The organism is Streptomyces sp. 2A115 (assembly GCF_052245575.1).
Lineage (GTDB): Bacteria > Actinomycetota > Actinomycetes > Streptomycetales > Streptomycetaceae > Streptomyces.
On record NZ_JBQQCG010000024.1, the window covers coordinates 57,073 to 111,173 of the forward strand.

The window sequence follows — 54,101 nt, forward strand, 5'->3', positions numbered from 1 at the left end:
CTGGCTCGGCAGATCGGCGACCTTGTCCAGGTTCGTGAAGACGGACTGGTACTCGCCCCAGAAGGTGGAGGGGTCGAGGCACAGTTCGGCGCGTACGGCTTCGATGACCTGGAGACCGAGTTTGACGACGTCGGCCGCAGACCCTTCGCTGTGGTGCGCGTAATGAGCAACGCCGTTGCGTGATACAGCGACCGGGTGAAAGTCGCGCTCGTCGAGGGGCATACGTCCGTCCATGAAGACCGTCGCGTCCCTGAACGCTTCCGTGATGCCGATGGTTCGAGCCTCGGCCAGCGGCTTGACCCCTGGAGCGTTTCCGAATCCGAGGGTATGGAAGCGGTGGGCCCGGTCGCCCTTCTCTGAGATGAGAAGCGGGTCGTGGCGGCACAAGAGAGCCTTGAGAATGTGTTCGCACCCGATGCCGCAATGCAGCACCGCGAAGGCTCGGTTTCCCGCGCGCCACGAATCCAAGCTGGCCCGGGCGAGCTGGCCCGCCATCTCGCCGAACCTCTCCTCGTTCACCTCTGACCTCTCCCCACGCCTGACCCTGACCGCCGCCCCGCCCCAATGCTGGACGGTGGCGCTTGGAGTAACAGAACCACGACTTCCGTGAGGTCGTGGGGCATTAAGCGTCACTACCACGCCCCCATCACCACACCAGCGATCCACTCACTGGCGTCCCCCTCCCACAGCAGACAGTTGACTGGACACAGCTGAGTACCTCCGAGCCCACAGTTCAGGGCGCTTCAGCGTGAAGACGCGACGTTAACGGGGCGCGTCGAGCACTGTTCGGCGGCTGCCTCACCTGGGGCAGCTTTCCGAACAGAAGGAATTGCTCATGACTGCCACCTCTTGGGCCCCGAAGCTCACCAACGTTGCCGGCGTCGACGGCACGACCAGCATGGGCAGGTACGTCAACGCGAACGGTGTCTGCACGTTCACCGCGCAGATCAACGCGAAGAAGGAGACCGTGTCGGCCTCCAGCGCCGGCTTCGGCCTGACCCTGCCGGTACCGGCCGCGGCTGGCGTTCGCTACACGTTCCAGCTCAGCCTCGACGGCCGCGACGCCGACAACGGCGTCTGGACCGGTGAGGCGGTCATCTACGCCGGATCGGACGGCACGAAGATCGACCGCATGCGCGTCACCAGCAACACGAACGGCGCTGCGGTGCTGAACACCGAGCACCTCTACGGTGACGCCGAGGGTGCCACCAATGCCGAGATCATCACCGTCACCGGTTCGTACCCGATGGCCTGATCCCACCCGTACCGCGGGGCCGACGGAGCTTCATCCGTCGGCCCCGCGGCCTTGTCTGGCGTGAACAGATGCGACGGGGCCGCCTGCCCGTTCAGGCTCCACGCATAGCCGTGCCTGGGTGAGAGGAACCCTGGTTTTCGAGGAGTCCCAACACGGGCGGCGTCGTCGAATAGGGTGGTCGTAAGCCCCGGTACCGCATCCCCCGTCGGTACCGGGGTCTTTCACGTGCGGTCAGCCGCTGGCGTAGTCATGCTGGATTCGGTCGGCGTGGCCGGCGATGGTGTCGGCGGCCTTTTCCAGGGCGATGAAGAACGGGTCGAACGCCGCGCTGAGGATCGCGTCTCGCAGGAAGTCGTCGACGGACTTACCCGCGGCCGCCGCGGCGATCTGCACCTGGTTCTGCTCGGTGTCCGTGAGAGGCACTGCGAGGACTTGGGTCTGGGCGACGTCCATGCGAGGACCGTACCAGCGCCCTGGATACTGTCAGATGCCGTCTCGGGGCTGATCTTGGAGGCCCACCATTCCCGTCACGTGGACCGACTAGTTGAGCAGTCCGCGACGGCGCGGCTGGTTGATCGGCTCGGGCTCGTACAGTGCTAGGAGGATCGCCTCGGCACGGTCGGGGGACTTCATGCCGCGCCCCTTCATCTGCTTCTTCGACTCGACGACGGAGTAGCCACCGGCGTTCGACAGGAGCTTCGGCGTGGAGAGTTGCGCCGCCGACTTCTTGTCGACCCGGTAGCGCAAACGACCATGGCCGGTGGACGGGTCCGGTTGCAACAGGCTGCGGGTGGCGAGCCACATCTCGTCACGCTTGCGGTAGGGCCGCATGACGGCGCCCGGGTCGTCCTGGGTGGGATTCTCGGACACCATCACGCCGACAATCTGCGCCTTGTGCCGTCCGTTCTCGCCCCAGCGTTCGAGCATGGACACCACGCCGTGGCCGATGCCGTTCTTGTCGACCTTGACGCGGACGGGGTGCGGGGAGCGCAGGGCGTCCGCGAGACGCTGCGCTGCGTGGATCTCCTCGAGGACTTTCTCCGCGACCTTGACCTGATTGTCGTTGGCGGCGCCGGCGCTCGCGTGCCGGTTCTCGATGACGTCACCTATGGAACGGGCGATGGCGAATTCGTCGCCACCGTCGGCGGCGACGTCGACCCCCAAGCGGACCCAGGCACCTTCCTTCACGGTGTGGGTGGCGGTCTCGTCGTCCAGGCCGAGGTCGCAAAGTCGGTGCCAGCCGGGCCCGGTGGGGTCTTCGGCGTTGATGGCGTCCTCGATCCAGGTGGGCGGGATGACGAGGCCTCCGCCTCCCTTCGGGAACTTCGCGTAGACCTTGGCGACGACGTACGGGTGATCGGGGCCGTAGGCGCGGATCGTGCGGTCGACCCAGTCTTGGTCCGGCATGTGCCGGCTCAGGGTGTGCATGTCGTTCGGGTTGGGCGGGCAGTCCGTGCAGTACGGCACCCGCTCGCCCGTGATCGCCGGGGAGGTGAGGGAGGAGATCGGAATGGTGACGGTGGTCGGCTCGTCCGGGTCGTCGCCCTCGATGCACAGTTCCTCGAACCAGCTCGCCGGGTCATCCATGGAGGGGTTGCCGATCGCCAACATCGCAGCGTGTCCGCCGGTCAGGAGGTTGTTCGTGCCGTGACCAATGGTCGGCGCGATACCGCCGGCCTCGTCGACGATCAGCAGGATGTGGGCCATGTGGATGCCCTGCATGGCCGCTTCGTCGTTCGCTGGCGCCGAGAAGCCGTACGCGGCGACGAAGTCGTGCCCCTGGGGGGTGGGCATCTTGTACTGGACCGTGTCGCAGGAGCCGGGCAGACCTGCGCGGGGGACCACCTTGCGGATGTGGGGCCAGAGCTGCCGTTGCACCTGGCGGAAGCGGGTCGCGGTGGTGATGCACAGCGCGGTGCCGACCGGGTAGACGTTGACGAACCACACGGCGGCACGCGCGGCGAGGTGCGTCTTCCCTACGCCGAAGCCAGCCGGGACGGCGACGCGCTTGTGGTCGACGAGCGCGTCCAGGACGTCCCGCTGCAAGCTCCATATGGACTCGCCGAGGACGTCCTCCACGAAGCCCGAAGGGCTGTCCCGCCACAGGCCGTACAGGGAGCCGGTGACCCGCTCGACCTCCCGCATGACGTACGAGCGCTCGCGGGCGCTGATGTCGTGCTTGAAGGCGTGGCGCCGGGCGGCAACCGGGGCGCGGAGCAGGATGTCGGCGACATTGGAGGCGTCGCGGGAGATGACGCCCGGCTTACGGGCGCGGTGCAGCTCCTGGCGCGAGGGGGCCACGCGAAGGCGGGACGAGGGCTGCGTGCGGGACATGCCGGGAAAGGTGCGGCCCGCGAGGAGCTAGTGTCGCGGCCTGGCCGAACGGTCCATGCCCAGACCATCGGCCAAGCCGCGAAATCCGGCACTACCCATCAGGAGGCGCCACCCGGGGAACGGGATTGGCGGTGTGTGCCGGAAGTCTTACCGGGGGCGACCCTGCTCCGGGGAGGTGGAGCAAGGGCGCCCCCGGTCTCAGGGGGGTGCGTGGCTGGAGTGCTCTACCCGGGGGAGATCGGGGTCAGAAAGCCAGCCGCACCATGTAGTACGTCAGGCGCCGGATTCTGTTACGCCTTGTCCGCGGTCGGCGGCCGCGTAGTCCAGACGTCCGTGATCAGCAGCGGGAAACTGGGCCGATACCGGGTACGCAGGAGTTGCTCCTGGAGGCGCCGGAGGTAGTCGAGCGAGAGAGGCGTCGGAGGGGTGACCTCGAACGGCCACACGGTCTCGGGCCTGATCTCCTCGAACGGCTTACCCGCGGCGCCCCACTTGCCGATGGCCTCTCGGGCGGCCTTCCGCACTCGGGTGAGGTCCTCGGCACTCAGAGCTGGGGAGGTGAACGCGAACACGCTGGACTCCTTGCCGCTGCTGTCGGTATCCCAACCGAGGGTGGCCTCGAGGCGCCGGGCCTGCCGGATGAGCTCGATCAGTGCGGTGACGGTGGAGCAGCCGGGGCAGCCACACCTCCCAGCCGCCGGCGCCGTGGACTCGCCGATGGGCTGGGGCTGTTCAGCGGCGGAGGCGTTGTAGGCGGCGACGATGTCCTGTTCCTCCTCAGCCCGGGATATCGCCCGGCCGAAGACCTCCATGTCCCCCTCGACGGCGGCCCGCTCGTCCGCAGTGAGCCGGAACCAGGGCGGAAGCTCGCGGCCCTCGCTCTCAGCGATCAGGCGCCGGGTCTCATAGAGGTGGCGGGTCAGGTTCGGCGGCAGCATCGTGCGCCTGGGCATGGAAGATCGCGTTGTCATGCCCGAGGGAACGACAGCGGCCGAAATCTGTGACACCCCCCTGCCGATGCTGCGAAGCCGGATCCCGCTCGACGCTTAGCGATCACCAATACGCGCCGATGCCTGAGCGAAGCGAAGGCATCGGAACCTACTTAATGGCGGTACTTGATCTTGTTACTAAAGGGGCCCAGTTCTCCGGAAGCCGGAACTCCGGCGACCCGTAAACCGGCGACCGGAAACCCGTCTCCGGTGACCGGAGACCGAAAACCCGTCCCCGGTCTGACCAGCGGTGGGGCAACAAAAAGACCGGCCCCTGATGGAACTGGGGCCGGTCATTGCCAGTCGGGCTGTGCCTTACAGCCCGTGGCGCTTCCGGGCCGCAGCCCGCTGCTTGTAGATCAAATCCCGGTGCACGCCGACGTGTTCGGCGATCCGCTCGGGCGTCCAACCGTAAGGCTCCTGCGACAGGGCGAACACCGCCTCCTGCATGAAGCGCACGGCGAGCTCGCGGCGGGCCCGCGCGGCGTACACGATCGGGGCCACCTCGAGGAGCTTCTTCTCGGCGTCCTTGACGTGCTTGACGCGCAGTTCCTTGCCAAGCTTGGCGAGCACCTCGTTGGACTGCACTTCCGGCAGCGGGTGCTTCTTGTCCCCGTACACCACACGGGCGATGGCACCGCGGTACCCCATGGTCGACAGGCCTGCGGTGCGGGCCAGGCCGAGGCGCGGCTCGTAGAACCACAGGTGTGCGAGTGCCCGGTCCCGCTCGTCCAGGTACGCGCCGAGCTCCGCGTCGGCCTGCTCGACGATCCCCCAGGCCTTCACGAGCAAGCCGTCGGGGCGGGCGGCGACCAGGTCCTCGGGCCGCCGGAGGCCGAGGCCCTTGAGGACCTCCTGCTCGGCGGTCTCGTCGATCTGGGCATAGTCCGGGGCCTGGATGCGTGGGCCGTACGTGATCCCAGCCTTGGGCATGGTCGCTATTCTCCGTCCGACTGAGGCGCGGTCTTGCGCCGGCGTGCGGAGACCCGGGTAAACCCGTGCCGCCACAACGGCGAGAACAGTACACCAAGGTAAATGCCGGTGTCAGGGATGCTGTGACGTTACGGGCACTGACCTGCAGCGGAGCGCGGCGAACGCGAAGCCGGCCACAACCACGACAGGGCCGTGCGCGTCGCGCACATAGCGCTGCCCGGGAGCTGGGTTACAGGGGGTGTCGGTGGCTGCGATCCGCCCAAAGCCGATCCCCGGGCCCTGCGGGATCCGTACAGCCCACAGCATGAACGGGCCCAGGCAGAGGCACCGCGGGGAGCGAATGCGGCGCTGCAGCGTGACGCGCGGACTCATGAGCGCCAATCCACCTTCCCGGCGAGGCCCTTGCCCTTGTCGCGTTTGAACTCGGCCCACTCCTCGCGCCGCATCAAGGCGAACGCACCCATGCCCACGCGGCCGATCACCATGTCGAGGCCGGCCTTCGGACCGGTCCGGTCCTTGCCGTGCAGCATCCAACCGATGCCGACAATCGGCGCCGGTGACGTCGGCGGTATGCGCCACACGCCGACGGTGAACCGGCCGAAGTCCAGGAAGTGCGTGCGCCGGACGGACAACAGCAGCAGCGCGACGAAGAAGCCAGCGGCCGCGCCCGGCGAGAGGTACCGCCAAAGTCCCGCGGTGAGCCACAGGTACACGGCCCACTCGAGGATGCGGAGCGCCCTCGAGGTGGTCCAGATCGGCGGGCGGTAGCGGACGGTGCCGGGGAGGATCTCGTGCTCGAAAACGCTGTCCTCGTCCTTCCACGAGACGTGTGACCTCGACTTCTTGGAGTACGACGCCTTGTGAGGGCCCTGGTGCTGGGTGATGCGCTGGCACTGCCACCGGTTCTCGGTGTAGCCGGTCGGCCGGGCTGGGCACTGAAGACGTCGCTTCATCGACGCCCCCACGAGAACAGAAAGTCGAGCAGCCCGTCGAGGAGCCCCTCGAAAACGGTGGCGATCCATCCCGGCCCGAATCCCGTCGACGTGCGGCCGTGGGCGCGGCGTCGGCGCTTCATCGGGTGGCCGCCACGCTCGTGGAGCGGACGCCGTCCGGGGTGAGCCGGTACTCGCGGCCATCGGCGTACACCACCAGGACCTCGCCGGGGAGCTCCGGCCGGCGCACCTTCCACCCGCGCTCGTACGACTCCCGCGGGTTGTCCTCGAACCAGCCGTTGCACACGGTGCAGACGAGCAGCAGGTTGTGGGCCTGGTTGATCCACTCCTTGCGGGCGCCGCCCATGCCGCGGTTCACGCGGTGGTGGATTGTCAGGTGGTGCCGCGTTCCGCAGCGCACGCACACACCGCCGTCGCGGTCATGGACGATCGCCTTCACCACGTCGGTGGGGCCGGTTCGCCGTCGTGCCTTCACAGCACTGGTCTCCTCGCCTGCCCCGGGCGCCGGACCGCGTCGTTCACGGTCCTGGTGGGCGCGCCCGGGGCGAGGCGGGGAGAGTGGACGGAGGTCGCGGCTTACGTCGCGTCGACAGGCTGCGCCTCCCATGGGGTGCGCGCCATGTTCTCCGTGCCCTGCGCCGTCGGGGCGACTTGCACAGTTCCAGCCGGGCCTTGGGCGACGTTGTGCAACCACCGTCCAGCCGGCTGCGCGCAGGCTGGCGCCGCTCTCGCCCTCCTGCGTGTACGTGATCAAACACGTGTAGCCGAGCGCCTTCGCGGCTCGCCGGCGCCTGCGATCTCCAGCCCCTCGAAGGCAAAGGCGCCCGGGTTCGAGAAATCCGGGACCCCGTGACCTGGAACCTGATCGCCTATTGCTTCGGCGTTGTGGCTGCGGCGGCGATGAGGGCGGCGACGGCGGAGAGGAGTGCGAGCAGGGTGAATAGGTGTGGGTATCCGCCGAGGGGTGGGGCCAGGGTGGCACCGGCGAATGGGGCGAGGGCTGAGGCGGCGGTCGCCGGAGCTGCGAGGAGTCCGGAGAGGTGGCCGTAGTGGGTGGTGCCCCATCGGTCGGTGATGGCGGTGGCCTGTAGCAGGGTGAGGTTGCCGCGAACCATTCCGGCCGCGACGGCGAGGGCGATCAGCAGGGCGTATGGACCGGGAGCGATCGCGAGTGCGGCGGTCGTGATGCCACCGAGCGCGAGGAGCGTAGTCGTGCGTCCGGTTACTCCCGTGCGCCGGGCGAGGGTGGCGTACAGGGTGCGGCCGAGAGTCTGTCCGGCACCGCCGAGGCCGAGGGCCCATGCGGCCTCGCTGGTGGTGAAGCCGCGTTCGAGCAGGAGCGGGACCAGGGCGACGACGACCGCGTACACGCTGAACGCGGAAAGAGTCAGGGCGCAGGCGAGTATCAGGAACGGGCGGCTGTGGCTGACCGTTCTCGCTCCGCCGTCGGCGTGCGCCGGGGCAGGGGGCGCGGCGGGCCAGGGCCCTCTGAGCGCGAGGGCGTGGGCGGGGATGGTGACGACGGCGAGGACCAGGGCGAGGACGGCGTATGTCGCGCGCCACGACAGGTGGTCGGCGAGGGCTGCGGTGGCGGGGGCGAAGACGGTGGAGGCCAGGCCCCCGGCGAGGGTGACGATGGTGAGCGCGCGGACGTGGTTGGGGGCGAACCAGCGGGTGAGTGCGGCGAAAGCTGGCTGGTAGAAGGTGGCGGCCATCGCTCCTCCCGCGAGCATCCAACCTGCGGCGAAGACGGGCAGATTGGGCGCGGCTGCCACTATGAGGATGCTGAGGACGCCGAGGAGGGAGCCGGCGGTCATCACGGTGCGCGGGCCGTGGCGGTCAATGATGCGGCCGACGCGGATTCCGGCAAGGGCTGAGACGAGCAGGGCGGCGGAGAACGCTGCTGTGGTCGCCCCGACTGGCCACCGGGTGGCAGCGGTGATCTGGGGGTTCAGGACCGGGAAGGCGTAGTAGACGATGCCCCAGCTGGTGATCTGGGTGGCGCACAGGGCGGGTAGGGCGGCGCGAGGCCGTGACCGGTCGCCCGTTCCGGTCACGGCCTCGCTGGTGTGGAGGTCGGTCATCGGCGGATCAGCAGCAGCCGCCCGCGACGGCCGGTTCCTTCGAGCTGGTGTCGGCCTCGACCGGGTCAGCGCAGCAGGTGCTTCCCTGCTGCTTGGCGAGGGAGTTGGCGTCGGCCTTGACGACGTAGACCTCCCAGGGTTCCTGGCCGGGGCCGTGGACCCAGACCTTGTCCTGGAGGGCGTAGCAACAGGTGGTGTCGTTCTCCACGTCGGTGGTCAGGCCGGCCTCGCCCAGGCGGGCGGTGGCGGCGTGCACGGCCTCGGTCGTCTCGACCTCGACGCCGAGGTGGTCCATGCGGGTCGCCTCGTCCGCCGTTCCTTCGATGAGGACGAGCTTGAGCGGGGGTTCGGCGATGGCGAAGTTGGCGTAGCCGTCGCGGAGTTTGGCGGGCTCGGTGCCGAACAGCTTCGTGTAGAAGGCGACTGAGGCGTTGAGGTCGGGGACGCGGAGGGCGAGCTGTACGCGGGACATGGCGAACCTCCTGGGAAAGGTGAGGAGTTCAGCAGCCGCCGGACGCGGTTGCAGGGGCGCCGATGCCGATCTGCAGGGTGGCCGGGGCGGCGCAGCAGCCTCCGCCCTCACTGCTCTGGGCGGCGTCGGGGTCGTCGAACAGGCCCGCGCCGCCACAGACTCCGGTCTCCGGCAGGGTCAGCTCGACACGCTCGGCGGCCTCGCGGTCCCCGGCGAGCGCCGCGGTAATAGAGCGGACCTGCTCGTAGCCGGTCATGGCGAGGAACGTGGGGGCGCGGCCGTAGGACTTCATTCCGACCAGGTAGACGCCCTGCTCCGGGTGGGAGAGCTCGTTCACGCCGTGCGGGTAGACGGTGCCGCAGGAGTGGACGTTCGGGTCGATCAGCGGGGCCAGGGCGGTCGGGGCCTGAAGGCGCTCGTCGAGCCCGAGGCGGACCTCGGAGAGGAAGGACAGGTCGGGGCGGAAGCCGGTCAGGACGATGACCTCGTCGACCGGGTCCAGGCGGCGGCCGTCCTCGGCAACGAGGACGAGTCGGTCGCCCTCCCGTTCGACGGACTGGGTGCGGAAACCGGTGACCGCGCTCGCGTGTCCGGCCTCGACGGCCGCCTTGGCGCGCAGGCCCAGCGCGCCGCGCGCGGGCAGCTCGTCCGCCTCGCCGCCGCCGTACGTGCTCGCGCCGATGCCGCGGCGCAGAATCCACGCGGCGTGGGTCCCGTCCTCCCCCTTGGCGAGATCGGCGAGGTAGGCGAGGGCGGTGAAGGCGGAGGCACCCGAGCCGACCACAGCGGTGCGCTTGCCCGCGTACCGGGCGCGTACGGCCGGGTCGCCCAGGTCGGGGACCTGGTAGGAGATGCGCTCGGCGGCCGTCTTCTCGCCGAGGGCGGGCAGGCCGTCGGCGCCCATCGGGCTGGGGGTGGACCAGGTGCCGGAGGCGTCGATGACGGCGCGGGCGGCAAGAAGCTCCTCGCGGCCGTCCGCGGACTGGATGTGGACGGTGAAGGGCTGCTCGTCGCGGCCGGAGTCGACGATGCGGTCCCGGCCCGCGCGGGCGACGCCGGTCACCGTGGCGCCGTAGCGGACCGTGTCGCCGAGGACGTCGGCGAGCGGCTGGAGGTACTGCTCGGCCCAGTCGCCGCCGGTGGGGTAGGCGGTGCCGTCGGGGCGGACCCAGCCGGTGGGGGCGAGGAGCTTCTCCGCGGCCGGGTCGGTGACCTCGGCCCAGGGGGAGAACAGCCGCACGTGCGCCCAGGCCCGTACGGCGGTGCCGGCGGACGGCCCGGACTCCAGGACGAGCGGTTCGAGGCCGCGCTCGACGAGGCGGGCTGCGGCGGCCAGGCCGATCGGGCCGGCTCCGACGACCACGACGGGCAGCTGGTCGGTGGTGGGCGCGTTCACGAGATTCCCCTTTGCTTCGACATTCGTCGATGGCTTGCGCGGCCCAGCATGACACCTGTATTGATGAGCGTCAACATAGACATTCATCAAATCCAGGGGGTTGGGATCGTGGGACACGTCGACGTCGCGGTGATCGGGGGTGGCCAGTCCGGGCTGGCCGCCGCGCACGCTCTTCGCAGGCAGGCGCTTCAGCCGGTGGTGCTGGAGGCGTCCGAGCAGGCGGCAGGGTCGTGGCCGCGCTATTACGACAGCCTCACCCTCTTCTCGCCGGCCCGGTACAGCTCGCTATCCGGCCTGCGGTTCGGCGGCGACCCAGACCGCTACCCGCACCGCGACGAGGTCGTCGCCTATCTGCTGCACTGCGCCGACCGGCTGGACGCCGAGATCTGCACCCGGACCCGGGTACGCGACGTCCACCCCGACGACGGCGCGTTCATGCTGGGCCTGGAGGGCGGCGGGCGGCTCACGGCGCGCGCCGTGATCGCGGCGACCGGTACCTTCGGCCGCCCGTACCGGCCGGACCTTCCGGGGCTGGCGACCTACGCCGGAACCCTGCTGCACGCCGCCGACTACCGCACGCCCGAGCCGTTCGACGGGCAGCGGATCGTGGTCGTGGGGGCCGGGAACTCCGCGGCGCAGATTGCCGCCGAGCTCGCCGGGCGGGCGCGGGTGACGCTCGCGGCGCGGCATCCGGTGCGGTTCGCCCGCCAGCGAACCCTGGGCCGGGACCTGCACTGGTGGCTGGCCCGCACCGGCCTCGACATGCTGCCCGTCGGCCGCTTCCTTTCTACGCCGCCGACCCAGCTGGTCATCGACGACGGCCGCTACCGGGCCGCCATCACCTCTGGGCGGCCGGACCGGCGCCCGGTGTTCACCGGCATCGACGGCACGAAGGTCACCTGGGCCGACGGCAGCACGGAGGACGTGGACGCGATCGTACTGGCTACCGGCTACCGCCCTGACCTGGGCTACCTCGCCCCGCTCGGCGCCCTCGACGCCACCGGGCACCCTCGCCACCGTGAGGGGATGTCGCTGACGCATCCGGGGCTGGCATACGTCGGGCTGGAGTGGCAGCGCAGCCTGTCGTCGAACTCCCTGCGCGGCGTTGGGCGTGACGCCGCCCGGGCCGCCCGGCACATCGCCGCCTACCTCGCCCGTACCTGAGGTGGTCCGGCCCTCGCCCGCTGGTTCGACGTATGTCAACATAGATGCATGTCGAACGCCAAGGTGCTGCCGCTGCTGGATGTCGCCGCCAGCGAGGCTGCGGCGCCGTGCTGCCCGCCGCTGACGGAACGCCCCTTCACCGCGGTGGAGGCCGAGACGGCTGCGCGGATGTTCAAGGCGCTGGGTGATCCGGTGCGGCTGCGGCTGTTCTCCGCCGTGGCCTCGCACGAGGGCGGCGAGGCGTGCGTGTGCGACATCTCCGACGTGGGCGTCTCCCAGCCGACGGTCTCCCACCATCTGAAGAAGCTCAAGGAGGCCGGCCTGCTCACCTCTGAGCGGCGCGGCACCTGGGTGTACTACCGGGTGGAGCCGTCGGTGCTGGCCGCGATGGGCAAGCTGCTGACCATAGCCCCGGCCGCTGCCTGACCTGAGGCCCGTCCTGCACCGAAGGGCCTCAGCCAGCCGGGCCCTACCCGAGCCGTTCGGCGATCTCGCGGGCGGTCTCGCGCGCTGGCCGTCCGACGCCGATGAGGGTGGCGGAGGCGGGGCCGGTCCAGTCGCCGTAGCCGAGCAGGTGCAGGCGCGGCTCGCTAAGCGCGCGGGTGCCCGACGTGGCGATGTGGCCGCGTCGGCCGCGCAGTTGGAGCGGGGCCAGGTGGGACAGAGCGGGCCGGAACCCGGTGCACCAGATGATCGCATCGGCCTCGGCCCGGGTGCCGTCGGCCCACTCGACACCTCCGGAGTTGAGCCGGGTGAACATCGGGCGCCTGGCGAGCAGGCCACGGTCGCGGGCCTCGCGTACGGGAGGAACGGCGACGATGTCCCCGAGCGAGGTGACCCCGCCCGCGTCCGTGCGTCCTTCGTCGAGGGCGCGGCGGCGAGAGGTAGCCACGTCGAACAGAGCACGCCCGTCGATGTCGTCAGCCAGGAAACGCGGCGGACGCTGGGTCACCCATGTCAGGTCCGTACTGGGCGCAAGGTCGGCGGCGATCTGTGCGCCGGAGTTGCCGCCGCCCACCACGATCACGCATTGGCCTGCGAAGTCGGCGGGACTGCGGTACTCCACCGTGTGCAGCTGGCGGCCCTCGAAGACCGCTCGGCCGGGGACAGCAGGGAGGAAAGGCCGCAACCAGGAGCCGGTCGCGCTGATCACGGCGCGGGCGTGCCAGGTGCCGGAGTCGGTCTCCACCCGCAGGAGCACACCGTCCCGGTGGACGCCCAGAACGCGTACCGGCCGCTCAACGGGGAACTCGTGGCGCTTCTCGTAGTCGGTGAGGTACTCCACCACGTGCTGCGCGTCGGGGTAGGTCTCGCCGGACTGCGCCGGCATGAGGCGGCCGGGCAGCGAGGAGTACGCGGCCGGGGAGAACAGGCGCAGTGAGTCCCAGGTGTGCTGCCAGGCGCCGCCCGGTGTGGTCTGGGCGTCGAGGACGACGAAGTCGAGGCCGAGGCGGCGCAGGTGGTAGCCGGCGGCGAGCCCGGACTGGCCGCCGCCGATCACCACCACCTGCGTCCTGCGGCTCATTCGGCCGATCGTCCGCGCATGAAGATGAGAGCCACGAGGGCCAAACCGATCACACCGCCGACGAGTTGCATGCCGATGAAGCCCAGGAGCGAACCCGGCGCGATGCCCGCGAAGGTGTCGGTGAAGGCGCGGCCGATGGACACCGCCGGGTTGGCGAAGGACGTCGACGAGGTGAACCAGTACGCCGCGCCGATGTAGGAGGCGACGGCCACGGGGGCGAAGCGCAGCTGGTCGGTGCGGGCCAGGCCGAAGATCAGCAGGATCAGGCCGGCCGTGGCGACGACCTCGCCCAGCAGCAGGTGGCCCGCCGAGCGGTCGTGCGTGGACCACTCCACCAGCGGCTTGCCGAACATCGCGTCCGCCAGGATGGCGCCCGCGATCGCGCCGACGATCTGCGCGGGCACGTACACCGCCACCTCGCGCAGGGTCACCCCGGCGCCCCCGCGCCGCGCCGTCCACCACTCGGCCAGGGTGACGACCGGGTTGAAGTGCGCGCCGGAGACCGGGCCGAGCAGGAGGATCAGGATGCCGAGGCCGAAGACGGTGGCCGTGGAGTTGGCCAGCAGCTGCAGGCCGACGTCCTTCGTCAGTTCCGTGGCCTGGATGCCGGAGCCGACCACGACCGCCACCAGCAGCGCCGTGCCGACGAGTTCGGCGGCGGCGCGGGCGACCAGCGGGTTGCGCGGCGGGGTGGCACCCGGCGCGGGCTGCGGCTCGGCGCCTGCGGCTATGGCGGCCTCCCCGGTTCTGTCGTGCTCGGTGGCCTCGGTGGCGGTCAACAGGACTCCTCGGTGCAGTCGCCGCGGGGGCGGGTATCAGGGGCAGGACCGCTTGACGTTGTTCTCGGCGGTGGCGCGCGCGGTCTCCGCGAGGTCGGCGAACTGACCGGCGAGGGCGGCGATGACGTCGGGCTTGAGCCGGTAGTAGGTGAACCGGCCGCAGGGCTCGGTTTCCACGACTCCGGCCTCGCGCAGCACCTTCAGATGGTTGGAGAGGTTGGTCTGTCTGGCCCCCGTCTCCTCGATCAGGTGTGTGCTGCAGAGCGTCTCCTTGGCGAGCAGGGTGACGATCTGGAGGCGGAGCGGGTCGGCCAGGACCCGCATCAGATCAGTGTCGACTGACGTCAGCATGCGCTGATACTCTCACATCAGTGGTGGCTGACACCACCGGGTGCTGAATCCATTCGCGCCTGATGTCGTCGCGAGACAAGAGAGACCTCTGATGTCCGACAAGCCGTCCGTCCTGTTCGTCTGTGTCCACAACGCGGGCCGTTCCCAGATGGCCGCCGCGTGGCTGACCCACCTGGCCGGGGACCGCGTCGAGGTCCGCTCCGCCGGCTCCAACCCGGGCGCAGGCGTCAACCCGGCCGCCGTCGAGGCCATGCGCGAGGTCGGCATCGACATCTCCGCCGAGGTCCCGAAGATGCTCACCGTCGACGCGGTGAAGGAGTCGGACGTCTGCATCACCATGGGCTGCGGCGACACCTGCCCCGTCTTCCCCGGCAAGCGGTACCTGGACTGGCAGCTGGAGGACCCGGCGGGCCAGGGCGTCGAGGCCGTCCGCCCGATCCGGGACGAGATCAAGGTGCTGATCGAGGGCCTGATCAAGGAGATCGCGCCGGAGCCCCAGGCATGAGCACAGCGGCGAACACGGCCACGGACATACGCAACGTCATCATCATCGGCTCCGGCCCCGCCGGATACACCGCCGCCCTCTACACCGCCCGCGCCTCGCTGAAGCCGCTGGTCTTCGAGGGCGCCGTCACGGCCGGCGGCGCGCTGGTGCAGACGACCGAGGTGGAGAACTTCCCCGGTTTCCGCGACGGCATCATGGGCCCGGATCTGATGGACAACATGCGGGCCCAGGCCGAACGCTTCGGCGCCGAGCTCGTCCCCGACGACGTCATCGAGGCCGACCTCACCGGCCCGGTTAAGACCGTCACCGATTCCGCGGGTACGGTCCACCGGGCGAAGGCCGTCATCGTGGCGACCGGCTCGCAGCACCGCAAGCTGGGCCTGCCCGGCGAGGACGCGCTGTCCGGCCGTGGTGTGTCGTACTGCGCGACCTGCGACGGCTTCTTCTTCCGCGAGCACGACATCGTCGTGGTCGGCGGCGGCGACACGGCGCTGGAGGAAGCCACCTTCCTCTCCCGCTTCGCCAAGTCGGTGACGGTCGTCCACAGGCGCGACACTCTGCGGGCCTCCAAGGCCATGCAGGACCGCGCCTTCGCCGACCTGAAGATCTCCTTCGCCTGGAACAGCGAGGTCGCCGCAGTTCACGAGGACGGCGGCAAGCTCGCCGGGCTCACCCTGCGCGACACGGTCACTGGGGAGACCCGCGAGCATGCGGCGACCGGGCTGTTTGTCGCCATCGGCCACGACCCGCGCACCGACCTGGTCACCGGCCAGCTGGATCTGGACGGCGAGGGCTACCTCAAGGTCGCCTCCCCCTCCACGCGCACGAATCTCTCCGGCGTCTTCGGCGCCGGAGACGTGGTCGACCACACCTACCGCCAGGCCATCACCGCGGCTGGCTCCGGCTGCGCGGCGGCCCTGGACGCCGAGCGGTATCTCGCCGCCCTCAGTGACGCCGACACCGCGGGCGAGCCCGTCGCGGCCACCGTCTGATATCCGCTGGAGCAACATCATGGCTCTCAAGAACGTCACCGACGACTCCTTCGAGCAGGACGTCCTGACCAGCGACAAGCCTGTCCTGGTCGACTTCTGGGCCGCGTGGTGCGGCCCGTGCCGCCAGCTCGCCCCCTCGCTGGAGGCGATCGCTGCCGAGCATGGCGAGAAGATCGAGATCGTCAAGCTGAACATCGACGAGAACCCGGCCATCGCCGCCCGATACGGCGTGATGTCCATTCCGACGCTGAACCTCTACAAGGGCGGCGAGGTCATCCAGACCATCGTCGGCGCCAAGCCGAAGGCTGCCCTGGAACGCGAACTCGCCGACCACCTCGCCTGACAGACGACGCCCGTGGGGGCGCCCACAGCGCCCCCACCGAGCCCCCCTTTCTCCGATCTCCGACGGAGGTATCCCGGTGGCCAGCAAGCGCATCGTCGCCATCGGCGGCAGTGACGCCGGCATCAGCGCGGCCCTGCGCGCCCGCGAGCTGGATCCCAGCAGCGAGGTCACCGTGGTGGTGGCCGACGCCTACCCGAACTTTTCCATCTGCGGCATCCCGTACTACGTCTCCGGCGAGGTCGGCCACTGGAGCGACCTCGCCCACCGCACCTTGGCGGACCTGAAGGCCATCGGCATGCAGGTGCGTACGGACACCCTCGCCACCGGCATCGACGTGCCCGGCAAGCGGCTGGCCGTACGGGACGCCGACGGCCGCACCGAGCAACTGCAGTACGACGCTCTGATCGTGGGCACCGGCGCCGTCAGCGCCCGGCCGCCGATCGAGGGTCTGACCGGGCCCGACGCGCTCGGCCCGGCCGACGGCGTCCACCTGCTGCACAGCATGGGCGACACCTTCGCCGTGATGCAGAGCCTCGCCGCCCGCCGCCCCCAGGCGGCCGTGGTCATCGGCGCCGGCTACATCGGCCTGGAGATGGCCGAAGCCCTCACCATCCGCGGCATCCACGTCACCCAGATCGAGGCACTGCCCGAGGTCCTGCCCACCGTTGATACGGAACTCGGCACCCTCGTCCACGCCGAACTCACCGCCCACGGCGTCGAGGTGCTCACCAGCACCACCGTCTCAGCGATCGCCCGCGCCGCCTCCGGCAACGCCCTCGACGTCCGGGCCACCGGCCCCGACGGCCGGGCCTTCACTCGCAGCACCGACCTCGTCCTGGTCGTCGTCGGCGTCCGCCCCGACACCGCCCTCGCCGCCACCGCCGGAGCCAAGCTCGGAGAGAAGGGCGCGATCGAGGTCGACGAGTACATGCGCACCTCGCTGCCCGACGTGTACGCGGCCGGGGACTGCACGGTCACCCACCACCGCCTCCTCGGCAAGACATGGCTCCCGCTGGGGACGACCGCCCACAAGCAGGGCCGCATCGCGGGCGAGAACGCCCTCGGTGGCCACCGCTGGTTCGCCGGCAGCCTCGGCACTCAGGTCGTCAAGGTCTTTGACCTCGTCGCCGCTCGCACCGGCCTTCGCGACCACGAAGCCGCAGCCGCCGGGCGGGGCTGGACCCCGGCGACCACGACGACCCGCCCCGACGATCACAAGGCGTACTACCCCGGCGCCACCCCGATCTCCATCCGCGTCACCGGCGACACCTCCAGCGGCCTCCTGCTCGGCGCCCAGCTCGTCGGACGCCGCGGCGCGGAGATCTCCAAGCGCGTGGACACGTACGCCACCGCCCTCTTCCACGGCATGGACGTCGACGGCATCAGCGAACTCGACCTCTCCTACACCCCGCCCCTGGGCTCCCCCTGGGACGCCGTCCAGGTCGCGGCGCAGGCATGGATGAACGAGCACCAGCTGGACGTCCAGCGCCGCATGGTCGCTGACCTGCCCCGCAGTATCTCGTGAATCGACCTTCGCCGACCGCATTGACAGCCGAGATTAGCTCAATGAAAATTGACTCAATGAACGCTGAGTGGTCTGCATCGGTGGTGGCGCGAGCACAACGGCACGCGGCACTGGGAGAACCCGCCCGCTTGGCGATCATCGACCGGCTGCTGCTGGGCGACGCCTCGCCCGGCGAACTCGGCCAGGAACTGGGCCTGCCCAGCAATCTCCTGGCACACCACCTCAAGCTGCTCGAACAGGTCGGCCTGATCGAGCGGTCCCGCTCCGAAGGAGACCGACGGCGCACCTACCTGCGCCTACGCGTCCAGGCCCTGGCCGACACCATGCCGACACCCCTGCGGACGGCACCCCGCGTGGTGTTCGTCTGCACCCACAACTCCGCCCGCTCCCACCTCGCTGCCGCCCTGTGGAAGCGGCACAGCACCGTGCCTGTGGCCTCGGCGGGAACCCAGCCCGCGTCACGCGTCCACCCCCGCGCCGTCGCGACCGCACGCAAACACGGCCTGTCCCTGGCCCATGCCCGCACCGCCCACATCGACGACACGCTGCGCCCGGACGACCTCGTCGTCGCCGTCTGCGACAACGCTCACGAACAGCTCGGCCCCCGGGTCCCCGACCGCCTGCACTGGTCGGTCCCCGACCCCACCCGCACCGGCACCGACGACGCCTTCGCCGACGCCCTGAGTGATCTCGCCGACCGGGTCGACCGGCTGGCATCCGCCGTACAGCCTCCTGGAGGCAGCGATGACTGAAACCGCGCCCGTCCCGCACCGCAACCTGAGCATCGACCAGCAACTCGCCCTGCGCACCGCCGCCACCCACCTGGGCCGCGAGTTCGACGGCACCTTCGGCCAGGAGACGATCGAACGGTTCCTGCACACCAGCTACGACCAGTTCGCCGGCCGCAGCACCATCCCCAACTTCCTCCCACTCATGGCCGAACGCTTCGCCCGCCAGCGCCTGCGCGCCCTGGCCAAGGTCGAAGGCCACCACACCGACGGCAAGCCCGTCGTGCTCTTCCTCTGCGTCCACAACGCCGGCCGCAGCCAGATGGCCATGGGCTTCTTCCAGCACCTCGCCGGCGAGGGCGCCGTCGCCTGGTCGGGCGGTTCCGAACCCGGCAACGAGGTCAACCCCGCAGCCATCGCCGCGATGAGCGAGCGCGGCATCGACATCTCCCGCGAGTTCGCCAAGCCCTGGACCGACGAGATCGTCCGCGCCGCCGACGTCGTCGTCAGCATGGGCTGCGGCGACGCCTGCCCGGTCTTCCCCGGCAAGCGCTACCTCGACTGGACCCTGGACGACCCCGCAGGCGAGACCGTCGACAACGTCCGCCCCATCCGCGACGACATCGAGCGCCGCGTCCGCGGACTCCTCGACGACCTCGGCGTCCCGGCCCAGCACTGACCTCGATAAGGGCGTACGGAGACTCGCCGTGTACGAGATTCAGCCCGGATGGCCCTAGGTCAGGGCGGTGATGGCGAGGGACGGCTGCGGGTGGGCAGGGGAACGACGGTGGCCCCCTTAGGGGGATCCTGTGACGCCCCCGCCCGGCCGTGCAGGTCAGCGGGGGTTGCAGGGGCGGCCGTTGTCGACGCGGACTTCTGCCTCAAGGCGCAGATGCTTCTCCCAGACCTTGAAGACCTGGCGCAGCCAGTCCTCCGTGCGCTCCCACTGGTGCTCGTTGTCCGCGTGCAGCAGGTGCAGCGCGTACGCCTGGTCGGCCTCCCGCTGGGCGAACTTGGCGAACTCGGGGTTGACCGGGTTCAGGCGGACGGGGAACGGCAGCTCACGGTCGACGAGCGGCACCAGGACGTACTCCCCGAGCTCGGCGGGGAACCGGGCGGCCGGGTGCTCCATGGCGATCTGCTCCGCCGTGAACAGCTCCTCGGTGACCTCCGTGGGCAGTTCTTCGTACGCGCCGGGCGGCACGGCCTCGAACTCGACGGCGGCGGCGTCCAGGCGCTCAGCGATGCCGAGGAGGGCGGCGCGGATGCGGGGGTCGTCGGTGAAGCGCTCACGGGCGATCTCGGCGACGACGCGGGCGCGCTGGGCGGCCTGGCGGTACTGGTCGAGGAACGGGGCGGTGGTGGTCACGGGTGTCTCGGTCTCCGGGGTATCGAGAGGGGGGCCGGGGCGCGGCGGGGGAGGGCCGCGCCCCGGCGGTTCAGGGGAGGGGTCAGGCGGCGGCGCGGGCGGCGGCCGGGCGGCCGAGGCGGAGCGCGGCGAGGAAGTCGGCCACCTGCTCGTTCTTCGGCTCGTAGCCGGAGAGGGCGACGGCGCGGATGTCCTCGCGGGTCCACAGAGCGCACGCGATGACGCGGTGACGCTTCTTCCGGGCGAGGTCCCCAGTGCGGGAGACGGTCAGGCCCTTCTTACCGGGGCGCTTCTTCGTGGTGGTGCCCTCGCCTGCCTCGCGGTCGAGGCCCTTGGCCTTCTTCGTGATGGTGGCCGCGTAGTTGTGGGCGACGAGCAGGGCGACGCCACCGGCCATCAGGTGGGCGGAGGCGGGGGCGGGACCGGCGGCAACGGCCTTGACTGCGTTGCGGATCTCGCGCTGAGCGCGGACGCGGGTCCGGAGGGAAGTGGCGCGGCGGTTGCGGGCACTGGCCATGGGGTGTTCCTCGCTGTTCGTTGGTTCGTCGGCGGTGCTCTCCGCCAACAAGAGAAATAGTACATCCAGGGAAACAGCGAAGGCAACGCTTGATCCGCACGGATCGATGTTTCCGCAGATGAGAGTGCGCCCGACCCACTCGGCGAGAGCCGGACGCATTTCTCTCGGCGTACTGTTCTCGAGTCTCAGAACAGGGCGTCGTCCTGCGGGGCGGACGCGACAGCCGGCCTACGGGTGCGGGTGGCGCGGGGGGCGGGCGGCTCCTCCCCGAACAGGGCGTCGGTGCCGTTCGAGTGCGCCACGGCGTCCACGCGGCGGGTGACGGCGCGGACGTCCACCAGGGCGAGCGGGGCGGCCGGGTCGAAGTCGGCGCGCTTCATGGTGCGCCAGTCGATGCCCTCGGGGCTGGTGGCAGTGCTCACGGGGTCTCTCCTGTCTCGGGGCGGTGCGGGCGGGGCCGGGGCGCGTGGTGCGCCCCGGCGGGCGGTGGGAGCTGTCAGGCGGCGATGGTGAGCGTGGCGCGGGGGTTGGCCGCTGCCTCGCGTACCTCGCGGGCGGTGTCGCGCACGGTGGCCATGACCTCCTCGGCCTGGCCGGGCGTGAGCTTCTCAGCGCCCTCGCGCGGGCCCTCTTCGGCCTCCACGACCGCGAACACGGCCGCGTATATCTCCGTGACCAGCAGGCGCGCCCCCTTCACGCCCTGGGCGACCGAGCCCGGCCGGGCGGCGTCGAACTCCTCGCGGGCCGCCGCGACCTTCTGCCCGTAGTACAGGGCAGAGCCCCAACCGTTCTTCACGTACTCCGTGCGAACGGCCGTCTCGGCGATGTGCAGCCCGTCGCGGATCACACGGTTGGCCTGCCCGCGCTCCATCAGGCCCTCACGGACGTACTTGTTCACGACGTTGCGGGCGGCTCGCTCGGTGGCGCTCATCTTCCGGGCCATGGCGGGTTCCTCTCGTGTGCTGTGCGGGGCCGGGGCGCCGTGCTGCGCCCCGGCGGTGTGGTCGGGTGTGTCAGGCGGTGCGGGCGGCCTTGGCGGCGGCCTTGGCGGCAAGGCGGGCCTCGGCCCACGCGTGGATGAGCGCCTTCCCTGCCTTCCCGGCGGCGTCGCCGGGCGTTGCGCCGCCCTCGAGTGCGGCCAGGTAGAGCCGTGCGGTCCCCTCGACGGCCACGGGGCGGGTGAACGTCTCGACGAGCTGCTCGAGGTCCAGGTGCGGGAACTCGTCGTGCAGCGCGCGGGCGGCGTAGGCGGCGATCCGGCCGGTGGCGTCGCCGAGCTGCTCGACCTGCCCGGGGGTGAGGGGGGCGCTGGTCATGGTGTGCGGTGCCTTCTTGGGGTGGAGGGGCCGGGGCGCGGTGCTGCACCCCGGCGGTGGACCGGCTGTCGGATCAGCCCTGGGCGTGCTCGTGGTACTCGGCATCGAGGGCGCGCAGCGCGGCCGTGAAGCCGGGGGTGCCGGGCTTCTCCTCGATGTCGCGTACCTGGGCGCGCCCGTCGGGGTTGTCGACCCGGGAGCCGTCCGGGTTGGTCCAGCCGTACGGCGCGCGGCTGGCTACCGTCACGCAGAGCTGCACGGCCTCCCCGGCGCCCTCGCACTCCGGCGGGACGTCCGCGCCGCACACGCGGTTGCCCATGGCGCGGCAGTCCCACCCGGACTCGTCCTCGTCGACGCGGCCGTCGCGGTTGTCGTCGCCCACCAGGTCGGCGTGTCCGTCGGTCCAGCCGTCGTTGTACGAGGTGACGGTGTCCGTCTGTGGGGCGAAGTCGGCCGGGGTGGCGTCCGACGCGGTGATGGTGCCCAGGCCGCCCAGGATGACCACGGCGGTACCGGCGGCGAGCAGGGACGCCGGGCGGGGGCGGCGGGCCAGGATGCGGCCGAGGCGCGGGAAGCGCTGCATGGGGTGTTCCTTCGTTCGCTGGTTCGGGCCCCGGTTGCGCTCCGGGACCGTGGGCGGTGCGCCCTGCGCCCGTTCCGGCGGACAGCCGGCCCAGGGGCGGGGCACACCGCCCGCCGGGGGGTGGCGGCGGGCGGTGCTGGGGGGATCAGGCCGAGAGAGCGCTGACCGGCGCGGTGAAGAAGAAGGGGTTGACGAGCGCGTCGGCGCTGTCTCCCTTGAGTGCTTCGCGGTATCCGGCGGAGCGGTCCCCGGCGACGACGAGGTACACGTCGGAGCCGGGGACGGCGCGCTTGACGTCGTGGGCGCGGTTCACCTGGTCGTCGTAGTAGAAGGCATCGGTGAGGCCGAGGTGGTGAACGACGGCGTGGTCGGTGTCCGCATTGGTGACGACGGCGACGAAGAGGTGGAGCTGGGGGGTCTTGCCCAGGGAAGCGGCCACGGTGTGTTCCTCGCTTTGTTGGTTGGCCCCGGTGCTCTCCGGGGCGACGAGAAGAACAGTACACTCAGGGAAATTAAGCGCAACACCCCAGACGTTAGAATCCGTAAGAATCGCAGGTGAGATGCTAGAAAGTCGCACGGTGCCCCTCCCCGATATTTCCCTGGATTGACTATTCCTAGAGAGGGCTATACGTTCAGGGCACGCCACTAAGGCGGGGTCGGGGCGAGCATCCCCGGCCGAACCAACGAACCGAGGAGCACCCAATGGCGGACCAGCCCAGCACCGTGCAGCCGACCGACCGCTTCCACATGCGCACCGTCAACGGCGGTACCCCGGAGCGCATCCCCACCCGCACGGCCCTGGACGAGATGAACAACGCGCAGATGCTGCCGGGCAAGAAGGCCGTCCGCACCGCGTCCATCTACGGCTCCAACGCCCGCATCGAGTACCGGGACAACCGGGGCGTTGTGGAGTTGCGCCCGGCCACGTCGGAAGAGGCCGCCGCCGAGGTCAAGCCGGAATCCAAGCTGTACGCCCCCGGCGACACGGTCATCGTCCGCCCCGAGGTCTTCGACCCGAGGACCCGCAAGTACCGCATCCTGCCCGAGTACGCGGGCACGGTCGTGAACTGGGCGGCTCCGAACTACAACGTGCGCGGAGACCAGGCCGACAAGCACGGCCACGGCGTCCGGCTGTGCCGTACCCGGGAGCTGCGCCCCGACCCCCGCGTCACCGGCACCGCCCCCTGGTTCACCAAGGACCGCGACGTCACCGCCGCTCTGGCCGCACTCGAGGCCGCCGGGCACACCCTCGCCTCACTCGCCCTCCGCAACGGCGGCGCCAACGTTGACGGAGCGTTCATCACCCCGGAAGGCGGCGAAGGCAACACGGGCGTACGCGTCTCGTACCTGGCCGACGGGTGGTCCGAGGAGTCCATCACGGCCCGCCGGAACGCTGAGCGCCGCGCCGAGGAGCGCACCGCCCGCAACGAGGCCCTCACGGCTTACGCGGCCACGCTCCGCACGGCCGGCTGGAAGGTCTACGACGTCGAGTCGACCAACACGCAGACCCGCCGCACGCTGCACCTGCTGGTGTGGCCGCCGATCACCGACGAGCAGAAGGCCGCCGACATCCTCGGCACCGGCGAGAAGTGGATCCGCCACCACTTCCAGCCGGACAAGGCGGAGTACCTGACGGTGTCCCGCGAGTCCGCGCTGAGCCTGATCACCGAGAACCTGCGCTCCGGCTCGAAGGTCTACCCGTCCACCGAGGGCGGCGTGAAGATCGAGCCGACGACCGGCAAGTCGTCGTACTGGCTCCAGCCCATCCCCGCGACGGTCTAGCCGCCAGCGGGGCCGCCCGGCCGGACGGGTCGGGCGGCCCCGCTGAGGGCCCGCGCACACGCGCGCGTGTGAACGGTCCAGAAAGTCCAGAAACCCGCGTCCGCCTCTCTCCTGGGGCGACGTAATCCGCGTTCGCGCGGCCCCCTTCGGCGAGAGCACGCCGGACGAACCACGAAGTGAGGACACCCCCGATGCTGACTGCCACCGCACGCGCCGAATGGATGGCGCTCCAGGTCTTCATCTCTGCCAAGCAGGACAACGGCCGTGTTGTCACCCACGATCTGGTGGACGCCGTCATGAGACGGGACGCCGACAAGGAGCAGGGCAAGGCGAACAAGGAGACCGTGCGCCGGATCATCCGGAAGCAGGCGGCATCGGAGGGGGTCCGGGTGATCTTCACCGACGATGAGCGGTACTGGGCCATCCGCGAGCAGCTCCACCACATGAGCGGCGACGAGATCCACGCCATGCGTGACGAGATCACTGAGGGTGGGTACGACGACCCCCGCGCGTGGGACAAGGTCCTGATCGACGCCATCTCCGTCCACTTGTCCAACCGCGTCCCCCCGAACCGCTTGTGGGGCTGCACGCCCGTCTCCATCCGTCTGTGGCGTGAGCCTCGCCGTCCGGCCGTCGAGGAGCAGCCGCCCCCCGCCGAGGAGACCGCCCCGCCCGCACCCGACGCCGGACCCCTGTTCGCCGCTCTGGCCGCGTACGAGATGGCCGGTCACGCCTCCCTCGGCTCTGCTCCCCGTGACCTTGCCGACCTTGCCCGGCACCTGATCACCCTGGGGAAGGCAGTGCCGGAGCACCACCTGGCCATCGTCGAGGCGCACGACGCCGTCGAGGACGCGTGGGACGCCCTGCGTAAGGCTCGGAGCCTCACCGCCCGCAACGCCGCTCACGACCAGGCGCGCGCTGCCGTCGAGCAGGCCCGTGCGGTGATCCTGGCCGTTGCCCCGCACGCCCACCGGATGCACGGCACGGACATGCCCGCCACGGCCGACGCGATCCGGGCCGCCGCCCTGGCGTACAACGCGGTCGACGCCATGCCCGAGGAGCTGTCCGCCGTCGAGACCGGCACGCCCACCGTGCGCGTGCACTGCCGCAGCGACTCCGGCACCGGCTGGACCGTCACCGCGAGGATCACCGCCGGGGTGGACTCGCCCGTCGGTCACATCCCCGCGCACCCGCCGATCGTCGTGAAGTTCCGCAAGCGTGAGGGCCGCGAGGACGCCGCCGAGAACACCCGCCGGATGTTCGGCCGCCTGTTCCGCGTCTCCGTCCCCATCGCGTACGTCGCCGACCGCCGTCCCTGACAGCGCGGCGCCGCCCGGCCGACGTCGGGCGGCGCCCCAATAACCCGTCTGCCGCCCTGTCAGCGGTTCCCCGACCTTCTTGGTGCTTCCGCGCGCTGCGGTGCGCTCTCAGAAAGGCTCAGCCCGTCATGTCCCTGCCCCCGTGGCTTCGTTCCCGGCTCCCCAGTGAGTCGCCCACCCGTTCGTTCGTCGCGTTCACCGATGAGGTTGCCCGGCTGTTGGAGTTGCCGCCCGCGCCCCCGGCGGAGGTGTACCAGCGGGCGTACCAGACGGCCCGTGTCTGGATGGTGTGGCGGTACAAGGACGGCGGCGCGTCCCTGTTCCTCGAGTGCCCTTACGGGGAGCTGCGTGACGGGGTGTGGGTGCGCCTCCAGTGGCACCAGTCGCCGGACCCGCAGACGGTGGCCGCGATGGTCCGGGCGTACGAGCGCGGGGCGCGCCGTGAGCGTCGCCGCCCGTACTGGCTGGCCCGTGTGCTGCGCGGTCGCTGAGCCGGCCCCAGTGTTCCCGGCCCGCATCTCGTGGGCCGGTCCCCCTGCGGCGGAGAGCACCGCCGTAACCCGAAGGAGAGGAACAGCGCGTGAGCGCGTACGTAGAGATCCCCCGCCCGTACGAGTCGGCCCCCGGCCGGTTCACCGTCGACCTGGTGTTCCCCGCCCAGTCGAAGCGCCGGGCGAAGCAGCACCACGACGTGGCGTGGGCCATGGCCGACGTCCACGGCGTCGAGGCGTCCACCCCGTTCGCGTTGAACCCCCGGTGGTCGTACTACAAGGAGATGTGCGGGACCGATGAGCGGTACGGAGGCCTCGACGATCGGCGCCTGACGGTGCAGGGAGCAGCGCGGGCGGTCGCCCGGTACCTGGTCGCCCTCGAGCGGGTCCTGGACGAGGTGGAGGCACTGGCGACCCGGGCGGTCCGTGTGTTCGGCGTGTGGAAGCGGTCCATCGTGGCGGAGCCGTTCCTGGAGTACGAGGACGCGTCCACCATGCGCGTGCGGTCCCGGGAGTTCCGGGCGGACGTCCTGCGGACCCTGGTGCGGGGTCTCGGCTCCCGTACGTGGCCCACGGGGGAGCGGGACAGCTCCCGGCCGCTGTGGGAGCAGTACGGGGCCGTCGCCGAGGAGGTGCGGGCCATCGCGGGCGGTGTCGACCTCGAGCGGGCCGACGAGGAAGCCGTGGCCGTCCAGGAGCTGCGCATGGTCCCGGCGGCCGTCGCCGAGGCGGAGCGCCTGGTCGTCGCCGAGGCGGCCCGGCTCGAGGAGCAGCGCCTGGAGGAGGAGCGGGCGGAGCTGTTCCGGCAGGTCGATGCGGCCCTGGTGCGAGAGGCAGACGCGGCGGACGACGAGCGGTTCGCGCGGGACGGCCAGGCGGCACTGTTCCCCGTCGGGGACGCCCGGCCGCCGCTGGTGGTGCCCCCGCCCATGCCGTTGAAGCCGCGCCGGGCCCCCCGAAAGCGTGGTCTGCGGCCCGAGACGCGGGCGGCCTTCAACGGAGCCGTGCGCGTGATCCCCGCTGAGGCGGTAGAGCGGCTGTACGGAGAGCGAGCGTCGTTCCCGGTGCCGGAGGTGAGCCCGGACCGCCGGCGGTACGCCCCCGCAGCCTGACAGCTCCCCGCCGGACGGCACCCCGAGATTCCCCAGAACAGTAAGCCGTAGTGAATTTTGGGGTGTCGATCCGTGGGATTTGCTGTGCTGCCCCTTCCAGTGATTGCCTTGGGTGTACTATTCTTCTTGTTGGCGGGAGAGCAACCCGCCGAAACCAACGAAGGAGGAACACCCCTATGAGCGTTGCCACCGTAGAAGCGGCGATGAAGCCCTGGTGGGAGTTGGCCAGGCAGTACGGCGAGCCGCGCACGGTCCTGCACTCCGCCTCTCGGACCTCCGTCCCCCGCGAGCAGCACGAGGCGTACGCCTTCAACATCGCGGGCGGCAAGGTGCTGCGCGAGTCGGGCGTGAGGGACGGGAGCGGCCAGAGCTGGGCCCTGACCATCCGAGTCGTCGAGTACATCGAGCCCGTCACCCTGACGGTCCGGTACGCCCTCGACTTCTGGTCCCTGGCCAAGTGGCGCACGGCCGACCACGACACCCTCGCGGTGATCGAGGCCCTGTACGACTCCGTCGTCCGCGCTGAGGCACAGAACCCGACCATCTCGGCGCCCGCCGAGCGCGTCGGTCGCGGTCCGGCCGCCTACTACGACGTCACCGACGTCGTCTGACCGGTCCGGTCCCTCTCTCGCCGGGGCGCGACCGTACAGGCCGCGCCCCGGCACCCTCACCAGCTCGCCACACCTCACCGAGGAGAACTCCGCCATGTCCAAGAGCACCCCACACGGCCCGCACTTGCCCGACATCGCCGTCTACGTGCCTGCCAACGAGACGGGTCATCGGTCCGTCGTAGTTCCGGAGGGCAAGCCGGACGCGGACGGAACCGTCATCGCGTACAGCGCCCTCCACCGCAGGCAGATACACGTACCTGTGAAGGACCTGCACCCCCTCCCCAACGCCGCCTGGTGGGCCGTCAAAGACCGCGCGGGCAACCTGATCACGCAGGTCGAGGCGACCAGCTACAACCACGCCGTCCAGGTGGCCGACGAGGACCCGAAGGTGCGCGCCGCGGAGCCCGGTTCGGGCGGGCTGGTCTACATGCCTCTGGACTCCACCGAGAAGCCCGCCCGGACGGCTCTGCCTGCCACCCCGGCCCGGTTCTGCACCCCCACGGTCCCGGCCCTCCGCACGATATCGGCCGCGCCGGTCGCTGCCGTAAGTAGCGCTCCACTGCCCTGGAATACCCGCGCACAGCGTGCCTCCGACGGCCGCTTCGGCACCGTCGTGAACTACGACGCGGAACTCCGCATGATCATTCAGTGGGACCGCGCCATCGTCCCCGAGCGGCACCCCTACACCCGTGACGAGCTGACCGCGCCCGACTTCCAGGTCTTCCCCGCGGTCACCCACTGCTCGGGCTGCGGCTACGAGGTCGACGACCACGAGATCGAGGACAGCTACACGACGTGCTGCAACGAGCCCGCGTGCAGCGGCTGCGCTGCGGTCAACGGCACCTATCAGTGCGGCACCGAGGGACCCACCGGCGGCGCCGCGTAGAGCGTCCGCCCCGCCCGGGGCGCGGCCGTACCGCGCCCCGGGCCCGTACCGCCCCTCTCCGCCCGCTCCACGCCCTCGAGGATGCCCGCCATGCAGACCGCGCCCCTGTTCGACCTCCCCGCCATCCAGACCATCCAGGAAGCCCCCGCGGCCGCCGCGCCGGCGAAGCCGAAGCGGAAGGCGCGGACCGCGCACGCGTCCGTGCCGTTCGAGCCGTCGATGACCGTTCCCGACGAGCTGATCCGGGGCGCCGACTGGGTGGTCGTCTCGAGCTCGGGCGGCAAGGACAGTCAGGCGATGCTCTCGTACGTGGTGCGGCGGGCGAAGGCCCTCGGGATGCTGCACAAGGTCGTCGTCGTCCACGCGGACCTGGGCCGGGCTGAATGGGACGGCACCCGCGAGCTCGCCGAGCTCCAGGCGCGACTCTCCGGAGTCCGCCGGTTCGAGGTGGTCCAGGCCGCGAACGCTGACTTCCTCGATCGCGTCGAGATCCGCTACGGCAAGCTCAAGGCGAAGGCGGAGAAGGAGGCCCGGGACGCGGGCGAGGACCCGTCCACGGTGACGGTCCCGCCGGCCTGGCCGTCGAGTTCAGCGCGCTGGTGCACGTCGGACATGAAGCGGGGACCGATCCGGACCCTCTATACGCGGCTCACGGACGAGCTCGCGCACCTGGGGCGCCCCGTGCGGATCCTGGCGTGCATCGGGCAGCGCGCGGCCGAGAGCGACCAGCGGGCGAAGCTCGCCGAGGTGGAGATTGACTGCGGGGCGAGCAACGGCAAGCGGCACGTCACCACCTGGCGGCCCATCCACGCCTGGAGCGACCGGAAGGTGTGGCGCGAGATCGCCCGTTCCCGCCTCCCGTACCACCCGGCGTACGACTGGGGAAACCGGCGCCTGAGCTGCGTTTTCTGTGTCCTCGGGTGCAACAACGACCTCGTGAACGGCGCGCGCCGTGTGCCGAAGCTCGCTGCGGCGTTCGCCCGGACCGAAGTCAAGGTCGGGGCCGACTTCAAGAAGGGCCTGTCGATGCGGGAGATCATCCGGCGCGCCCAGGCCCTGGAGGTGGCCGAGGGACCCGCCGCGCGGCCGCCGGTCGGTACCGCGATGGCCGAGCACGTCGGGCGGGCCGTGACCACCAAGTACCGCAGCCGTCAGGCCACGTTGTTCGGCCTGGCCGCCTGATCTGCCCATGCCCGCACCCGGCCCGGCCCGGCGCGGGCCCGCACGGCGGGGGTCGTCCTGGTGGGCGGCCCCGGCTTCTTTCTGCGGATCCCTACCCCCGTGGATTTACCTTGGTGTACTATTCGGGGTGTTGGTGGAGAGCGACCACCGACGAACCAACGAAGCGAGGAATACCATGTCTGCTGCCGTTCTCTTCGACGTCCCCGCCCCTGCGGCGAATGCTAAGCCCAAGGCAAAGCGTCCCGCTCCGGTGTTCGCCGAGCGTCGGTGGTTCGCCGACTTCGACCGGGTGACGTACCTGGGCACGCATCAGCCCGCTTGGCTCGAGCGCGAAGAGTTCGCCAACGACTGTGTCCCGCTTTGCATCGCGCACCAGCGGCTCGACGGCCGCAAGACCATGCCGCGCGCCGTGACCCCGTGGATGCTCGACTCCGGCGGCTACAAGCACCTGGAGAAGTTCGGCGTCTGGACTCTGTCCCCGTGCGAGTACGCCGCCGCCGCGCGCCGGTACTACGACGAGATCGGCCTGATGGACGTATGTGCGATTCAGGACTGGATGTGTGAGGACGAGATCCTCGCGAAGACCCGCCTCACGATCGACGACCACCAGATCAAGACGGTCGCGTCGTTCCTCAACCTCATGACCCTCGACGCCGAGCTCCCGTGGATGCCGATCATCCAGGGCCGCACGCTCGACGACTACCTGCGGTGCATCGACCTGTACGACCAGGTCGGCGTCGACCTCACGCTCGAACCGGTCGTCGGCATCGGCTCCGTGTGCCGCCTGCAGAAGACCGACGAGGCCGCCCGGATCATCGAAACGATCTGGGGGATGGGGATCCGCCTGCACGGGTTCGGCTTCAAGAAGACCGGCCTGCGACGCGTCGCCCACCAGCTCTACAGCTCCGACTCCATGGCCTGGTCGTACAACGCCGTGAACCGCGCTCCGATGCCTGGGTGCGTGGGCAAACACGTGCACTGCGGCAACTGCCCGAAGTACGCCATCGCCTGGCGTAACCAGCTCCTCAACTCCCTGCCGGACGACCCGCAGCTCCTGCTCGCCGCCTGATCCCGGCAGCTCCCTGGGGCGCCCCACCCTCCCCGGGCCGGAGAGCACCGGCCCCAACCACGAAGCGGGGAACACCCCGTGTCTCGAGTCACGCGCGTCTCCACCATCGACCGCCACCTGGTCCAGGGCGGACTCGTCGACCTCAGCCTCGGCGAGGCCACGCAGAAGGCCGGTCCCGACGGGCACGACGTCGACGGGTTCGCCACCCGGCAGCACCACCACGACGGCACCCTCGTCGTCATCGCCGGCGCGTACGGCCCGAACTGGGTCCGGACCCTTGCCGAGATCACCGGCCGGCTCGAGAGCCCGCACGTCAAGTGCACCGTCATCAGCGACGCGCCCGAGCTCGGCGACCACGAGGTCATCGCCCGCTGGGCGACGTCCGAGGAGCTGCAGGCCCGCAAGGCGGCCCAGAAGGAGCGCCAGGCCCCGCTCACGGCGGAGCTCGCCCGCCGGGAGGCGCAGAAGCGTGCCGAGAAGGAGCGCCAGGCGCTCGAGGCCGCCGGGCAGTCCGGCCTGTTCTGACACAGCACGCCCGGCCGTGACGTTCCCCCAGGCATCACGGCCGCCCGGCACCACACACCATCCGCCCCGGCAGGAGATGCGAGATGACGCCGCACGACGACGAGCGCCTCATGGCCGAGCTGTGGCCCACCGGCAAGTTCGGCCGCGCCGAGCCCGTCCAGCGTCCTCCGCTGCCGCCCCTGCCCGCGCGCCCGCCAGAGCGCCGCCCTATCCGGCCCTGGACCGAGGAGGAGCAGGCCCAGCACCGCGCCGACATCCTCGCCGCCCTGGAGGGCTGGCAGGACAAGTCCCCGGCCGCGGACCGCAGGCGCGCGTACAGCCGCGACCACGCGTGCCAGACCGCGGACTTGCGCCGTCACCTCCGTCTCGTCCCGGCCCCGGCTCCGGAGCGCCGTCCGGGCACCGAAGCCGCTTGACCACCACACGCCCAGAGAGGCACCGCCATGCGCTGGAACGTCACACCCCGCCGTCTCAAGCCGAACAGTCGCCGGTGGACGGCCGACCGCACCGAGTACGCCCGCCGCCGGCCGTGGCCGCTCGAGTTCCCGAGCCTGTCTGTCCCGCACCCTGCCTGATCGACCACAGCCGTGGCGCACCGCACGCGGCTGCTCCGAGAATGGATCCCCATGCCCAACCGCCAGGCCGACTTACGGTTGTTGAGACAGGACGTCATGCCCCCCACTACAACTATTCCTTCGGCGAGATCGCCGCGACGATGTCTAGAGGTGTCAAGGAAGAAGGCTGGTCACACCAGTTCTGGGCCTGTTGGCACGTTAGGCATGTGGCTTCGACCACGCTTCCGGGGGCAGGACCTGAGTCCCGCCAGGTTGGGTCAACCTCGGGCGTCTCACGCCGTGGCTCTTCAGCCAAGGGGGTCGCTGAGGGCACACGACACCAACGTGGATTTGATTCTCACGCAGAAATGGTCGCCTTCTGCTATGTTCTCCCCCGTGGACATGACTCTGCAGCAAGCCATGCGGGATCTGCGTCGAGACGGTGTGCTTGGCATCATCGAGGAAGTCACTCAGCAGGTCTACGAGACGAACGCCGACCGATTCGAACCCGCACATGGTGACGACATGGGCACTTTCGGACAACTCACCTGGCGCAACATCGCCAACCTAGTACGCCTGCGCCTGGTACAGGCAGGCATCCGAGCGCGCACCGTGGCGGGCGGAGCCATCGAGATCGTCTCTGGGCCATGGGTGGTGCGGTTCTACAAGTTCCCCCTCACCGCGCCCGACAAGATCCCGGCCGCGCTTGAGAAAATTCGCTGGGACGGAAGCGGCCCGCGACTACGCGGCGCTGTAGCCAACAGCTCCGCTGGCGTGCAACTCGCTCTTGGCGAGGAGCCCGAAGCGGACCTGGCCTTCACCCCAGCGATTACGCAAGGACATGTCCGCATTATGCATACGGGTGATCCTGAGACCGGTGGCTGCGTCATCGAGTTGGGTCTTCCCCGGGATAACCGGGCAGGAGGTTCTCCCTGGCTCGACGGCACGGCGGAACTGCACAACGGCTTGCAGATGGCGCTGCCGACCCCCAGGGCAGCCGTTAATCCTGGCGATACCGAAGAGGTCGAGAGGACCACGAAGCCAGCAGGAGCAAACGAGTCCATGCCTCCGGTCGACGGCACGGAGGAGCAAGCGCACGACGACGAAGGGCTCCCCGAAGAGGATGGTTCGAAGGAACTGCCGAACTTCACGGATATCGAGAAGTCGAAGATCAACCTGAAGCGCCGCCCGAAAGACCCGGACGAGCAGCCGAAGAAGCACCACAAAGAAGACTGAGAATCTAACAGTGCCCACAACACGCCAGCGTCAGAGAGAGGCCGAATTCGCTTCGCGCGCATTCGACCCTCAAGCTCTGACCACCGCACGACAGTTGCGCGGTCTGCGCAAGAACGAGTTGGCTAAGCAAGTTGGTCTGACACCCGCAGCAGTCAGTCAGTACGAGCTTGCGCAAAGTAGGCCATCAGCCTCTGCCGTCGCCCAACTCGCCATGGCCCTAGGGGTGCCGGCTGCTTTCTTCACGAGCGGGCACCCCCATCCGGCCATGCCAAGTGCCGCCCATTTCCGCAGTCTTCGGGCAACCACCCAGCTGCAGAGAGACCAAGCTCTAGCGTTCGGGAAAATCGCTTGGCAGTTGGTGACCACAGTCGAGAAGTATGTCGAACTCCCGACCGTAGTACTGCCACGACTGCCGACGCCTGCAGACCCGACACGCTCAGACGTCGCATCTGCTGCTCGACAGGCTCGTTCTGCACTAGGCGTCAAGAGCGGGCCCGTGCCGCATATGACCCGATTGCTGGAAGCGCACGGTGTCGTGGTCATGGAACTGCCACCAGTATCCAAACGAGTTGACGCCTTCTCTCATTGGTATGGGAGCCGGCCACTTATTTTTCGTAATCCACTCAAGAATGATCTACCTCGCTCGCGCTTCGATGTCGCCCACGAGGCTGGGCATCTGATCATGCATCTAGATGCCGAACCAGGCAGCAGAATCGTTGAGAATCAGGCCCATGATTTCGCTGCCGAATTCTTGATGCCCCATACTGAAATCGTTGAAGAGTTGCCCCGACGTTTGGACTGGGAAAGCCTCTACAACCTGAAGCGCAGGTGGGGGACCTCGCTGAAAGCCCTTGTTTACCGAGCGCATTCCGTTGGGGTATTTCGCGACACCACTTACAAGAGAGCAATGATGACACTTTCTCAGCATGGGGATCCGGAACCTTGCGACCTCGGCCCCCGCGAATCCCCTTCGCTCCTCGAGTCGGCCATTCGTCTATGCGAGGAGACGGGAGTGACATTCGATGAGATCGTTGCACGCTCCGGCCTGCCCGCAGAGTTGGCCGATCAGGTCTATGCGACAGCCACAATGACGCGCCCCCGCATCGACCTAACGCCTCCTATCAATGCGGAAGAATCGCCAGGACCTCCTGATAATGAACGTGGCTTCCTTCAACTCCTTGAAGGGTGAGCCGGGAGTGATTGCATGCGGTGAAGGCTGCTGCTGTCACCAGACCCCGTGACAGCGGGATGGGGCCCAGGTTCCTCCTGGACCCCATGGTTGTAGCGGGCCGGCTCCTGCCCCACCCCCCCCGTGAGGGCTGGAACCGGTCCGCGGCTTATCGGCCGAAGGTGCGACGCTGCTCCGCGTGCACGGCCAGGGCCTCGTCGAGAGCCGCCCGGTCGTAGTCCGGCCACCGTCGGTCGTCGAAGTGGAGGGTGGCGTCGCAGGCCTGCCAGAGCAGGAAGCCAGACAGGCGGCGCTCTCCGCTGGTACGGATGATCAGGTCCGGATCGGGCAGGCCGGCCGTGGTCAGGTACCGCTCGATCGGCAGCTTGACCGCTGGGTCGTACTCCGGGCAGGTCGCTGCCTGGTGTGCGGCCCATCGGATCTCGTCGTGCCCGTCGTAGCCGACGCCGAGGCAGATCGCCATGCCGTCCCGCTGGGCCGTGGTGGTTTCGGCGTACTCGATCGCCTCCAGGAGCTGCGGGGTGGCGTAGCCGCGTAGCGCGCCGTTGTGCAGGACGCGGACGGGCCCGGCGGACTCGTCGGCGACGTCGTGCAGCAGCTCGGCGATGACGTCGACCAGGACGGCGACCTCCTCCGTGTCGCGGTGGAAGTTCCGGCTCGACATGAGGAACACGGAGGCGGCTTCCAGGCCGAGTTCACGGCAGTGGTCGAGGGCTTGGCGGACGGCGAGGGCGCCGTGCCGGAAGCCCCTGGCAGCGCTGACGCCCCGGGCGGCGGCCCAACGGCGGTTGCCGTCGGCGATGAAGGCGATGTGGCGGGCCGGTGCGCCGGGGGCGGGGTGCGTCGAGATGGTCATGGCCGGGTGGTGTACGTGGCCGGATTCGCTTACGTCACGAGGTGAGCGCGGTGAAGACCAAGGTGGACGTGATGGTGCCCGCGGCCGCGCCTGCGATGGTCTGGGGGAGGGTGTGGTCGCGCAGGGAGATGCGGGACCAGGCGATGACGGCAACGAGCGGGTAGGCAACCCAGACGAGCGGGCCCCAGGTGAGGGCGAGCATCGCCAGTGCGCCGCCGGCGACCGCGGTGTGCACCGAGATCTTCCACTTCCACACGGCGGTGGGAACGAGGAGGACGGCGAGGGTGGAGAGCATCGCGACGACAAGGGCGACCATCGCCCGTGGCGCGTCGAAGAGGAACATGCCGCCGATGCCGGTTGCGACGGACGCCATGATGACGGGGATCAACAACTTCCGGCGCTGGACCTGGCCTATGTGTCGGTCGGCCCACATGCCCGTGCGCATGCCGTACTTGATGTAGGCCATGGGGATCGCCGCGGCGAACAGGATGGCCTCGAGCGCCCACAGTACGCCCGTGAACGGGTTGTCCTGGGCCAGGCCGACGCCGAGGCTCACCAGGATGATGACGTTCCGCGGCTCCGCCCGATCGGTGATGAGGCGAGCCGCGCGGTTCTCCTCGCGGGCCGTGGCAGACGCGGCAGTGGTGGCGCTGGTCATGCGGTGACTTCCTGGGGGGTGTTGGCGCCGGAGAGTCGGTCGGCGGCGTCGGTGAGGGCGGGCGATGCGTAGTGGTGGGCTACCCGGGCCAGCCATATGGAGTTGAGCAGCAGATCGTTACGCAGGGACAGCACCGTCCCGGGGCGCCGGGTGGCGTAGGGCTCGCCGTCGACTGCCTTCTTGCGGGCGACCCGCAAGCACAGGGCTTCGCGGGCGGCGCGGGCTTCGGCACCGTGAAGGCCTGCGGCGCGCGCCTCGATGAGGGCATCACGGTGCAGATCCTTGGTGACCCACGGCAGCAACTCGTGCGAGGCATCCGAGATGTCGACGACCCGCTGATCCAGACGGCCGTACAAGTCGCGAATGTGGTGCCGCTCTTCCTGGGCCGAGGGGACCTCCTTGAGGCGGCGAACAACAACGTCCGGCGGGAGAACGGAGACGAGTTCCTCCCACAGAGGGCGGAGGGCGATAAGGCCGCGACGCTGCCGGACAGCGCGGAGCAGGAAGTCAGCGGCGCGCACGGAGCTGCCGACAATGACGAAGACGATCGTCACGAGCTGGATGACCGATCCGCCTAGATGGAACTCCTCCTCGGAAAGCGGATACGTCCAACTGGTGAAGCCGCACACGAGGAACGAGATCCGGTAGACCGGGTAGAACGAGCCCACGGCGGCGCCCAGCGCCATCAGACGCATGCACAACCGCAAGAGCCGGTCGTCCGTCCGCCGGGCGACGGTGAGGTAGAGCAGGATCGAGGGCACCAGAGCGGAGCCGATGCTCAGCAGGTAGACCGTCAAGTGCACGGTGCCGGCGACGTCGCCGTACTGAGCGGAGGCGAAGTCACGGGAGCCGTCAGGTGCGGTGACCGCGGGTTCGGCGAACGGGAACGCGGCGATGGCCGCGATGCCGAACACGCTCAAGGCGACCATGCGCGGCTTGAAGCCGACCCAGCGGCGCCAAGCCGGCTCTTGCTCACGCGGCGGCACGACGGACTCGACCCATCCAAGGAGAAGGGTGGAGGCCAGCATGACGACCAAGTGCTTGGGCAATACCGCCGCGTCCTTGATGCCCGTGAGGGCAGCGAGGACGTCCTCAACGGGGGACAGGCGAAGGGTCGCGCCGACGGTCAGGGCGAGGAGCATCGCCAGGAAGGACCGTTGGCCCGGCGTCGTTGGCCGGATGTAGATACGGACCGCGACCACCACCCACAGAGGGACGGTGGTGAACAGGTCGATTAAGTCGTCTCTAGGCACGAAGTAGCTTTCCAGCGGCAGGGGTCACAGGCTGCGGTGCAACCGGTCGACCAGGGGGTCATGGTGCCGGGTATCGCGGGCCTTGTCGGCGGCCCGCCGGCGCAGGAGGAACGCGAACCGCTCAGCCTCGTCCTCGATCCGCACGTACTCCGGGTCTTGAGGTGCGTCATGCGAGCGGGCACGACCGAAGAGGCAACCGCCGAGAAAGTCGGAGCTGAGGAACTGGTACGACTCGGGCTCGGCCGGCGGCGGAGCGGCACGCAGTACGAGCGCCTTGTGCCGCATCTTCTGGTGCCCCCACTCGTGGCTGAGGCTGTGCGTTGCGGCATCTCCGGTTAGAGCGGGGTCGACCCACACGCCGTCACTGTCAGCGTCGGGTCGCTGCAGCCACAACGCGTTGGCGTGAAGATCAGGGAGCGGCGACGGGCCGCGCCACAGCTCCAGGTCGCGCCCGTAGTCCACCAGGTAGTGCTCGCGCATTACTGCGAAGAGGGAGTCGACCGTCAGCGGGGCAGGGACGGATAAGCCCTTGATAGCCTTTTTGATCTTTCCGTCGTAAGGCTGCTGTATCACCTGAGTTGAACACCTTGTAGGGGGTTAGTCGTTGGGCGGTGCTACTCGACCGCTCGCTTCGTTCTCCATCGCCTCGATCTGCTCGAGTTGCTGAGCGAACCGGACGACACGTTCCTGTCCGACAGGTGAGAGCCGACGAGTGGTTCGGGCCAGAACGGCGACGGTTTGCGGCTCTGGTTCTGCACTCAAGGTTCGACGCTTGGACTCCAGGAACCGTTGTACTTCCCCCACGATTTCTTGGGACGTCTCACTGCCGCCGTTGAATACGTCAACCGGGAGGTTGAAGGAGCCGGCGATGAGTGAGGCGATTTGGATGCTCGGGCTCCTGATGTCGCCCTTGCGTAGCTTGCGGATGGTCTCGTCGCTGATGGCCGCGGTGCCGTACTTGCTGTTGATCGCGTCGGCGATTTCCTGGTTGGTGGGAAGGATGAACTCGCCGGGCTTGTCCGGGTTCTCCCTCGCCTGGGACGCGATAAGGAGGTTCAGGACATCGCGGAAAGACGGCGGCTGGGGTTGGGCGTGAGGCTCTGCAGTCACGGTCGGGTGGTCTCCTGGCGGGATGGTGAGGCGATCATCTTAGCTCGAAACCACGGATCAGTGGTCGGCGTGTAAGTTTGAACCACAGATCGTTTGACGTGTGCGGTGTTGTCGTTCTTTGATTGACCTTGGAGTAACAACCTTCCGGCAGCGGAGCGTCATCGCTCGCACTGCACACCCATGCCCGCGGGCGGGCGACATGGGAGGCGTCGCATGGCCAACTCCCCAGGTCGGCACCCGCATGCGCGAGTCCTTGCGACACGAAAGGAGCGCTGACGTAATCCTCGGCAGCCCCACCCGCATCGAACGAACATTCGCCATCGCGCCACTCGACGGGACGGACAGCTAGTGACGATCTCTCACGACTTCTCTCCGCTTTCGGCCATCGGCCTGCAGGCCATCGCGGCCAGGCGAGGAGCCGCCGCGTCGCACGGGCTGCCTGACATAGACAACTCGATCGAGTTCCGACTCGGCCCGGAACACGCCCCGGTCCAGAGCATGCGCCGCGCTCGCGGCTTCGTCGCGAGAGTACTGCCGGCGCTCCTTGCTGGCGCACCAGACGCCGAGGCCGTCAAGGAAGCGACGCTTGCCGTCCTGGCTGAACTCGTTGACGTCACCGCCCGGCATCGCGCCAGCGTCGACCTGAGCGGCCGAATCTCGTACGACGGGGACCACATCCTGATCACGGTCGGAGACATGGGCCAGCCACTGCCGACGCCCGAGGAGGAGCCGGGCCTGTTCCTCGTCCACCGCCTTGTCGACGACATCGGCCAATACCGCGGCGACGGTGACGGGTACGCGACTTGGGCGTCCATTCCGGTCCGACTCAAGGCTCAATAGAATCAAGGGAGCCTCCGCTCGCCGCCCACTCGCCTTCTGGGACGGGCCTCTCTCCGCCCTGCTTCGGGTAGTTGCACGCCTGGAAAGCGGAGCCGAGTCTTGCCGTCCGGTGTGCCCCAGGAATGAAGTCGCCGACGCCCATTGGGGCGTGAGCTGATTTCGGGCAGTTGCTCCCGTGTGGTGAATTGCAGTCTGGTGGAGCTTGGAAATCCGAGTTCTGGAGGCGCTGGCGCCAGGAATTCCCCAACCACTGCACCGATTACCTCAGTTGTGTGATACATGTCACGGGCGGAGTCCATATGTTGGACGCTCTCGAGTCAGGTCGACACGTCTGCAAGGCAGAGCGCGTCCTCGTCCCCTGCTCCTGGGCGCCTGACGGACTCAAGGCCTGCCGACGCCGCGCCCGAGGCGCTCGCGAAGCAACTGACGCACGACATGGCCAGAGGCGGCAGCCCGCTCTTCGCGGTCTCCGAACCCCCAACGTGGCGATGACCGTGCGCGTTTGACGCCGGCGCCCGGCGCCTAGACCTGCTGTCGTGCGAGGTCGCCGAACAACACCATGTGCTCTTGCAGGTGCGTGTGGCTTGTTGCGGCACTGTGCCACTCCACGTCAGGGATGGGCGTCCCAGTGGGTCGGTTCCACCATGTCTCGATCGTCCGCCGAAGCGTGGCTATCTCAATCAGGATGTCCATGGCCACATTGGCAATGTCATCGGTACCCGTCAGCTGCACGTCGATCACGGCCCGCCGCAGGGTGCGCTCCACGACCTCAACCTCTTGGAGCGCGTCTCGCGTTCCCGGCGGCTCGGCGAGCGATTGAGCATCATGCGAGTCCGGGATCATCGCGTTGAGCCTCTCCGACAAGCCGTCGGCGTCAAGCAGGAAGGCCCGGTATGCGTCCCGCCGCGTCTGCCGCCTGTACAGCGTGATCGATGAGTGGGCAGTCAGGTACGCGCCCCCTGCTGTCGCCGCAGCGCCCGCCAGGGCGCCCAGCACAGCCGCCAAGCCTTGATCCACTACGCCCCCGAACCGCCAGTCAACCAACGCTGATCACGATATGCGGCGGGGCGCCAAGCCAACGCGGCGGGCCCAGGTTCTCGAATTCTTGCCACCGCGAGGCCTCGGAGCCGACCTGTCCCGCTTGGCCTAAGGGTTGTCCCGTGATGATCTTTGGTGTGGTGGCGGTGTGACCGCTTACTAGCCGGTGGGCCGTTGTCCTATCCGCGGTCACCCTGTTCAAATTGCAAGCGATGGTGAGCCCTCACCATCTCCCGTTGATCAAGGAAGAACTGCGAGGGTTCCGGGAGCGGTTCCTCCCGCAGGAACGCGGAGAGGACCGCGATGGCCTCCCGACACAGGGCGTCGATCCACAGGCACGCCTCACTGTGGTTCTGGCCCAGCTCTTCGTGGTAACCGACGAAGCCCATGATGCCGAACACCCGCTTGCGCATCTCATCGCCATCGGGCACCACGTAGAGAGCGGCATCGAAGGTCACGCTCCACTCGACGAACGCCTCGGTCCAGGCGTCCATGCCCTCGTCGTCATTGATGCGGCTTGCAGTGGCGTGACGGAAACGTATGAGCATGTCCAGTGCTGCTTGACCCGCTGCATACCGGCGCTCCTCCTGGCGTTCGGCCTTCGCGGTCTTCGCCTGGTGCCGCTGCTGGAGCCATCCGCCCAACAGGGCTCCAGCAGCGCCGACCACCGCACCCGCGAGGCCGATCAGGCCCGCTGACACCTCTGCTTGCATGTCGCATCCTCTCGGCCGGCTCAGTCAGGTCAGGTGCGTCACGGACGTCATGACGTGTCAGGGAAGTCCTCCCAGATGTCCGCCGGGAAGGGCTGACGGCGGAGCACCGTCCCCATGACCGTCCGGATGTCGTGGCAGATCGTTATGTACCTCGGCGGCCAGGTGTCAGACTCGGCGATCGACTCCGCCCGGACGTGGAGTTCCGCATAGACCCGGCCGAGGAAGTTCCGCACCTCTCGGTCGTGGATCCTGAGCGTCTGCTCCTCCAGGGCGCGGGTCCGCTGCTCGATCGGGGAGCGCCAGGTGTAATACGCGCTGCTGTTACGGTCCGGCACGCCTTGAGCGAGATAGTCCTGAAGCTCGTAGCTCAGCCGTATGCACTCGTTGGCCGCCGCCTCGGCGAGACCTAGCAGGTGTACACGCTCCGCCTCGTGTGCCGTCCTGCGCTGCTGCCAGACGACCGCTCCCGTAGAGACGGCTGCACCTATCAGCGTTCCCCCGAGACCGAACAGCCCCGCCAACATTTCAGGTTCCACGCCATGACTCCATCGGGGCGCTACTCGTACTCAGTCTGACGGGCGTCATGACGGGGGTTCGTCCGGTCCCCAGCCCCCAGGGGAGGGAGGCCGGTTTGCCTGGTCCCGCCGATAGTCGAGTACCCAGCGGGACGGCTGAGGGACGCCCTCTCCGCGCATGTACGCCGAGAGAACCTCAATCCCCTCACCGGCTCCGCGACTTAGTGCCATCATCTCCATGATCGAGCCCATGTCCCCTCGCCTCGCCTCGAAGATCTTCCTTTCGATGATCGTCAGCGCTTCCGTAACGCGTTCTCGGACCTTTTTGGCCCCGGGCATCAGCGCAAGCGCTGCTTGCGCCTCACCCATGTGGTCATGCGCGATCTTCCGCCACGGCTGACGTTCCTCCGGGATCGGATCTTGAGTGCACTCCATGATGTGGCGTCGCAGGGCGTACAACTCGGTGAGAGCCCGCTCCCCGGCCGCCCTGCCCCGCTCCTCGACCCTTTGGATCCGCGCGGTTTTCGCCTCGTGCCGCTGGGTGATGACTGTGGCCCACATGGACACCCCGGCACCCACGAGAGCACCCCCGAAACCCATCAGCCCCGCCAAAGTCTCTGCTTCCACGGCGATCATCCTGCCGGGAGGCGGAGCGTGACGGGGCTGATCTCGTCAACTCCTACCGGCCGTTGAAGTCCTCCAGGAAGTCCGAGTACTTCAGGAGGTGGCGGTACGCGATCTCGGGATAGTCGTATTTGCGGGACAGCTCCTAGCCGGGCAACGTACTCCCTGGATGCCGCGGTCATCGTCGATGGCGGAGCAGTAGTCCAGCCCCCAGGCAGTACCGTGGCCGAAGACGCACAAGACGCATCAAGACGCCAAGACGTCCGACGGAGCCAAGAGGCCCCAGAGGTGGCAACGGCGCGGCGAGGGCTGGAGGACGGAGACTTTAAGTAGCCGTCAAGGTAGCCACAAACAGGGCCGTCCTCCGTGTTTACGCAGGTGACAGCGCTGCGGCGACCATCCTGCCAGCAGAACCTCGGCCGCCGCGAGACCTACGACAAGTGGACGAACGTCTGGTGGGCGAAGACCGACGACGACAGCGGCAACACGAATGTCTTCATCAGCGACGTCTACATCAAGGGCGGCGAAAACGACGCACCGGTACCGGGGCTTCCGGTCTGCTGACCGAGCACGTACTTCTCCAACCCGGAAGCCGTCGTACGCCCCTCCGCTGCGAACAGGCGGGTGCCCGCCGTGCAGAGCCGCCGATCGCCGCGCGCCCGGGAGCAGAACTCCTCGGGCGTGGAGCCGAACAGCTCCCTCAACCGCGGTGACTCGGCGAGGAGTTCGGCGAGCAGCGGGCGCTGGCCCGGATGTGTGCGCGGTGTTCCGGTGCCGTCGTGGAGGACGCCTCGCCGGTTGACGTAGAGGTGGGCGCCGTCGAGCGGTTCCCCCGACTCCAGCTCGATCCGGAAGTCGGCGGCGGGCAGCACGACGCGGTCGTACGCACCGCTCGGCGCCGTGACGCCCTCGCTGGCGTCGACCGCCGCGAGCTGCGCGGGGTCCAGCCAGGTGAGGAACAGCTCCCGTGTGTGCCCGGGCGCGCGAAAGGGCGACGCGGACACGTATCCCATGCCGCTGACGTGCGCGGAGACGCCGACCTCGAGCCCCGTGACCTTCACCTTTACCAGGGGAATCGGGGACGACAGCTCGTACTCCCGCATTTTGTGCCGGAGTTGGGCGGGGCAGGCGTTGGAGCCGACCGCGAGGACGGGGACGCGGCCTGGGAACGTGAGGCGGGTGAGGGGCAACAGCCGGTCTCCGTCCAGGAGCCCCGACTCCTCGGGCCACACGCCCGGATAACTCAGCGGGTGGTCGCGGGGCGCTTCGGCGAGGCCCAGCGCATCGAGGGTGCGGTCGCCGTGGTCGATCGCATCGTGGGTGTGGTCGATGCGGTCGAGGTGATTTCTGTGATCCATGTGATCTGTGTGGTGGGTGTGATCGTCCGGCGGGCCGGGATGCGGCGCGGAGCGCGAGAACGGGGCCATGGATCAGTCCGCGGGCGGCAGTTCGCCCGAGCCGCGGGTGATCAGACGCGTCGGGAGTTCGATGCGTTCCGGGAGGACGAGGGTGCCGTCGAGCTGGCGGAAGAGGCGCTCGGCGGCGGTGCGGCCGAGCTGGGCGGCGTCCTGGGCGACGACGGTGACTCCGGGCTGGAGGAGGTCGGCGAGCTCGATGTCGTCGAAGCCGACGAGGGCGACAGGGCGGGAGCGCTCGGCGAGGACCCGTACGACCGTGACCGTCACGCGGTTGTTGCCCGCGAAGATCGCGGTGACGGGGGAGGGGCCCGAGAGCATGTCCTCAGCGGCCTTGCGGACCCGCACGGGGTCGGTGACGCCCAGGGACATCCACGCGTCCTCGACCGGAATGCCGGCCTCCGCCATGGCGGCGCGGTAGCCGCGCAGGCGCTCGGCGGCGGTGTGGATGCGGGGCATGTCGCCGATGAAACCGATCCGGCGGTGGCCGTGGGCGATGAGATGGGCGACGCCGTCGCGCGCACCGCCGAAGCTGTCCGAGAGCACGACGTCCGCGTCGATCTGTCCGGCCGGGCGGTCCACGAAGACCGTGGCGACGCCCGCCTTTATCTCCGGTTCCAGATAACGGTGGTCGTCACCGGCCGGGATGACCACGAGCCCGTCCACGCGGCGCGCGCACAGCGCGAGGACCAGTTCCTGCTCGCGGTCCGGGTCCTCGGCGCTCGAGCCGTTGATCAACAGGGCGCCGTGGGCGCGGGCGACCTCCTCGACCGCCCGGCTGAGCGGGCCGTAGAAGGGGTCCGCGAGATCCTCCAGGACGAGGCCGATGCTCGCGGTACGGCCCTTGCGGAGCACCCGCGCGCTGTCGTTGCGCCGAAAGCCCAGTGCGTCGATCGCCTCCTGCACGCGGCGCTCGGTGTCGGGCGTGACTCCCGGCTCACCGTTGACTACACGCGATACCGTCTTCAGGCCGACTCCGGCACGCGCGGCGACGTCCTTCATGGTCGGACGGTTGCCGTAGCGGCTCTCGGTTCGGCGGGCGGTCTCGGCCACGATGCGCTTTCCTGTCCTGTAGTCCATGGGGCTGCGTCGGTCCTGAGGGTGATCGAGGTTGCTCGATTGGGCGCCGGATTGGGGTGTGGCGTCGAGCATAGAGCCTGGACAACGTTGTCAGATGCAGGGGAGACTGTCTATCGCATTCTCCGGCCTGCCGTCCCTCGCCGCGAGACCGGCCTGTCCTCTGCTCATGGTCCAAACGGGAGAACTGACACTGATGCACACCGACCTCGTGGCCGCGCTCGACATCGGCGGCACCAAGATCGCCGGGGCGCTGGTGGACGGCCACGGCCGGATCCTGCTGCGCGCCCAGCGGCCCACGCCCGCTCAGGAGGACGGCGACACCATCATGCTCGCCGTCGAGGGCGTGCTCGGCGAGCTGATCGTCTCGCCGCTGTGGAGCCGCGCCACGGCCGTGGGCATCGGCAGCGCCGGCCCCGTGGACGCCTCGACGGGCACCGTGAGCCCCGTGAACGTTCCCGGCTGGCGCGACTACCCCCTGGTCGAGCGGGTCCGCGCCGCCACGGCCGGGCTGCCCGTCGAGCTGATCGGCGACGGGGTGGCGATCACCGCGGCCGAGCACTGGCAGGGCGCGGCCCGCGGTCACGACAACGCGCTGTGCATGGTGGTCTCGACGGGTGTCGGCGGCGGACTGGTCCTGGGCGGACAGCTGCATCCCGGACCCACCGGCAACGCGGGCCACATCGGTCACATCAGCGTGGATCTCGACGGTGACCTCTGCCCGTGCGGTTCCCGTGGCTGCGTCGAGCGCATCGCGAGCGGTCCGAACATCGCGCGCCGCGCCATCGAGGGCGGCTGGCAGCCCGGCCCCGAGGGTGACACGTCCGCGGCAGCCGTGGCCGCGGCGGCCCGCGCCGGTGACTCCGTAGCGGTGGCCTCCTTCCAGCGCGCCGCCCAGGCCCTGGCGGCCGGCATCGCGGCGACCGCGACCCTCGTGGAGATCGACATCGCGGTCGTCGGCGGGGGAGTGGGCAAGGCCGGCGACGTCCTGTTCACGCCCCTGCGCGCCGCTCTGCGCGACTACGCGACGCTGTCGTTCGTCAAGCGGCTCACGGTTGTGCCCGCGCAGATGGGTACGGACGCAGGCCTGGTGGGGGCGGCGGCGGCCGCGCTCAGCCGAAGGCCGAGTGCGACCGCGGCGGGTGTGGGCGGCTGACGCCGCCTGGCTTCCGCCGGGGTCTGCCCGTCGCGGTGTCGGCGCCGGCTGGGGCGCCCCCGTCGCGGGGCACCCCAGCGGGCCCGTCAGCAGCCGAGCGACGCCTCCGCCCAGTCCGCGTGGTCCGAGGTGATTCCGTCTCCGCCGTCCGTGGTGACGAGGCGCACCACCTGGGCGCCGCTCACGTCGGCCGAAAGGGGCTGGGCGGCCTGGGCGTTGGTGAGGACGCCGGTCGAGGCGGCCTTCGTACCGTCGGCCCATATCTCGAAGGTGACGGATCCTTCGGTGCCTTCCTCGTCGTCGACGCCGACCTGCGCGGTGACGGTCTCGCAGGCCTTGCCCGTGTAGTACTCGACGGTGCTCTCCGCGTGGACGCCGAGCCCCTTGGCGTACACGACACCGTTGACCGTGAGGGGGTTGCCGTCGCCCGCCGCACTCTCACCGTTGCTGGTGTCGCGCTCGACAGGGCCCCACCCGTTGGCGCTTGAGAGCCAGGGGAGATCACCGAGGTGCGACGTGCCCGAGGGCGGTGCCACCACCACGGACACCGTCAGCGGCAGTACGCTCTCGGCCCGCACCCCGCTCGGCGAGCGATGGGTCGCCTTCAGCGTCAGCTCGTACGACCCCGGGGGCGCGTCGGCCGGCGCGGTCACCGTCCACTTCGTGCGCAGCGCCCGGCCCGTCGGCAGGATGGCCGCGGTGGTGGGCGAGTTGGCTTTCACGGTCCAGCCCTCGGGCCCGCGCAGCGAGACGGAGACGCGCGTGGCCGGTGTGCGGCCCAGGTCGGTGACCGACGTCGTCAGCGCGGACGGCTTGCCCGGCTCGACCAACGTACTGCCGTCCAGGCCGAGTTCGACGGCGGGCGGATTCTTGGCCCACTGGCCGTCGGCCGAGACGCGTACGAGGATCGTGCCGTGCGCCGGGACGGTCGCCGAGATCGCGCCCGCCGTGTTGTAGCTCTTGTGCTGCCACAGGTCGCGCAGCGTGTACGCGTCGGCCTCGGGGAGTCCGAGGGCCCGCGCGGTCGTGGCGATGCGCTGTGCGCTGCCGGTCTCGTTGAAGAGGGCCACGGCTCGGCTGCCGTCCCGCATCTCCTTGGCGACGACCCAGCGCCCGCCCTCGGAGGAGACCACGGAGCCCTGCTTGCCCAGCGGGTCCTGGTCGACCGCGATGACTTCCTTGTTGCCGAGGATGTCGAAGGTCTCGTCGGAGGCCGATCGCAGATCGGAGCCGATGAGCAGCGGCGCGGCCATGATCGACCACATCGAGAAGTGCGAGCGGTACTCCGTGTCGGTCATGCCGCCGTTGCCGACCTCCAGCATGTCGGGGTCGTTCCAGTGCCCGGGACCGGCGTACGGCGCGAGCGGCAGGTTCTGCTTGAGGATCGAGAGCATCGATCCCCAGGTGTCGCTGATGTCCCCGGTCGTACGCCACAGATGCCCGACGTCCGCCGCCCACTCCCAGGGCTCGTTCTCGCCCCACTCGCAGATGCTGTAGACGATGGGCCGGCCTGTCGACCGGGAGGCGGCCCTGAGTGCGTCACGCATCGTCGTGTAGCGCGACTTGGCGTCCACGCCCTGGTTGTTGCAGTTGTCGTACTTGAGGTAGTCGACGCCCCACTCCGCGAACTGCTGGGCGTCGCCGTACTCATGGCCCAGCGCTCCCGGGAAACCCGCGCTGTTGCACGTCTTCGTGCCCGCGCTGGTGTAGATGCCGAACTTGAGCCCCTTGGAGTGGACGTAGTCCGCAACTGCCTTGATCCCGTTGGGGAACCGGGCCGGGTCCGGCACCAACTTGCCGTTCGCGTCGCGGGCCGGCAGCGCCCAGCAGTCGTCGAGGTTGACGTACTGGTACCCGGCGTCCTTGAGTCCCTTGTCGACGAAGATGTCCGCGATCCCCTTGACCATCTGCTCGTTGAACTCCGCCCGGCAGTGCGTGGAGTTCCAGTTGTTGAAGCCCATGGGCGGGGTGCGGGCCAGGCCGTCGTCCAGGGCGGGTGCGGCCGGCGCCTCGGCGGGAGCGGCCGGGGTCGGCGCGGTGAGTCCCGTGGTGCCGAGGAACGCCGCGGCGAGTGCTCCGACCACTCTTCGGCGAGTTGTGCGGGTGAGAAGGTGACGCATCGTTACGTTCCTCCGTACTCGCGAAAGGTTGGATGTCTTCATGTCCGCGTCATCTGTGCGGATTTACGGTAGGACCTGTCGCACTGTGGTGGAAGAGGAGGGGCAGGGAAGGGGTTGGGTTGCCCGATGCTCCGTCGGAACCCTCGCTCAAGAGGCTTGTGGCGTAGGTGAGCGCGACAGGACATCGGATGTCCCGGACCTCGGGGAAAGGCCGGCCATGACGTCGCCGGCGGGTCGACCGTGACCCATGGGTGAGTCCGCAGTTGAACGGGGCATGAAGAAGCGCAGCATGCTCGCCATCGCGTCCCTCGCCACCGGATTCGTCGTGGCGGCGGTCACACCGTCCCACTCCCGCGATGCCGACGCCCTCGGCAGCCTCGACGTACAGGACACCCTCAGCACCCTCGACCACACGAGCGGCGACGCCGGCCTGGCCACGGACGAGGACCCCCTGGGGCAGACCGGCTGACCGACCCCATCGGCCCTCCCCGTCACATCAAGCCCGGCCCGCCCCAGGGCCGGGCTTCCGCATGCGCGGGGCTCGCGAAAGGCGACCTCATCAGGGCCTGGTTTCCGTGGCAGGGTGGAGCGGGCAAGCCTCAGGGGGCCAACAGCAGAGGGGGGAACCGTGATCGTCTGGATCAACGGCGCGTTCGGTGCGGGGAAGACCACCACCGCACGGGAACTGATCGACCTGATCCCGGACAGCACTCTCTTCGACCCCGAGCTCATCGGGGCCGGGCTGACACACCTGCTGCCCGCCAAGCGCCTCGCCGAGGTCGGCGACTTCCAGGACCTGCCGATCTGGCGGCGGCTCGTGGTCGACACCGCCGCCGCGATGCTCGCCGAGCTCGGCGGCGTCCTCGTGGTCCCCATGACGCTGCTGCGCCAGGACTACCGCGACGAGATCTTCGGCGGACTCGCCTCCCGCAGGATTCCGGTACGCCATGTGCTCCTCGCCCCGGCGGAAACGATCCTGCGCGAGCGAATAGCCGGCCGGGAGGTCCCGCCGGACCTCCCCGACGGGGAAATACGGCTGCGCCAGTGGTCGTACGACCACATCGAGCCCTACCGCACCGCCCTCGCCGGCTGGCTCACCGCGGACGCCTGCCTCCTCGACACCGGCGCGCTCACCCCGTACGAGACCGCCGTGCGCGTCGCCGAGGCGGTGCGCAGCGGAGAGGCTCCCGTCTCGGACATCGTGCAGACCCCCGAGCCCACCTCGGAGACCGTCGCCGCCGGTGTGCTCCTCTTCGACGAGCAGGACCGGGTGCTGCTCGTCGACCCGACGTACAAGGCCGGCTGGGAGTTCCCCGGCGGTGTCGTCGAATCCGGTGAGGCCCCCGCGCGCGCGGGCGTGCGCGAGGTCGCCGAGGAGACCGGTATCGAACTCGACGACGTACCAGGCCTGTTGGTCGTCGACTGGGAACCGCCCGCACCTCCCGGCTACGGCGGACTGCGCCTCCTCTTCGACGGCGGTCGGCTCGACGGCGCCGAGGCCCGGCGGATGCTGCTGCCGGGCCCCGAACTGCGCGGCTGGCGCTTCGTCACCGAGGAGGAGGCCGCCGGTCTGCTGCCGCCCGTCCGCTACGAGCGCCTGCGCTGGGCGTTGCGCGCGCGGGAGCAGGGGGCGGCGCTCTATCTGGAGGCCGGGGTGCCCGTCGGCCAGAGGTAGGCAAGCCGGCTGCTTCTCTGGGCGTACGCCTTCGCGGCTTCACGGAAGGACTCGGTCCGGGACGGACTCGCTCAGCTCGCCGCGTAGTTGCGCAGGAACAGTGCCTCCGCGACGGACAGCCGCTCCAACTCCTTGGGGGACACGCTCTCGTTCACGGCGTGGATCTGCGCCTCCGGCTCGCTCAGGCCGATCAGGAGGATCTCCGCCCGCGGGTAGAGGGACGCCAGGGTGTTGCACAGCGGGATGGAGCCACCTTGACCGGCGTACTGCATCTCCGCGCCGTCGTACGCGACACTCATCGCCTCGGCCATCGCCGCGTACGCCGGGCTGGTGGTGTCGGCACGGAACGCCTGGCCCTGCCCGATCTGCTCTGTCCGCACCCGCGCACCCCACGGAGTGTGCGCCTCCAGGTGGGCCTGGAGCAGTTTGGTCGCCACGGCCGCGTCCACGCCCGGCGGCACCCGCAGGCTGATCAGCGCGCGGGCGCCCGCCTGGACGGACGGTGTGGCGCCGACCACAGGCGGGCAGTCGATGCCGAGCACGGTCACGGCCGGCCGCGCCCAGATGCGGTCGGCGACCGTGCCCGAGCCGATCAGCTCCACACCGTCCAGCACCTTGGCGTCCTTGCGGAACTGCGTCTCGTCGTACTGCAGACCGTCCCACGCCGCCTCGTCCGTGAGTCCGTCGACCGTCGTCGAACCGTCCTCGGCGCGCAGCGAGTCCAGGACGCGGATCAGCGCACCGAGCGCGTCGGGCGCCGCGCCGCCGAACTGCCCGGAGTGCAGGTTGCCTTCGAGGGTGTCGATCCGGACGCGTACGAGGGTCATGCCGCGCAGCGCGGAGGTGACCGTCGGGACGCCGACCCGGAAGTTGCCCGCGTCGCCGATGACGATCGTGTCGGCGGCCAGCAGCTCCGGGTGCTCCTCGGCGTACCGTTCCAGGCCGCCCGTGCCCTGCTCCTCCGAACCCTCCGCGATCACCTTGACGTGGACCGGTATGCCGCCGTTCGCCTTGAGCGCGCGCAGGGCGAGGAGGTGCATGATGACGCCGCCCTTGCAGTCGGCGGACCCGCGCCCGTACCAGCGGCCGTCCCGCTCGGTCAGCTCGAACGGCGGAGTCGCCCAGGCGGCCTCGTCGAGTGGCGGCTGCACGTCGTAGTGCGCGTACAGCAGAACCGTCTTCGCGCCCTCGGGCCCGGGCAGGAAGCCGTAGACCGACTGCGTGCCGTCAGGGGTGTCGAGCAGCGCCACGTCCTGGAAACCCTCGGCGCGCAGCGCGTCGGCCACCCAGTTCGCGGCGCCCTCGCTCTCGCTCCTGGGGAACTGGTCGAAGTCCGCCACCGATTTGAAGGCCACCAGGTCGGTGAGCTCCGCCTTCGCCCTGGGCATCAGCGAGGCGACGGTCTCGGCGACCGGATTCGACGACATGGGCACGCTCCTTGTGGGTGCGACGTTGTACGGCTGGGTACAGGTGGGTACGTGTGCGATGCACGCGCGTACGGGTGTGCGCGGTGCATACGTTGCCGATCCTCCCACAGCGGTCCTCGGCGAAGGCCGCCGTAGGATGCGTTCAGTAGGTGCGGCAGGCGGCTGGATCGGAGCGGCAGACCATCGTGAGCAGCGAGAACTCATCGGACGACGCACAGCGGGTATGGGACGTCGTCGTGGTCGGCGCGGGGCCCGCGGGTGCCTCCGCCGCCTATGCGGCAGCGGTCGCGGGGCGCCGCGTCCTGTTGCTGGAGAAAGCGGAACTGCCCCGGTACAAAACGTGCGGCGGCGGCATCATCGGACCCACCCGCGACGCCCTGCCGCCCGGCTTCGAGCTGCCGCTCCAGGACCGGGTGCACGCGGTCACCTTCTCGCTCGACGGCAGGTTCACGCGTACCCGCCGCTCCCGGCAGATGCTCTTCGGGCTCATCAACCGGCCCGAGTTCGACCAGCAGCTCGTCGAGCACGCGCAGAAGGCGGGCGCCGAACTGCGCACGGGCGTCACGGTCTCGCGGGTCGAACAGCACGGCTCGGCCGTCCCGGACCGGCGCACCGTGGCCGTCGTACTGCAGGACGGCGAGACGCTGCTGGCGCGGGCCGTGGTCGGCGCGGACGGCAGTGCGAGCCGGATAGGGGCGCACGTCGGCGTGAAGCTCGACCAGGTCGACCTCGGCCTGGAGGCGGAGATTCCGGTGCCGGAGACCGTCGCCGAGGACTGGAAGGGGCGGGTCCTCATCGACTGGGGCCCCATCCCCGGCAGTTACGGGTGGGTGTTTCCCAAGGGCGACACGCTCACCGTCGGCGTGATCTCGGCGCGTGGTGAAGGCGCGGCCACCAAGCGGTACCTGGAGGACTTCATCGCCCGGCTCGGGCTGGCGGGCTTCGAGCCGAGCGTCTCGTCCGGGCATCTGACGCGCTGCCGCGCCGACGACTCGCCGCTGTCGCGCGGGCGGGTGCTGGTGTGCGGGGACGCGGCGGGGCTCCTGGAACCGTGGACCCGCGAGGGCATCTCGTTCGCGCTGCGTTCGGGGCGGCTCGCGGGGGAGTGGGCGGTGCGGATCGGGGAGTCGCACGACGCGGTGGACGCGCGGCGGCAGGCGCTGAACTACGCCTTCGCGATCAAGGCGGGCCTCGGCGTCGAGATGAGCGTCGGCAAGAGCCTGCTCACGGTCTTCCAGCGGCGGCCCGGCATGTTCCACGCCGCGATCACCGGCTTCCGGCCCGCCTGGAAGGCGTTCGCGGGCATCACCCGCGGTTCCACCTCCCTCGGCGAACTCGTGCGTTCACATCCGATGGCCGGGCGTGCCCTCACCGCGCTCGACCGGTGACCGTGGCTGGGCCGGTGCCTTGCGGGGCGCCGGGGCTCAGCTCTTGGCGGTGATCCGGAAGACCGGGTGGTCGGGGGCGATGCGCCGGAGCTCCTCGTTGGACGAGTCGGGGCCGACGCCGTTGAAGAAGACGCCGACCTCGGCCTTCCAGCGCTTGAGGTAGGCGCGCAGCAGCGGCACCTTGTCGTCGTCGGCGACCTCGGTGGCGGTGAACACGTCCACCTTCTTGCCGAGCCGCAGCTCGCCGCCTCCCGCGGCCCGCATGTTGTGCGTCCACTGCACGTGGCCACGGGGCGCGACGAGGTACTGCACACCGTCCACGGTCAGCAGGTTGACGGGGGTGGTGCGCCACTCGCCGCTCTTGCGGCCGCGGACGGCCAGCACCCGGGAGCCCCACACGCTGAGGCCGCGGCGGGTCATCCATGCCACGGCGCGATTGAAGACATTCACGGTGAACCAGCCGGGCTTCTGCACATGAGTGGACGCGGACATGGTGACCCCCAGTGATTGTGAGAGCGGCGCCCTATTTTGTGAGCACTGCTCTCGCTTGAGAGCAGTGTGCACGAGATCGGTGATCCAGAGCAAGAGCAGTGCTCACGTTTTGGTGCATCGGTCTCGTTCCGGTGCGCCGCTCTCGTTTGTGTGCAGTGCTCCGGTTTCATGGGACACTGGCCGGCATGAGTACCGCACGAGGAGCCCGCGCCCGAGCCCGGATCGAGGTCACCGCGGCCATAAAGGACGAGGCGCGCAGACAGCTCGCCGAGGATGGCGCCGCCAAGCTCTCGCTGCGGGCGGTGGCCCGCGAACTCGGCATGGCCTCCTCCGCGCTGTACCGCTACTTCCCCAGCCGCGACGACCTGCTGACCGCACTCATCATCGACGCCTACGACTCGCTCGGAGAGACCGCCGAGGCGGCCCACGCCAAGGTCGCCGACGCCGGCCCGATCCGGCGCTGGGCCGTGGTGTGCGAGGCCGTACGCGACTGGGCGCTGGCGCATCCGCACGAGTACGCGCTGATCTACGGTTCGCCCGTGCCCGGGTACGCCGCGCCCGTCACGACCGTGCCGGCGGCGTCCCGCGTCGGGCTGCTCCTCATCGGCATCGTCCGTGACGCGCACCAGGGCGCCGGCGTGGCCGTCTCCCCGCTGCCCGCCGAACTCAGGCCCGAGGCCCGGCGAATGGCCGAGGACCTCGCGCCGGACCTGCCGCCGGAGGCGGTCGCAGCGCTCGTCGCGGCGTGGGCGCAGCTGTCCGGGCTCGTCGGCTTCGAGCTGTTCGGACAGTTCAACCGTGTCGTGGAGGACCGAGAGGCACTCTTCCGGTACGCGGTCGCCCGTCTCGGTCACGGCGTGGGCCTCGTGTTTCCTCAGGACACCGGCACTCAGGACACCGGCACTCAGGACACCGGCACGGGAAGCGACCACGGTAAGTCGCGGCCCTGAACGAACATAACGAACATCGAGCGTGCCGACGTAGAGGGAGTCGTGAGGAATGTCGCGCCATTCGGCGCTTACTCCGCCGTCCCCCCGGCCGTGAACCAGCGGCCCTCCGCGGGCCACTTCACACCCAGCGACTCCACCGCGCCTCATCACCTCTGACGCGAGTCACCACGGTGGCGGGAGCGGTCAGTCTGCGGCGGGTCAGCAGGACTCGTCCACCTTCACCGCGGTGAGCTTCACGCGTTGCCCGTCGAGCTTGCTTCCGGCGGCCGGCTGCTGGGTGCAGGTCCGCCACTCGGATTCCCTGAGGAGGATGCGGTCCAGGCCGGAGGCGTCAGTGACGGTGATGTCGGCGCGGTTCCCGAGAGCTCGGCGGGCGGCCGTGACGACCCTGCCCTCGACACCGGGCATGGCCGATCCCGTGGCCTGCCGCTCGCCCGCGTCCGTGACCGGGCAGACCTCGTCGAGCTTCACCACGGCGAAGGCGAAGTTCCCGGAGGTGTAGCTACCGGCTTTCGGGGTCTGGGAGCAGACCTTCCAGCCGCGGTCGTCGCCGATGACATCCGGGACGCGTCCGTGGCCCAGGGCGTCGTGCGCGGTGGATCCGAAGTTCAGTGTTGACGCTTCGTAGACGGCAAGATGAAGTTTCTTGCCGGTCATGTCCGGAACCAGGACGGGGCCGGTGTAGTCCTCCTCCGAATGGTCCTCGGGTTCATCGGCTGGGGATG

Annotated in this window: 63 protein-coding genes and 1 pseudogene (2 of these 64 only partly in view); 28 read left to right on the top strand and 36 right to left on the bottom strand. The window is 69.6% G+C overall.

Annotated elements, in window-relative coordinates:
* Positions 1-495 carry the beginning of a hypothetical protein gene (locus ACTWQR_RS22020; RefSeq protein ID WP_443228833.1) on the bottom strand. It extends 735 nt beyond the left edge of the window, so 495 of the gene's 1,230 nt are visible here — the first part of the coding sequence; it begins with the start codon at positions 493-495; its stop codon lies beyond the left edge, outside the window.
* Between the two features lie 340 nt (positions 496-835).
* Here ACTWQR_RS22020 and ACTWQR_RS22025 point away from each other — a divergent pair, with 340 nt between their 5' ends.
* Positions 836-1,255, top strand: coding sequence for a hypothetical protein (locus tag ACTWQR_RS22025; RefSeq protein ID WP_443228834.1), 420 nt, complete (start codon positions 836-838; stop codon positions 1,253-1,255).
* A 231-nt stretch (positions 1,256-1,486) separates the two neighbouring features.
* Here ACTWQR_RS22025 and ACTWQR_RS22030 read toward each other — a convergent pair whose 3' ends face one another.
* The 10 genes and pseudogenes from ACTWQR_RS22030 to ACTWQR_RS22075 all read right to left on the bottom strand — a co-directional run bounded on the left by ACTWQR_RS22030 (position 1,487) and on the right by ACTWQR_RS22075 (position 10,416).
* Complete coding sequence (locus tag ACTWQR_RS22030) at positions 1,487-1,708, bottom strand: hypothetical protein (RefSeq protein ID WP_443228835.1); 222 nt, start codon at positions 1,706-1,708, stop codon at positions 1,487-1,489.
* A gap of 87 nt (positions 1,709-1,795) precedes the next feature.
* A complete protein-coding gene (locus ACTWQR_RS22035; RefSeq protein WP_443228836.1) occupies positions 1,796-3,589 on the bottom strand; it encodes a hypothetical protein in 1,794 nt (597 codons plus the stop codon).
* A 290-nt stretch (positions 3,590-3,879) separates the two neighbouring features.
* Positions 3,880-4,542 (bottom strand): hypothetical protein, encoded by a 663-nt coding sequence (locus ACTWQR_RS22040; protein WP_443228837.1) that lies wholly within the window; start codon positions 4,540-4,542, stop codon positions 3,880-3,882.
* A 351-nt stretch (positions 4,543-4,893) separates the two neighbouring features.
* Positions 4,894-5,511: a hypothetical protein gene (locus ACTWQR_RS22045; RefSeq protein ID WP_443228838.1), complete on the bottom strand. Its 618-nt coding sequence runs from the start codon at positions 5,509-5,511 to the stop codon at positions 4,894-4,896.
* Positions 5,512-5,879: 368 nt separating this feature from the next.
* Positions 5,880-6,464, bottom strand: a complete 585-nt coding sequence (locus ACTWQR_RS22050; protein WP_443228839.1) for a hypothetical protein — start codon at positions 6,462-6,464, stop codon at positions 5,880-5,882.
* Positions 6,465-6,582: 118 nt separating this feature from the next.
* Positions 6,583-6,939, bottom strand: a complete 357-nt coding sequence (locus tag ACTWQR_RS22055; protein ID WP_443228915.1) for an HNH endonuclease — start codon at positions 6,937-6,939, stop codon at positions 6,583-6,585.
* Between the two features lie 213 nt (positions 6,940-7,152).
* A pseudogene (locus ACTWQR_RS22060) lies at positions 7,153-7,446 on the bottom strand (hypothetical protein); the annotation flags it as partial.
* A complete protein-coding gene (locus ACTWQR_RS22065; protein ID WP_443228840.1) occupies positions 7,334-8,548 on the bottom strand; it encodes an MFS transporter in 1,215 nt (404 codons plus the stop codon). The pseudogene ACTWQR_RS22060 and the gene ACTWQR_RS22065, both read right to left, overlap by 113 nt.
* 7 nt (positions 8,549-8,555) lie before the next feature.
* A complete protein-coding gene (locus ACTWQR_RS22070; protein ID WP_443228841.1) occupies positions 8,556-9,020 on the bottom strand; it encodes an ArsI/CadI family heavy metal resistance metalloenzyme in 465 nt (154 codons plus the stop codon).
* A 28-nt stretch (positions 9,021-9,048) separates the two neighbouring features.
* Positions 9,049-10,416, bottom strand: coding sequence for an NAD(P)-binding domain-containing protein (locus ACTWQR_RS22075; protein ID WP_443228842.1), 1,368 nt, complete (start codon positions 10,414-10,416; stop codon positions 9,049-9,051).
* A 108-nt stretch (positions 10,417-10,524) separates the two neighbouring features.
* Here ACTWQR_RS22075 and ACTWQR_RS22080 point away from each other — a divergent pair, with 108 nt between their 5' ends.
* A complete protein-coding gene (locus ACTWQR_RS22080) occupies positions 10,525-11,580 on the top strand; it encodes a flavin-containing monooxygenase (protein WP_443228843.1) in 1,056 nt (351 codons plus the stop codon).
* Positions 11,581-11,628: 48 nt separating this feature from the next.
* On the top strand, positions 11,629-12,006 hold the full coding sequence (locus ACTWQR_RS22085) for an ArsR/SmtB family transcription factor (RefSeq protein WP_443228844.1): 378 nt from the start codon (positions 11,629-11,631) through the stop codon (positions 12,004-12,006).
* A 43-nt stretch (positions 12,007-12,049) separates the two neighbouring features.
* On the opposite strand, the gene ACTWQR_RS22090 is transcribed toward ACTWQR_RS22085, so the two are convergent.
* The 3 genes from ACTWQR_RS22090 to ACTWQR_RS22100 are packed head-to-tail and all read right to left on the bottom strand — an operon-like array spanning position 12,050 to position 14,235.
* Positions 12,050-13,105 (bottom strand): ArsO family NAD(P)H-dependent flavin-containing monooxygenase, encoded by a 1,056-nt coding sequence (locus tag ACTWQR_RS22090; RefSeq protein WP_443228845.1) that lies wholly within the window; start codon positions 13,103-13,105, stop codon positions 12,050-12,052.
* Positions 13,102-13,884 carry an aquaporin gene (locus ACTWQR_RS22095; protein ID WP_443228846.1) on the bottom strand — a complete coding sequence of 261 codons (783 nt, stop codon included), beginning with the start codon at positions 13,882-13,884 and terminating at the stop codon, positions 13,102-13,104. Before ACTWQR_RS22095 ends, ACTWQR_RS22090 begins: the two co-directional genes overlap by 4 nt.
* Before the next feature lie 36 nt (positions 13,885-13,920).
* Entirely contained in the window at positions 13,921-14,235 is a 315-nt protein-coding gene (locus ACTWQR_RS22100; RefSeq protein WP_143643572.1) for an ArsR/SmtB family transcription factor, read from the bottom strand.
* Between the two features lie 91 nt (positions 14,236-14,326).
* Here ACTWQR_RS22100 and ACTWQR_RS22105 point away from each other — a divergent pair, with 91 nt between their 5' ends.
* The 6 genes from ACTWQR_RS22105 to ACTWQR_RS22130 all read left to right on the top strand — a co-directional run bounded on the left by ACTWQR_RS22105 (position 14,327) and on the right by ACTWQR_RS22130 (position 19,007).
* Positions 14,327-14,740, top strand: a complete 414-nt coding sequence (locus ACTWQR_RS22105) for an arsenate reductase ArsC (protein ID WP_443228847.1) — start codon at positions 14,327-14,329, stop codon at positions 14,738-14,740.
* Positions 14,737-15,732, top strand: a complete 996-nt coding sequence (trxB, locus tag ACTWQR_RS22110; RefSeq protein WP_443228848.1) for a thioredoxin-disulfide reductase — start codon at positions 14,737-14,739, stop codon at positions 15,730-15,732. The genes ACTWQR_RS22105 and trxB overlap by 4 nt, the downstream gene beginning before the upstream one ends.
* A 19-nt stretch (positions 15,733-15,751) precedes the next feature.
* Entirely contained in the window at positions 15,752-16,075 is a 324-nt protein-coding gene (gene trxA, locus ACTWQR_RS22115) for a thioredoxin (protein WP_443228849.1), read from the top strand.
* A gap of 76 nt (positions 16,076-16,151) precedes the next feature.
* Positions 16,152-17,600, top strand: a complete 1,449-nt coding sequence (locus tag ACTWQR_RS22120; protein WP_443228850.1) for an FAD-dependent oxidoreductase — start codon at positions 16,152-16,154, stop codon at positions 17,598-17,600.
* Between the two features lie 56 nt (positions 17,601-17,656).
* On the top strand, positions 17,657-18,352 hold the full coding sequence (locus ACTWQR_RS22125) for an arsenate reductase/protein-tyrosine-phosphatase family protein (protein WP_443228851.1): 696 nt from the start codon (positions 17,657-17,659) through the stop codon (positions 18,350-18,352).
* Positions 18,345-19,007 (top strand): arsenate reductase ArsC, encoded by a 663-nt coding sequence (locus ACTWQR_RS22130; protein ID WP_443228852.1) that lies wholly within the window; start codon positions 18,345-18,347, stop codon positions 19,005-19,007. Before ACTWQR_RS22125 ends, ACTWQR_RS22130 begins: the two co-directional genes overlap by 8 nt.
* Before the next feature lie 156 nt (positions 19,008-19,163).
* Here the strand turns inward: ACTWQR_RS22130 and ACTWQR_RS22135 are convergent, their stop codons facing one another.
* The 7 genes from ACTWQR_RS22135 to ACTWQR_RS22165 form a co-directional block, all read right to left on the bottom strand.
* A complete protein-coding gene (locus tag ACTWQR_RS22135; RefSeq protein WP_443228853.1) occupies positions 19,164-19,697 on the bottom strand; it encodes a hypothetical protein in 534 nt (177 codons plus the stop codon).
* A gap of 82 nt (positions 19,698-19,779) precedes the next feature.
* Positions 19,780-20,214, bottom strand: coding sequence for a hypothetical protein (locus tag ACTWQR_RS22140; RefSeq protein WP_443228854.1), 435 nt, complete (start codon positions 20,212-20,214; stop codon positions 19,780-19,782).
* Between the two features lie 185 nt (positions 20,215-20,399).
* A complete protein-coding gene (locus ACTWQR_RS22145; protein WP_443228855.1) occupies positions 20,400-20,636 on the bottom strand; it encodes a hypothetical protein in 237 nt (78 codons plus the stop codon).
* A gap of 74 nt (positions 20,637-20,710) precedes the next feature.
* On the bottom strand, positions 20,711-21,157 hold the full coding sequence (locus ACTWQR_RS22150) for a hypothetical protein (protein WP_443228856.1): 447 nt from the start codon (positions 21,155-21,157) through the stop codon (positions 20,711-20,713).
* A 70-nt stretch (positions 21,158-21,227) separates the two neighbouring features.
* Positions 21,228-21,530, bottom strand: a complete 303-nt coding sequence (locus ACTWQR_RS22155) for a hypothetical protein (RefSeq protein ID WP_443228857.1) — start codon at positions 21,528-21,530, stop codon at positions 21,228-21,230.
* Between the two features lie 73 nt (positions 21,531-21,603).
* Positions 21,604-22,113, bottom strand: coding sequence for a hypothetical protein (locus ACTWQR_RS22160; protein ID WP_443228858.1), 510 nt, complete (start codon positions 22,111-22,113; stop codon positions 21,604-21,606).
* A 145-nt stretch (positions 22,114-22,258) separates the two neighbouring features.
* Positions 22,259-22,552 (bottom strand): hypothetical protein, encoded by a 294-nt coding sequence (locus ACTWQR_RS22165; RefSeq protein ID WP_443228859.1) that lies wholly within the window; start codon positions 22,550-22,552, stop codon positions 22,259-22,261.
* A 263-nt stretch (positions 22,553-22,815) separates the two neighbouring features.
* Between ACTWQR_RS22165 and ACTWQR_RS22170 the strand changes: the two genes are divergently transcribed.
* The 12 genes from ACTWQR_RS22170 (at position 22,816) to ACTWQR_RS22225 (ending at position 34,069) form a co-directional block, all read left to right on the top strand.
* Complete coding sequence (locus tag ACTWQR_RS22170) at positions 22,816-23,895, top strand: hypothetical protein (RefSeq protein WP_443228860.1); 1,080 nt, start codon at positions 22,816-22,818, stop codon at positions 23,893-23,895.
* Between the two features lie 191 nt (positions 23,896-24,086).
* Positions 24,087-25,214 (top strand): hypothetical protein, encoded by a 1,128-nt coding sequence (locus ACTWQR_RS22175; RefSeq protein ID WP_443228861.1) that lies wholly within the window; start codon positions 24,087-24,089, stop codon positions 25,212-25,214.
* Positions 25,215-25,342: 128 nt separating this feature from the next.
* On the top strand, positions 25,343-25,705 hold the full coding sequence (locus ACTWQR_RS22180) for a hypothetical protein (protein ID WP_443228862.1): 363 nt from the start codon (positions 25,343-25,345) through the stop codon (positions 25,703-25,705).
* An 89-nt stretch (positions 25,706-25,794) separates the two neighbouring features.
* The gene (locus ACTWQR_RS22185; RefSeq protein ID WP_443228863.1) at positions 25,795-26,817 is read left to right on the top strand and encodes a hypothetical protein; all 1,023 of its coding nucleotides are present in this window, start codon (positions 25,795-25,797) and stop codon (positions 26,815-26,817) included.
* A gap of 176 nt (positions 26,818-26,993) precedes the next feature.
* On the top strand, positions 26,994-27,428 hold the full coding sequence (locus ACTWQR_RS22190; protein WP_443228864.1) for a hypothetical protein: 435 nt from the start codon (positions 26,994-26,996) through the stop codon (positions 27,426-27,428).
* A gap of 94 nt (positions 27,429-27,522) precedes the next feature.
* Positions 27,523-28,314 carry a hypothetical protein gene (locus ACTWQR_RS22195; RefSeq protein WP_443228865.1) on the top strand — a complete coding sequence of 264 codons (792 nt, stop codon included), beginning with the start codon at positions 27,523-27,525 and terminating at the stop codon, positions 28,312-28,314.
* 90 nt (positions 28,315-28,404) lie between these two features.
* Entirely contained in the window at positions 28,405-29,496 is a 1,092-nt protein-coding gene (locus tag ACTWQR_RS22200; protein ID WP_443228866.1) for a phosphoadenosine phosphosulfate reductase family protein, read from the top strand.
* A 175-nt stretch (positions 29,497-29,671) separates the two neighbouring features.
* Complete coding sequence (locus tag ACTWQR_RS22205; RefSeq protein ID WP_443228867.1) at positions 29,672-30,565, top strand: deazapurine DNA modification protein DpdA family protein; 894 nt, start codon at positions 29,672-29,674, stop codon at positions 30,563-30,565.
* 78 nt (positions 30,566-30,643) lie between these two features.
* On the top strand, positions 30,644-31,090 hold the full coding sequence (locus ACTWQR_RS22210; RefSeq protein WP_443228868.1) for a hypothetical protein: 447 nt from the start codon (positions 30,644-30,646) through the stop codon (positions 31,088-31,090).
* Between the two features lie 83 nt (positions 31,091-31,173).
* Entirely contained in the window at positions 31,174-31,506 is a 333-nt protein-coding gene (locus ACTWQR_RS22215; RefSeq protein WP_443228869.1) for a hypothetical protein, read from the top strand.
* A gap of 534 nt (positions 31,507-32,040) precedes the next feature.
* A complete protein-coding gene (locus tag ACTWQR_RS22220) occupies positions 32,041-32,880 on the top strand; it encodes a hypothetical protein (protein ID WP_443228870.1) in 840 nt (279 codons plus the stop codon).
* 10 nt (positions 32,881-32,890) lie between these two features.
* Entirely contained in the window at positions 32,891-34,069 is a 1,179-nt protein-coding gene (locus ACTWQR_RS22225; RefSeq protein ID WP_443228871.1) for a helix-turn-helix domain-containing protein, read from the top strand.
* A 148-nt stretch (positions 34,070-34,217) separates the two neighbouring features.
* On the opposite strand, the gene uppS is transcribed toward ACTWQR_RS22225, so the two are convergent.
* From uppS to ACTWQR_RS22250, 5 genes are read right to left on the bottom strand one after another with little or no spacing between them, the layout of a single operon-like run.
* Positions 34,218-34,925, bottom strand: coding sequence for a polyprenyl diphosphate synthase (gene uppS, locus ACTWQR_RS22230; RefSeq protein WP_443228872.1), 708 nt, complete (start codon positions 34,923-34,925; stop codon positions 34,218-34,220).
* Positions 34,926-34,959: 34 nt separating this feature from the next.
* Positions 34,960-35,583: a hypothetical protein gene (locus tag ACTWQR_RS22235; RefSeq protein ID WP_443228873.1), complete on the bottom strand. Its 624-nt coding sequence runs from the start codon at positions 35,581-35,583 to the stop codon at positions 34,960-34,962.
* Complete coding sequence (locus ACTWQR_RS22240; protein WP_443228874.1) at positions 35,580-36,836, bottom strand: MAB_1171c family putative transporter; 1,257 nt, start codon at positions 36,834-36,836, stop codon at positions 35,580-35,582. The genes ACTWQR_RS22235 and ACTWQR_RS22240 overlap by 4 nt, the downstream gene beginning before the upstream one ends.
* Positions 36,837-36,860: 24 nt before the next feature.
* On the bottom strand, positions 36,861-37,409 hold the full coding sequence (locus tag ACTWQR_RS22245; protein ID WP_443228875.1) for a hypothetical protein: 549 nt from the start codon (positions 37,407-37,409) through the stop codon (positions 36,861-36,863).
* A 24-nt stretch (positions 37,410-37,433) separates the two neighbouring features.
* Positions 37,434-37,946: a hypothetical protein gene (locus tag ACTWQR_RS22250; protein WP_443228876.1), complete on the bottom strand. Its 513-nt coding sequence runs from the start codon at positions 37,944-37,946 to the stop codon at positions 37,434-37,436.
* Between the two features lie 348 nt (positions 37,947-38,294).
* On the opposite strand from ACTWQR_RS22250, the gene ACTWQR_RS22255 reads away from it, so the two are divergent.
* Positions 38,295-38,786, top strand: coding sequence for a hypothetical protein (locus ACTWQR_RS22255; protein ID WP_443228877.1), 492 nt, complete (start codon positions 38,295-38,297; stop codon positions 38,784-38,786).
* Positions 38,787-39,308: 522 nt separating this feature from the next.
* Here ACTWQR_RS22255 and ACTWQR_RS22260 read toward each other — a convergent pair.
* From ACTWQR_RS22260 to ACTWQR_RS22275, 4 genes are all read right to left on the bottom strand, one after another.
* A complete protein-coding gene (locus ACTWQR_RS22260; RefSeq protein ID WP_443228878.1) occupies positions 39,309-39,830 on the bottom strand; it encodes a hypothetical protein in 522 nt (173 codons plus the stop codon).
* Positions 39,831-40,003: 173 nt separating this feature from the next.
* Positions 40,004-40,537, bottom strand: a complete 534-nt coding sequence (locus tag ACTWQR_RS22265) for a hypothetical protein (protein WP_443228879.1) — start codon at positions 40,535-40,537, stop codon at positions 40,004-40,006.
* A 47-nt stretch (positions 40,538-40,584) separates the two neighbouring features.
* On the bottom strand, positions 40,585-41,073 hold the full coding sequence (locus tag ACTWQR_RS22270; protein WP_443228880.1) for a hypothetical protein: 489 nt from the start codon (positions 41,071-41,073) through the stop codon (positions 40,585-40,587).
* Between the two features lie 45 nt (positions 41,074-41,118).
* Complete coding sequence (locus ACTWQR_RS22275; protein WP_443228881.1) at positions 41,119-41,679, bottom strand: hypothetical protein; 561 nt, start codon at positions 41,677-41,679, stop codon at positions 41,119-41,121.
* Positions 41,680-42,042: 363 nt separating this feature from the next.
* On the opposite strand from ACTWQR_RS22275, the gene ACTWQR_RS22280 reads away from it, so the two are divergent.
* Positions 42,043-42,240: a hypothetical protein gene (locus tag ACTWQR_RS22280; protein ID WP_443228916.1), complete on the top strand. Its 198-nt coding sequence runs from the start codon at positions 42,043-42,045 to the stop codon at positions 42,238-42,240.
* Here the strand turns inward: ACTWQR_RS22280 and ACTWQR_RS22285 are convergent.
* Together ACTWQR_RS22285 and ACTWQR_RS22290 are read right to left on the bottom strand one after the other, a co-directional pair.
* Entirely contained in the window at positions 42,186-43,034 is an 849-nt protein-coding gene (locus ACTWQR_RS22285; protein WP_443228882.1) for a hypothetical protein, read from the bottom strand. The genes ACTWQR_RS22280 and ACTWQR_RS22285 overlap by 55 nt on opposite strands.
* A gap of 72 nt (positions 43,035-43,106) precedes the next feature.
* Positions 43,107-44,171 carry a LacI family DNA-binding transcriptional regulator gene (locus ACTWQR_RS22290; RefSeq protein WP_443228883.1) on the bottom strand — a complete coding sequence of 355 codons (1,065 nt, stop codon included), beginning with the start codon at positions 44,169-44,171 and terminating at the stop codon, positions 43,107-43,109.
* A gap of 193 nt (positions 44,172-44,364) precedes the next feature.
* Between ACTWQR_RS22290 and ACTWQR_RS22295 the strand changes: the two genes are divergently transcribed.
* Positions 44,365-45,324 carry an ROK family protein gene (locus ACTWQR_RS22295; protein WP_443228913.1) on the top strand — a complete coding sequence of 320 codons (960 nt, stop codon included), beginning with the start codon at positions 44,365-44,367 and terminating at the stop codon, positions 45,322-45,324.
* 86 nt (positions 45,325-45,410) lie between these two features.
* Here the strand turns inward: ACTWQR_RS22295 and ACTWQR_RS22300 are convergent, their stop codons facing one another.
* Positions 45,411-47,444: an NPCBM/NEW2 domain-containing protein gene (locus ACTWQR_RS22300; RefSeq protein ID WP_443228884.1), complete on the bottom strand. Its 2,034-nt coding sequence runs from the start codon at positions 47,442-47,444 to the stop codon at positions 45,411-45,413.
* Positions 47,445-47,718: 274 nt separating this feature from the next.
* Here ACTWQR_RS22300 and ACTWQR_RS22305 point away from each other — a divergent pair, with 274 nt between their 5' ends.
* Positions 47,719-47,913 carry a hypothetical protein gene (locus tag ACTWQR_RS22305; protein ID WP_443228885.1) on the top strand — a complete coding sequence of 65 codons (195 nt, stop codon included), beginning with the start codon at positions 47,719-47,721 and terminating at the stop codon, positions 47,911-47,913.
* 159 nt (positions 47,914-48,072) lie between these two features.
* Positions 48,073-49,119 carry an NUDIX domain-containing protein gene (locus tag ACTWQR_RS22310; protein ID WP_443228886.1) on the top strand — a complete coding sequence of 349 codons (1,047 nt, stop codon included), beginning with the start codon at positions 48,073-48,075 and terminating at the stop codon, positions 49,117-49,119.
* A 71-nt stretch (positions 49,120-49,190) separates the two neighbouring features.
* Here the strand turns inward: ACTWQR_RS22310 and ACTWQR_RS22315 are convergent, their stop codons facing one another.
* Positions 49,191-50,546 carry a dipeptidase gene (locus tag ACTWQR_RS22315; RefSeq protein ID WP_443228887.1) on the bottom strand — a complete coding sequence of 452 codons (1,356 nt, stop codon included), beginning with the start codon at positions 50,544-50,546 and terminating at the stop codon, positions 49,191-49,193.
* Between the two features lie 185 nt (positions 50,547-50,731).
* On the opposite strand from ACTWQR_RS22315, the gene ACTWQR_RS22320 reads away from it, so the two are divergent.
* Complete coding sequence (locus ACTWQR_RS22320) at positions 50,732-51,934, top strand: geranylgeranyl reductase family protein (RefSeq protein WP_443228888.1); 1,203 nt, start codon at positions 50,732-50,734, stop codon at positions 51,932-51,934.
* A gap of 36 nt (positions 51,935-51,970) precedes the next feature.
* Here the strand turns inward: ACTWQR_RS22320 and ACTWQR_RS22325 are convergent, their stop codons facing one another.
* Positions 51,971-52,426: a nitroreductase family deazaflavin-dependent oxidoreductase gene (locus ACTWQR_RS22325; RefSeq protein ID WP_443228889.1), complete on the bottom strand. Its 456-nt coding sequence runs from the start codon at positions 52,424-52,426 to the stop codon at positions 51,971-51,973.
* A 185-nt stretch (positions 52,427-52,611) separates the two neighbouring features.
* Between ACTWQR_RS22325 and ACTWQR_RS22330 the strand changes: the two genes are divergently transcribed.
* Entirely contained in the window at positions 52,612-53,376 is a 765-nt protein-coding gene (locus ACTWQR_RS22330) for a TetR/AcrR family transcriptional regulator (RefSeq protein ID WP_443228890.1), read from the top strand.
* 198 nt (positions 53,377-53,574) lie between these two features.
* Here the strand turns inward: ACTWQR_RS22330 and ACTWQR_RS22335 are convergent, their stop codons facing one another.
* Positions 53,575-54,101: the 3' portion of a hypothetical protein gene (locus ACTWQR_RS22335; RefSeq protein ID WP_443228891.1), read on the bottom strand. Its footprint extends 100 nt past the window's final position; 527 of the gene's 627 nt are visible here — the last part of the coding sequence; its start codon lies beyond the right edge, outside the window; the stop codon is at positions 53,575-53,577.

Bases quoted from the DNA above. Each gene is read 5' to 3' on its own strand.
- ACTWQR_RS22090 (WP_443228845.1), bottom strand. From the start codon at position 13,105: ATGAGCCGCAGGACGCAGGTGGTGGTGATCGGCGGCGGCCAGTCCGGG.
- ACTWQR_RS22265 (WP_443228879.1), bottom strand. From the start codon at position 40,537: ATGCAAGCAGAGGTGTCAGCGGGCCTGATCGGCCTCGCGGGTGCGGTG.
- ACTWQR_RS22105 (WP_443228847.1), top strand. From the start codon at position 14,327: ATGTCCGACAAGCCGTCCGTCCTGTTCGTCTGTGTCCACAACGCGGGC.
- ACTWQR_RS22100 (WP_143643572.1), bottom strand. From the start codon at position 14,235: ATGCTGACGTCAGTCGACACTGATCTGATGCGGGTCCTGGCCGACCCG.
- ACTWQR_RS22130 (WP_443228852.1), top strand. From the start codon at position 18,345: ATGACTGAAACCGCGCCCGTCCCGCACCGCAACCTGAGCATCGACCAG.
- ACTWQR_RS22140 (WP_443228854.1), bottom strand. From the start codon at position 20,214: ATGGCCAGTGCCCGCAACCGCCGCGCCACTTCCCTCCGGACCCGCGTC.
- ACTWQR_RS22315 (WP_443228887.1), bottom strand. From the start codon at position 50,546: ATGTCGTCGAATCCGGTCGCCGAGACCGTCGCCTCGCTGATGCCCAGG.
- ACTWQR_RS22160 (WP_443228858.1), bottom strand. From the start codon at position 22,113: ATGCAGCGCTTCCCGCGCCTCGGCCGCATCCTGGCCCGCCGCCCCCGC.
- ACTWQR_RS22285 (WP_443228882.1), bottom strand. From the start codon at position 43,034: ATGGATCACAGAAATCACCTCGACCGCATCGACCACACCCACGATGCG.
- ACTWQR_RS22025 (WP_443228834.1), top strand. From the start codon at position 836: ATGACTGCCACCTCTTGGGCCCCGAAGCTCACCAACGTTGCCGGCGTC.
- ACTWQR_RS22155 (WP_443228857.1), bottom strand. From the start codon at position 21,530: ATGACCAGCGCCCCCCTCACCCCCGGGCAGGTCGAGCAGCTCGGCGAC.
- trxB (WP_443228848.1), top strand. From the start codon at position 14,737: ATGAGCACAGCGGCGAACACGGCCACGGACATACGCAACGTCATCATC.
- ACTWQR_RS22070 (WP_443228841.1), bottom strand. From the start codon at position 9,020: ATGTCCCGCGTACAGCTCGCCCTCCGCGTCCCCGACCTCAACGCCTCA.
- ACTWQR_RS22150 (WP_443228856.1), bottom strand. From the start codon at position 21,157: ATGGCCCGGAAGATGAGCGCCACCGAGCGAGCCGCCCGCAACGTCGTG.
- ACTWQR_RS22325 (WP_443228889.1), bottom strand. From the start codon at position 52,426: ATGTCCGCGTCCACTCATGTGCAGAAGCCCGGCTGGTTCACCGTGAAT.
- ACTWQR_RS22035 (WP_443228836.1), bottom strand. From the start codon at position 3,589: ATGTCCCGCACGCAGCCCTCGTCCCGCCTTCGCGTGGCCCCCTCGCGC.
- ACTWQR_RS22125 (WP_443228851.1), top strand. From the start codon at position 17,657: ATGAACGCTGAGTGGTCTGCATCGGTGGTGGCGCGAGCACAACGGCAC.
- ACTWQR_RS22195 (WP_443228865.1), top strand. From the start codon at position 27,523: ATGTCCAAGAGCACCCCACACGGCCCGCACTTGCCCGACATCGCCGTC.
- ACTWQR_RS22170 (WP_443228860.1), top strand. From the start codon at position 22,816: ATGGCGGACCAGCCCAGCACCGTGCAGCCGACCGACCGCTTCCACATG.
- ACTWQR_RS22040 (WP_443228837.1), bottom strand. From the start codon at position 4,542: ATGCCCAGGCGCACGATGCTGCCGCCGAACCTGACCCGCCACCTCTAT.
- ACTWQR_RS22065 (WP_443228840.1), bottom strand. From the start codon at position 8,548: ATGACCGACCTCCACACCAGCGAGGCCGTGACCGGAACGGGCGACCGG.
- ACTWQR_RS22190 (WP_443228864.1), top strand. From the start codon at position 26,994: ATGAGCGTTGCCACCGTAGAAGCGGCGATGAAGCCCTGGTGGGAGTTG.
- ACTWQR_RS22175 (WP_443228861.1), top strand. From the start codon at position 24,087: ATGCTGACTGCCACCGCACGCGCCGAATGGATGGCGCTCCAGGTCTTC.
- ACTWQR_RS22085 (WP_443228844.1), top strand. From the start codon at position 11,629: ATGTCGAACGCCAAGGTGCTGCCGCTGCTGGATGTCGCCGCCAGCGAG.
- ACTWQR_RS22235 (WP_443228873.1), bottom strand. From the start codon at position 35,583: ATGACCAGCGCCACCACTGCCGCGTCTGCCACGGCCCGCGAGGAGAAC.
- ACTWQR_RS22050 (WP_443228839.1), bottom strand. From the start codon at position 6,464: ATGAAGCGACGTCTTCAGTGCCCAGCCCGGCCGACCGGCTACACCGAG.
- ACTWQR_RS22045 (WP_443228838.1), bottom strand. From the start codon at position 5,511: ATGCCCAAGGCTGGGATCACGTACGGCCCACGCATCCAGGCCCCGGAC.
- ACTWQR_RS22330 (WP_443228890.1), top strand. From the start codon at position 52,612: ATGAGTACCGCACGAGGAGCCCGCGCCCGAGCCCGGATCGAGGTCACC.
- ACTWQR_RS22180 (WP_443228862.1), top strand. From the start codon at position 25,343: ATGTCCCTGCCCCCGTGGCTTCGTTCCCGGCTCCCCAGTGAGTCGCCC.
- ACTWQR_RS22300 (WP_443228884.1), bottom strand. From the start codon at position 47,444: ATGCGTCACCTTCTCACCCGCACAACTCGCCGAAGAGTGGTCGGAGCA.
- ACTWQR_RS22205 (WP_443228867.1), top strand. From the start codon at position 29,672: ATGTCTGCTGCCGTTCTCTTCGACGTCCCCGCCCCTGCGGCGAATGCT.
- uppS (WP_443228872.1), bottom strand. From the start codon at position 34,925: ATGACCATCTCGACGCACCCCGCCCCCGGCGCACCGGCCCGCCACATC.
- ACTWQR_RS22305 (WP_443228885.1), top strand. From the start codon at position 47,719: ATGAAGAAGCGCAGCATGCTCGCCATCGCGTCCCTCGCCACCGGATTC.
- trxA (WP_443228849.1), top strand. From the start codon at position 15,752: ATGGCTCTCAAGAACGTCACCGACGACTCCTTCGAGCAGGACGTCCTG.
- ACTWQR_RS22295 (WP_443228913.1), top strand. From the start codon at position 44,365: ATGCACACCGACCTCGTGGCCGCGCTCGACATCGGCGGCACCAAGATC.
- ACTWQR_RS22290 (WP_443228883.1), bottom strand. From the start codon at position 44,171: ATGGACTACAGGACAGGAAAGCGCATCGTGGCCGAGACCGCCCGCCGA.
- ACTWQR_RS22215 (WP_443228869.1), top strand. From the start codon at position 31,174: ATGACGCCGCACGACGACGAGCGCCTCATGGCCGAGCTGTGGCCCACC.
- ACTWQR_RS22200 (WP_443228866.1), top strand. From the start codon at position 28,405: ATGCAGACCGCGCCCCTGTTCGACCTCCCCGCCATCCAGACCATCCAG.
- ACTWQR_RS22030 (WP_443228835.1), bottom strand. From the start codon at position 1,708: ATGGACGTCGCCCAGACCCAAGTCCTCGCAGTGCCTCTCACGGACACC.